The following is a 56,765-nucleotide window of genomic DNA, read 5'->3' as shown; positions in this document are numbered from 1 at the left end:
AGTGATGGTGGCAATCCCCGCCCCCAGTTCATTCTTCAGCTCACGTTGGCTCATCTCACCGCGCATCAATTCCTGGATAATCCGTACCCTTGTGCCTAAAGCCGTACGTTCGTCCGGCGTCAGCAGCAGTTGCATCAGTGGTTGATGCAGATCCTGGGCAAACGAATTCTGCAGCAGCGCAACAAAGCGCAGCCAATCCTCATTACCTTGTTCTGAAAGAGCCGGGTCGTTAAGCGATAATTGCGTCATGGCAAGCCACCATACTATTTAACTAGTACAGCAGCATACCATAGCGACGTCAAAATCAATAACGCCTCTGCCACTCGGCGTCGGTCAGCACTTTAGCCGGCCGATGCATGAGATAGCGATAAAATGCGTCGTATGCCAACACGTTCTTCACGTAAGAACGGGTTTCCGAGAACGGGATGCTTTCGACAAATGCCACGGCATCAACCCGCCCTTCACTGTTACCCAACCAGGTATTCACCCGAGATGGACCGGCATTGTAAGCCGCCGATGACAGGATCCGGTTGCGACCAAACTGCTGGTAAACATACTCCAGATAACTGGTGCCGATGGTAATATTGACACGCGGATCAAGCAGTTGGCTGGGGCTTGAGTAACCGGGAATATTGTACATCTGCACGGTATGCTGCGCGGTACGTGGCATCACCTGCATCAGGCCGCTGGCCCCTACCGGTGACTGTGCTTTCGGGTTCCAGGCGCTCTCCTGACGGGCAATCGCCATGGCATAACTCGGCGTTATCCCCTTGTCATCGGTCGCGGCGCGGAACTCTTGCGGCCAGGCCACCGGGAAACGTTCCTCAAGGTGGTCCCACATTTTGCCGACAATAGTTGCCTGCACGCTGAGATCGGCCCATTTCTGCTCGAAGGCATAACGCGCCAGCGCTTCCTGTTCCGGGCGGCTGCGACTGGCCACGAAGGAAGTCCACTCGCTGCGCGCCAGGTTATCCATATTCCAGTACATTAACTCGCGCACCCGGGCAATTTCCGGGCCATCCACCAATGAAGCGCGGGGTTTTGCCGCTACCGCCACCATCACCGGGTAAGGCGTATTCAGTTTCTGTGCCGCCACCATCGGGTAGAAGCCACGTTCGGTCATCAGCCGACGCAGGATCTCTTCCCCTTCGCTGCGTTTGCCTTCGTCCAGTAACATGCTCGCACGCCAATAGCGCCATTCATCTTTATTGCGTGACTCGGTCGGCAGACGCGCCAGCCAGGTCGCCACCCCCTGGTGATCGCCGGCCCCCAGCGCCATACGCACGCGGCGCTCCAGCAGTGCCGGTGACTGGCTACGCAGGATCACCTTGTCGCGCCACTGGGTCTGTTCAAAGGTCGCATCGCTGCCCATCAGGCGCCATGCCACCGCTTCCTCCAGCCCCAGCCGCTCGCTGTCGCTCATTTTCTGCAGCCGGACGAGGGTTGGGATCATCGCACGGGCGTTTTCCGCATCCTGACGCGCCAGGCGTTCGAAGGCGATACCGGTCGCTGCGCGGGTAAAGTCGGTCGGCCCCACGCTGCGGGCAAAGGACTCAACCGTCGCAGGATCGTTTTGCAGGCGCACCAGGGCATCACCCATGGTCTGATAATCTGACGGCAATTGGCGATAGAGGCTATTCACCAGGCCACTGTTGCCCTCTTTCAACGCCAGTTTCATACGCTCCAGAATAGCCGTTGGCGTTTGTTTACCGGCCCCTTGCCAGACGCTGAACAACTTATCACAGGCTCCCGGCAGCGATTTACCGCTCATCCAGATGTCGTCGACACCGCTCCAGGCCGCGGTCTGATCGCCAGTGGCCCATTTGGCATAGTAGTAATTGCAACGCGCAGCAATGGGTTTCGGCGCCTGCGGGCTGAAGGCCAGCAGAGTACGCCAGTCTTCACGCCGCGCCAGTTCATTAACAAAACGTGGAGCCAGCGATTTGGCCGGTGGCAGCGTCGGATGCTGCTTGATAAAGTCATTCACCTCAGAGAATCCGACCTGGCTGAGATCTTGCGTCAGCTCACGGTATTCCAGATAAGGGTAAAGCGGGTAATCACGCAGCGTCGGCATCAGTTGCGCCACCACGTCCATCTGTTTGCTGTCCCACGCCTGCTTGATCTGCAGGTAGCGCTGACGCTGAGCGTCCAGGGAATCCGCCAATGCGGCGCTTGAAAATGCCGTCAGGCATAGGCCCACAGCCAAAAACCGCCACTTGTCTACCTTGACCATACTGACTCTTTCCTCGCTAATGCTGATGGTGTTGCCAGAGCCGCTTCAGCCCGTTGCCGCGCTACGTCAGCAGCCAACGGATCGGTGAACCCGGCTCTCCGAGTATTTCGCGCTCTGTCGTGGAATAACGTCTATCCGGCACGCCAGAGCAAAAGGGGGACGCTGAGCAACCCGCTCAGCCGTCTATCATAGACAGCAGGATCGCCTATCCATTCACTACTGTAGAAGAAGTTTATCGTCACGATGGGCTTCAGGTAAAAAAGGTTTACCCTCGCTGACAAATTAATTAAAGCTGGCGGCAATTTTTGCCGTTTTAATCATTTCATCCTGGGCTAACGCTAAAAACCGGTCGGACCCGCGATTATTAATCCCCACCGCCAATATAAAACCAAGCCATTTGAAATTATTAGCCGTCGCAGGATTTCGCACTCAAAACGAGGGGCAGAAAAGTTGCGCAAACCGCCAGAACCCAGGCCTGGCGCGCCAACTTTGCAGAAAACGCCTGGCAAACCCCGGTGGTCGTTTTTATACTATTAAAAAAGGCTAAGATAATTCCGAGAAAATGGCACATAAAGCGCGCAACAGGGATATCTTATAATACAATCCGCGCCAATTATGGGTTAGATAGTGTTCATCAGGCAGTGCGATTGACAGTTTTCAGCAAGACAATTATCCCTTCGACCGGGTCAGGCTTCTCATCGTTATGTTGCCGCAACAGTACTGCGGACGTGGGCAGGAATAGCAGATGAAGATGGCAAAAAATGCCGCGTTGTTAGTGACCTGCGCAAAAAACTCATTCATGAGTTTCCTTTGCGCACGTCTGGACAACGGCCGTCTGTTATCGCTGTTTCTACTCGCTCTGTTGGCATTTCCCGGTTTGGCCCACCCCGAGACTGGCGATTCATATAAAAATCGTACCCATGCCGTCACCACTGTGGTGGTCGGCATCATCAGCTATGCCCGCTGGCCGAGTGGACCCAACCCTATCCGACTGTGCGTGACGGCGCCGACACAGTATGCCGAAGGACTGTTCGATCCCATCCTGCTTAGCGCGCCCAGGCCAATAAAAGCCGAGCGCATCGCTTTCGACAGCCCATTGCTGAGCACCGGCTGTGACGTGATTTATTTAGGCAATATCAATGCCGGGCAGAAACAGAATTTCATCCAGCGCATTAACGGTCATTCGATTCTCAGCATCAGCGAGAACGATGCGGAGTGTTCTGCCGGCAACGCATTTTGTCTGCAGTTCGAAGGGGACGAGGCCAGCTTTAAAGTGAACCTAGATGCACTGGCACGCAGCGGCGTACGCGTTCACCCCAACGTGCTGCAACTGGCACGCAAACCGGTGCCGCCGCTATGAAGTGGTTGCGCAAGAACCGATCGGGTCAGTCACGCCCGACACTGGGCCGGGTGCTGCAACGGGTGCATCTTGGGCTGGCGCTGATTGCCGTCGGCACCGCCGGGATTTTCCTGACGCTGGTCGCGCTGTTTGCGCTGCGCGCTTATGCCAACCATAACCTGCACCTGATTGCACGCTCCATCAGCTATACCGTCGAAGCTGCCGTGGTGTTTGAAGACCGCACCGCCGCAAGTGAGGCGCTGGTATTGATCGCCTCCAAAGAGGAGGTATCGGAAGCCAGAATTCTGAACAACAGCGGCAAAGTGCTCGCCACCTGGCGTCACCCCGAAGATGGCCCGCTGCACGGTATGGAACAAATCGTGGCCCGCTGGGCGCTGCCGGAACCGGTGATCCTGCCGATTACTCATGAAGGCAAAGAGGTCGGCAAAGTTTGGCTGCTGGGCCACGGCGGCAGCCTGCTGCGCTTTCTGTTGCGCGGCATGATCGGCATGATCGCCTGCCTGGTGCTCAGTACCCTGTGTGCGCTGGTGCTTTCCCGCCGCATGCTGGTGGGCATTGTCCGTTCTCTGGATGACATCGCCAATGTCGCGCATGCGGTACGTCGCGATCGCGCCTTTGGCCTGCGGGTGCCGTCGGCGCCGATTGCCGAACTGCATGAGCTGAGCAGCGACTTTAATGGCCTGCTCGACGAGCTGGAAGCCTGGCAGGCACACCTGAAACAGGAAAATGACTCACTGACTCACCGGGCCACCCACGACAGCCTGACCGGCTTGCCGAACCGCGCCTTCTTTGAGGGCCGTCTGAGCCGTGCGCTGGGGGACATTAAACCCAGCGAAAAACTGGCGGTGCTGTTTATCGACGGTGACCGTTTCAAGGAAGTTAACGACAGTTACGGCCATGCCGCAGGCGATGTGGTGTTGACTACCATTGCCGGGCGCATTCGCGCGCAGCTGCGTGAAAGCGATCTGGTGGCACGTTTGGGAGGTGATGAATTCGCCGTATTGTTGGCACCGGTCCACACTACGGAAGATGTCCTGCAGATTGCCGATAACATTATCGACTGCATGACCCAACCGGTGATTTTACCGAACGATGAGGCGGTGATTTCCTCTCTGAGTATCGGTATTGCACTTTACCCCGAGCATGCGGTAACGCCTCAGGGGCTCTTGCACGAAGCTGACGATGCGATGTACCAGGCAAAGCATCGTTATAACGGAGGCTGGCGGCTGGCAATACAAAAATAAGGCCCCGGCTAAAAAATAAAACTAGGGATTTTGATTATGATACAGCAAACACTAAAAAACCGTTTTTCACTGCTGGCGATGATGTTTATCGCCCTGCTGGCCCTCACCGGCTGCCAGAGCAAACCTCAGGGCCTGACGCCCGAGCAAATTGCCCTGTTGCAGTCGCAAGGGTTCAAGCTGACCGATAACGGCTGGGAATTTGGCCTGTCCGACAAAGTGCTGTTTGGCAATAACATCGGCAAGCTGAACCCGGAAAGTACTGACACGGTACAGAAAATGGGCCGCGCATTGATGAGCGTCGGTATCACTCAGTTCCGTCTGGATGGTCATACGGATAATTACGGTGAAGACAGCTATAACGATCAGCTCTCTCTGCGTCGCGCCAATGCTGTGGCGGATCTGCTCGCCAGCGTAGGCATTCCACGTGCCAACATCGAAACCCGCGGCATGGGTAAACGCGATCCGGTGGCCGATAACCGCACCTCCAGCGGCCGGGCGGAAAACCGCCGCGTCGCGATAGTCGTCACCCCTTAAGTGACCAATATGCGCCTTCACCGGCGCATAAAAGGTTATACTTAGCGATCGCTGTGTGATGTCTGGGATCCGCTGTCGAAACGGGCTACACTCCGCAGCCAGACATCCTATAAAAACTGATATAGAGAGGCAGAGGCACCGTGGCTCAATACGTCTATACCATGCATCGCGTCGGCAAAGTGGTTCCGCCGAAGCGTCACATCCTGAAAAACATCTCGCTGAGCTTCTTCCCTGGCGCCAAAATTGGTGTGCTGGGTCTGAACGGCTCGGGTAAATCCACTCTGTTGCGCATCATGGCCGGCATCGATACCGATATCGAAGGTGAAGCTCGCCCACAACAAGGGATTAAGATCGGTTACCTGCCGCAGGAACCGCAGCTGAACCTCGAACATACCGTCCGTGAGTCGGTCGAAGAAGCGCTGGCAGAAGTGGTCGGTGCGCTGAAACGCCTTGATGAAGTGTACGCACTGTACGCCGAAGAAGGTGCTGATTTCGACAAGCTGGCCGCTGAGCAGGGCCGCCTGGAAGAGATCATTCAGGCCCATGATGGCCACAACCTGAACACCCAGCTGGAGCGTGCCGCCGATGCGCTGCGCCTGCCGCAGTGGGACGCGAAAATCGCCAACCTTTCCGGTGGTGAACGTCGCCGTGTCGCCCTGTGCCGCCTGCTGCTGGAAAAACCGGACATGCTGCTGCTGGACGAACCGACCAACCACCTGGATGCCGAATCCGTGGCCTGGCTGGAACGCTTCCTGCATGACTTCGAAGGCACCGTAGTGGCCATTACCCACGACCGTTACTTCCTCGACAACGTGGCCGGCTGGATCCTCGAGCTGGACCGTGGCGAAGGTATCCCATGGGAAGGCAACTACTCTTCCTGGCTGGAGCAAAAAGACGCTCGTCTGGCGCAGGAAGCCTCTTCCGAAGCCGCACGTCGCAAATCCATCGAGAAAGAGCTGGAGTGGGTTCGTCAGGGCGCCAAAGGCCGTCAGTCCAAAGGCAAGGCCCGTTTGGCTCGCTTTGAAGAGCTCAACAGCACCGAATACCAAAAGCGTAACGAAACCAACGAACTGTTTATCCCACCTGGCGCACGCCTGGGCGATAAAGTGGTTGAAGTCAGTAACCTGCGCAAGTCTTACGGCGACCGCGTGCTGATTGATGACCTGACCTTTGCAGTACCGAAAGGCGCGATTGTTGGCATTATCGGCCCGAACGGCGCCGGTAAGTCTACGCTGTTCCGCATGATGTCCGGCCAGGAAAAACCTGATTCCGGCAGCATCGTGTTGGGTGACACCGTCAAACTGGCCTCGGTCGATCAGTTCCGCGACAGCATGGATAATTCCAAAACCGTTTGGGAAGAAGTTTCCGGCGGCCAGGACATCATGCGTATCGGCAACACCGAAATGCCAAGCCGTGCCTATGTCGGCCGCTTCAACTTCAAGGGTGTCGATCAGGGCAAACGCGTCGGCGAATTGTCCGGTGGTGAGCGTGGCCGTCTGCATCTGGCCAAGCTGCTGCAGGTTGGCGGCAACGTATTGCTGCTCGATGAACCGACCAACGACCTGGATATCGAAACCCTGCGAGCGCTGGAAAACGCCCTGTTGGAATTCCCAGGCTGTGCGATGGTCATCTCGCACGACCGTTGGTTCCTTGACCGCATCGCCACCCACATTCTGGATTATCAGGATGAAGGCAATGTGGAATTCTTCGAAGGTAACTTTACCGAATACGAAGAGTACAAGAAACGGACGCTGGGCGCCGAAGCGCTTGAGCCACACCGTATCAAGTACAAGCGAATCGCCAAGTAATCCCGGAAAGCGCCGCATGCGGCGCTTGAGTTTGATGACTGAGTTGTCTTTGAAACCGAGATACTCGGGCCTAGCGCACCGAGGGGCGCTCCGGCGGGCAAGCCGCTACGACCCCTTCGGCACGCTCTCCCTAATAACGGGCTTTGTCAGTAGTCTGAAGCGCCGCCTGCGGCGCTTTTTTTATTCCCACGCCAGCTCGCGGGCATAATCGTCAAACACCGGGTGTTGCAATACCACGTCGATAAAACAGGCCAGCGCCGGTGAATTCAGCTTGCGGCTTGGATAAACCAGATACAGCTCATTGCCTTCCGCCTGCCATTCCGGCAATACCTCCACCAATTGCTTCTGCGCCACCACCTCACGGCTGAGAAAGGCCGGTAGCATGGTGATACCCGCACCGGCAATCGCACATTCACGCGCGTACAGCAGATTATCGGTAACATGCCGCATCGGCAGCTGCCAACGAAAATACTCGTCGCCCCGACGCAGACTCCAGACCGGCCAGGAGCTGTGTGCAATACAGCGGTGCTGCTGCAACTGTTGCGGATCGACAATCTGCGGGGACTGCGCCAGATAGGCCGGCGACGCCAGCAAATAACGCGGCGCATGCCCCAAACGTCGGCCAATCAGCGAAGAGTCCTGCGGTTTGCCGGTCCGCAGTGCGGCATCGAACCCCTCCTGCACCATATCTACCATGGCATCAGATACCGACACCTCCAGCGAGACATCCGGATATTGCCGCTGGAAATCCGCCGCCAGCCGCGCCAGCAAGGTCGCCCCCAACCCGGCGGGGGTCGAGATGCGCAACCGCCCACTGGGGTTATCACGCAGCCGTTGCAGCGCCAGGTCGGCCCGTTCGGCGGCGGACAGCATTTCCTGACAGTGTTCCAGATAGCGTTCACCGGCAAAGGTCAGATTGAGCTGACGGGTGGTGCGGTTCAACAGCCGCAGGCCCAGCGTCTGTTCCAACTGACTAATGCGCTGGCTGACGCTGGACTTTGGCAAGGCAGCCCGTTTGGCAGCGGCGGTATAGCTGCCACATTCAGCCACCAGCGCAAACAACTCCATATCCTGAAGCTGTTTAAACCTCATTGTTCACCTCAAACGAACACTCAGTTAGTTATTGTCCATCTTATCATCAACTGCCAACAGGTCTACACTGAGGGTATTCATTCGAAAGGAGCACAGTCATGTCGATTAAAGCCATTGCCGTAGACCCGAAAAACCCCGCCAACTTCATTGCAATCAGCCCGGAAAAACCCACCCCAGGCCAGTACGATTTATTGGTTGAAGTCAAAGCGGTGTCGGTCAACCCGGTGGATACCAAGGTCCATGCCGGCCTGCAAAAAAGTGGCCTGCAACAGCCCCGTATTCTCGGTTGGGATGCCAGCGGTATCGTGGTCGAAGTGGGCAGCAGCGTCAGCGGTTTCAAACCCGGTGATGAAGTCTGGTACGCCGGTGATATCACCCGCCCAGGCAGCAACACTACCCATCAGTTGATTGACTCACGTATTACCGCCCATAAGCCGCAAAGTCTGAACTGGGCTGAAGCCGCCGCCATGCCGCTGACCGCTCTGACCGCCTGGGAAGCGCTGTTCGAGCACCTGAAGATTCAGGACGCCGCCCCCGGTAAAACCCTGTTGATTATCGGCGGTGCCGGTGGCGTAGGTTCGCTGGCGATCCCGTTTGCCGCGCAGCGCAGTCAGGTGAAGGTGATTGCGACTGCATCACGCCCCGAGTCGGCGGCCTGGTGCCGGGAACGCGGTGCCGATCTGGTGGTGGACTACCGCGATCTGAAAGCGAATCTGGCGCAGCAGGGCATTGAGAATGTGGATTATATTCTCTGCCTGAACGACACCGACGGGCACTGGAAAGCGATTTCCGATCTGATTGCGCCAATGGGCCATATCTGTACCATCGTCGAAAATGCACAGCCGTTGGACCAAAATGCGCTGAAGTTGAAAAGTGCCGCTTTGCATTGGGAGTTGATGTTTACTCGCAGCATGTTCACCACGCCGGACATCGCCCAACAGGGTGAGATCCTCAAGCAAGTGGCGCAAATGCTGGATGAAGGAAAACTGAGTACCACCCTGAGCGAAACCTTGCAGGGGTTGACGGTCGACACCCTGACCGCCGCGCATAAAAAACTGCTCGACGGGCATATGCAGGGCAAACTGGTGATTGTTTACTGATGGCAGACGGGGCGCAGCACGCTGCGCCCCGATGGCTTATACCGCCGCAACACCGAGCAGCCGACTGGCATCGGCCGCCAGCAGTTGTTTTACCAGCTCGACGCAGCGCAGGAAGCGTTCGTCATAGTCGCTGGACTCCACGTGTACATACTCGATGTTATTGGCCCGCAGCATCTCTTCCAACAAATGCTGGAACACTTTGCGATCCTTGGGGTTACCCAGGCTGCGCAGGCCATCCGCCACCCAGGGGGTGTTGTTTTCCAGCAGGATCACCAGATCAAACCGGTACTCGTCGATCAGCGCCTGCACAAAGGGGTGCTCGCGCCCTTCGTACTTTTTACAAAAGGCCTGAGTGGTGACGAAGTCGGTGTCGATAAAGGCCACTTTGTTGGCGTACTTCACCGCAAAGTCGACGTACTGCGCCTGCCCAAGAGCAATCTTGTCGTAGTCGGAATACTGCAGCGCCATCTCATCCCCACCGAGGTGCGAGAACACATAGTCGCGGCCATATTCCCAGGCACTGGTGGTGTTAAAGATGTTTGCCAGCTTGTTCACCAGCGTCGATTTGCCGCTCGATTCACCGCCGAGGATCGCCACGGTACGAACAAAGAACGGCTTCACTTCGGTCGGAATATAATCCCAATAAAGGAACGGATCCTGACGGATCTGGCGGCCGCTGATATTCATAAATGAACGCTCGGGATCAATCAGAACGGTTTCAATCCCCAGATGTTCACGGTAGCGCGGGGCATCCTGCGCTTCGCTGGAATAGATAAAGCTCGGCACAATGGCTTTCTGTTCCAGAAAAGCCTTCACCCCATCGCTCCAGACGTTCCAGCCATGCGGATAGGGTTCAATGCCCTGTTCGTCGAAGGAATGAATATGGATGTTTTTCTGGTATTTGAAGGTTTGCAGCAGCCAGCGCAGACGATCGCTGACCGTCGGCTGTTGCGACATTGAACTGTTTTCGAACAGCTCCCGGTCGCGGGGTTCGTCGTGACACAGGATCACGTGCAGCTCATCTACCTGGCTGCAGGCGCGCTGGATCAGGTAAATGTGGCCGGTGTGCAAAGGGTAAAATTTACCAAACACCACGCCGACCTTTTTCTCACGCCGTGGAAACTCCAGGCCAAGGTAACGGTGCAGCGCCTCCAGTTTCTGGGCGCTCGGACTTTTGATTTTGTCGTTCAGTAACTGGCTGAGATAGCCTTTGGTCATGCCACTGGCATCCGCCACCTGCTGCAGAGTGCAGCTCTTCTGCTTAATCGACGCCTTCAGGTAATCGAATTGCCGCATAGCCCCTCCGTTTAATATGCTAAACAAAATAGCATAATCTGCACACCGCGTGGCAATTAATAAAACTGTTCCAGCACGTCCAATGCGTCCGCCAGTTTCTTCACGCCGAACACCTGCATATTGGCCGGTGGCTTCTTGGGTACGTTGGCATGTGGCACGATGGCCCGCTTGAAACCGTGTTTCGCCGCTTCGGAAATACGTTCCTGGCCGCTCGGCACCGGACGGATCTCCCCCGCCAGCCCCACTTCGCCAAACACCACCAAATCGTTTGGCAGCGGACGATCGCGCAGGCTGGACACCAGCGACATCAGCAACGCCAGATCGGCGCTGGTTTCACTGACTTTCACCCCGCCAACCACGTTAACAAACACGTCCTGATCCGACATCTGCAACCCGCCGTGGCGATGCAGCACCGCCAGCAGGATCGCCAACCGGTTTTGTTCCAGACCCACGGCCACCCGACGCGGATTGGACATCATCGAATGATCCACCAGCGCCTGAATTTCCACCAGCAACGGCCGCGTGCCTTCCCACACCACCATCACCGAACTGCCGGAGGTGACCTCATCGCCACGGCTGAGGAAAATGGCCGATGGGTTGCTGACTTCACGCAGGCCCTGCTCTGTCATGGCGAAAACGCCCAATTCATTCACCGCACCAAAGCGGTTTTTGTGGCTGCGCAGGGTACGAAAACGCGAATCGGCGTCGCCGTCCAGCAGCACCGAGCAGTCAATACAGTGTTCCAAAACCTTCGGCCCGGCCAGAGAGCCGTCTTTGGTGACATGTCCCACCATCACAATCGCCACACCGCGCGTCTTGGCGAAGCGCGTCAGGTAGGCGGCGGTTTCACGCACCTGCGCTACGCTGCCCGGCGAAGACTGAATGTCCGCCATGTGCATCACCTGGATGGAGTCAATCACCATCAGTTTCGGCTGTTCCTGCTCGGCAATCAGGCAGATCTGCTCGATACTGGTTTCCGACAGCATATTCAGGCCGCCAGTCGGTAAGCCAAGACGGTGGGCGCGCATCGCGACCTGCTGCAATGATTCTTCACCGGTGACGTACAGGGTTTTCATCTGTTCGGAAAGTTTGCACAGCACCTGCAACAGCAGCGTACTCTTGCCGGCGCCAGGGTTGCCGCCGATCAGGATCGCACTGCCCGGCACCACCCCGCCCCCCAGCACCCGGTCAAACTCAAGGAAACCGGTGGAGAAACGCGGCAGCTCATCCAGACTGATGTCCGACAGTTTTTGCACCTTGCTGATGCCGGCATCGCCGGCGTAGCCGCTCAGGCGCTCATTGCGAGAAGAGGAAGACACCGCAGCCAGACGCACTTCTGTAATGCTGTTCCAGGCGTGGCAAGCGCTGCACTGCCCCTGCCAGCGCGGATAATCGGCCCCGCACTCATTACATACAAACGCCCGTTTTGCTGCTTTTGCCACGTATTACCTCTGTTTTTACCACATTGCCGCTGTCTAGCATTATCGCCGGATCAGGGTCAACTTTAGCGAACTTCGTGTTTCAGGCTGCCGGTCAGTACACACAGCACGCCAATCAGGTCAGCATGGCGAATCGACACCTGCGCCTTCTCATAGACTTTCGGTTTGGCGTGATAGGCAATGCCCAACCCGGCAACCTGCATCATTTTTAAATCGTTGGCACCGTCGCCGATGGCCACGGTTTGCTGCGGCGGAATACCCAGTTTTTCCGCCAGTGCGACCAACGTATCGGCTTTAAACTGCGCATCGACTATCGGTCCCAGCACTTCACCGGTCAGTTTGCCGTCGCGAATTTCCAGCTCATTAGCCGCCACCGCCACCAATTTTAGTTTATCGCGCAGGTACTCGGCATAATAGGTGAAACCGCCGGAAGCGATCGCCACGTGCCAGTCCATCGCCTGCAGCTTGCGCACCAGGTTGACCAGCCCAGGCATCAGTGGCAACTCATCGCGCACCTGCTTGAGGATATTGGCATCGGCGCCTTTCAGCGTGCCGACGCGTTGGCGCAGGCTGGCGGTAAAATCCAGTTCACCCCGCATCGCACGTTCGGTGACTTCAGACACTTGCTCACCGACGCCTGCCAGTTTGGCGATCTCGTCGATGCATTCAATTTCTATCGCCGTAGAGTCCATATCCATCACCAGCAGCCCGGGGGTACGCAAATGAGGAATTTTGCCTAGAGGAGCCACATCCAGCCCGCTCTCCGCCGCCAACAGCTTGGCGCGTGCCGTCAGGGTGCCAGCCAGACGCACCACCTGATAGTCCTCGACGCACCAGGCGGTAACAATCACCATCGCCGCACCCAGCTTGCGCTGGAAATCGGTAATGCGCGTTTTGTTCAGTTCTCTGCCATATAATAGCCAACCGGTATGACCCGCCCGATAATCCAGCGGCATCACTTCGTCACCGCTCAGCGAAAGGGGAAGACCCGGCCATTGAGAGATCTCTGCCGGGAGATCGCAATAGGTCAGACTATTCGACATCCTTAACTCCTGAAAAAACACTGCATGATAAAACGACGCATCAAGCTATCCTATCGCCATTGCTTCTGGCAACATAAAGTGTCCAAGATGCCCAAGGAACCTGCATGGCTCGCGCTAAACTGAAATTTCGCCTGCACCGCACCGCTATTATCCTGATTTGCCTGGCTTTGCTGGTACTGTTGATGCAGGGCGCGTCCTATTTTAGCCTGAGTCACCAACTGGCGCGATCCGAACAGGTGGAAGAACTGGCGCAAACGCTGACCAAACAGGTGGCCTCCAGCCTGGCACCGCTGATGGACGACGACAGCGACGTCGATAACCAGCGCATCGACGCCATCCTTAAACAGCTCACCGGGGGCAGCCGCATTCTGGACGCCAGCGTCTATCAGCTCGACGGCACGTTGGTTTCCCACGCCGGTGAACAGATAAGTATACGCGATCGTTTGTCGCTCGACGGTAAACGCGCCGGCAGCTACTTCAATCATCAACTGGTCGAGTCCATTCAGGGCAAAGACGGCCCAATCGGCTTTATCCGCATCACGCTGGACACCCACGTACTGGCGACCGAATCCAAACAGGTGGATAACACCACCAACCTACTGCGCCTGATGATCCTGCTGGCTCTGGCCATCGGCATTATTCTGGCGCGTACGCTACTGCAACACCGCCGCAGCCGCTGGCAGCAATCGCCGTACCTGCTGACCGCCAATACGCCATTGGAAGAAGGTAACACGGTAGAAAATGACGATGACGACGCGCGGCCGGATGCGAATAAAGAAGAAGAGAAGAAAATCTGATGACCGCATGCTGGTGAATGGATAATGACGCGATTGAATATCAATCAATTAACTGAATCAAAAAGAAAAACCAGCTTTTCCTTTGCTTAAATGAATAGATTTATGAATAGATTGCTACAGGGGCGCAGCAAGGTGCTGCGCCCGCTGGATATTACTCTTTGTCGCCCAGCAGTACAGATTCCAGCGCGATAACGATCATTTCGTTAAAGGTGGTCTGACGTTCTGCCGCGGTGGTCGCTTCGTGACGCAGGATGTGGTCAGAAACGGTACAAATGGTCAGTGCCTTACAGCCAAACTCTTCGTACAGCTCCGCCGCCACACCGTAGATACCGGCCGCTTCCATTTCCACACCCAGGATGCCGTACTTCTTCATCACCTGGAACATGTCCGGATCCGGCGTGTAGAACAGGTCAGCGGAGAAGATGTTGCCTACGCGCGCCGGGATACCCTGCACTGCCGCTGCGTCTACTGCGTTACGCACCATGTCAAAGTCGGCGATTGCCGCGTAGTCATGATCCTTGAAACGCATGCGGTTCACTTTGGAATCGGTGCAGGCACCCATGCCGATCACCACATCACGCAGTTTAACGTCGTCACGCACCGCGCCGCAGGAACCCACACGGATGATTTTCTTCACGCCGAATTCGGCAATCAGTTCACGCGCATAAATGGAGCAGGACGGGATACCCATACCGTGACCCATTACGGAGATTTTGCGGCCTTTGTAGGTCCCGGTGAAGCCCAGCATGCCACGCACGTTGTTCACTTCCACCGCGCCTTCCAGGAAAGTTTCCGCGATGTATTTTGCACGCAGCGGATCGCCCGGCATCAGTACTACGTCAGCGAAATCACCCATTTCAGCATTAATATGCGGCGTAGCCATAATTGTCTTCCTTTAAATCGTCGTCATGAATAAAAAAATACGCCGGGCAACCGCCCGGCACTAACAAAGTCTTAGAACATCGATTTGCCGTAATCCATCGGCGACACGCCAAAGTAGCTGGCAACGGTCTGGCCGATGTCGGCGAAAGTTTCACGGTGGCCCAGCGAGCCAGGCTTCACTTTCGGGCCGTAAACCAGGACCGGGATGTGTTCACGGGTGTGGTCGGTGCCCGGCCAGGTCGGGTCACAGCCGTGGTCAGCGGTGAAGATAATGATGTCTTCATCTTTAACCAGTTTCAGCAGCTCCGGCAGGCGACGGTCGAACAGCTCCAGCGCGGCGGCATAGCCAGCAACGTCACGGCGGTGGCCGTAAGAGGAGTCAAAATCAACGAAGTTGGTGAACACAATGGTGTTGTCGCCGGCTTTTTCCATTTCGATCAGGGTGGCGTCGAACAGCGCATCGATACCGGTCGCCTTGACCTTTTTGGTGATACCCACGTTAGCGTAGATATCGGCGATTTTACCGATAGACACCACTTCGCCGCCCTTCTCGTCCACCAGTTTTTTCAGCACGGTTGGCGCCGGTGGCTCTACTGCCAGGTCATGGCGGTTACCGGTACGCTGGAAGTTGCCCGGCTTGTCGCCCAGGAACGGACGCGCGATCACGCGGCCAATGTTATAACCGCCTTCGGTCAGTTCTTCACGGGCGATTTCACACAGCTCATACAGACGGTCCAGGCCGAAGGTCTCTTCGTGACAGGCGATCTGGAAGACCGAGTCGGCAGAGGTGTAGAAAATCGGTTTGCCGGTTTTCATGTGCTCTTCGCCCAACTGGTCGAGGATCACGGTGCCGGAAGAGTGGCAGTTGCCGAGGTAACCCGGCAGATTGGCGCGCTCAACCAGCTTGTCCAGCAGCTCCTGCGGGAAGCTGTTGTGCTCATCGCTGAAATAGCCCCAGTCGAACAATACCGGCACGCCGGCAATTTCCCAGTGGCCTGAAGGCGTATCCTTACCGGAAGAGAGTTCGCTGGCGTGAGCATAGGCGCCAATGATATCCGCATTGCGGTCCAGCCCCTGCGGGAAGGTACCGGTGGATTCTTCCGCCGCTTTGCCCAGGCCCAGACGGCTCAGGTTAGGCAGGGTCAACGGGCCCTGACGGCCCACGTTGGCTTCACCGCGAGCACAAACCTCGGCAATGTGGCCCAGAGTATCGGAACCCTGATCGCCAAATTTCGCCGCATCTTCGCTTGCGCCAATACCGAATGAGTCTAATACCATAATAAATGTGCGTTTCATCATGCTCTCCTGCGTGTTCTCACGCTGTGGGCGACAGCGAAAACGCCGCTGCCACTCCTGATTCGTTAATTATTCAGTGATACGCTTATAAACGACTGGCGTCACTTCCGGCGCTTTGTCACTCAGCACCATCGCACTGCGCACCTCTTCGGCCGCCTGCTGCCAGCTTTCTTCGTCGTTAGCGTGGATCACCGCCAGCGGCTGCTGGGTATCGACTTTATCGCCCAGACGGGCCATGCCTGTCAGGCCGACGCTGTAGTCGATATTGTCGGTCGCGCGACGACGGCCGCCGCCCAGCGATACCACCGCCATGCCCAGCGCACGGGTATCCATCGCACTGATGATACCCTGTTTTTCGGCGTAAACCGGTTTACTCAGGGTGGCCGCCGGCAGGTAGCTGTCGTAGCGCTCGACGAAATCGGTCGGGCCCTGTTGCGCCGCCACCATGCGGCCAAACACTTCCGCCGCTTTACCATTGTCCAGCACCGCCTGCAGTTTGGCACGCGCATCGGCGTCATCTTTCGCCAGGCCGCCGGAAAGCAGCATTTCCACGCACAGTGCCATGGTCACTTCCAGCAGGCGCGGGTTACGGTATTCACCGGTCAGGAAGCGTACCGCTTCGCGAACTTCGACCGCATTACCGGCGCTGGAAGCCAGCACTTGGTTCATGTCAGTCAGCAACGCGGTGGTTTTGCAGCCTGCGCCGTTAGCCACGCCCACAATCGCCTGTGCCAGATCGGCCGACAATGCGTAGGTTGGCATAAAGGCACCGGAACCGACTTTAACATCCATCACCAACGCATCCAGCCCTTCCGCCAGCTTCTTCGCCAGAATTGAGGCGGTGATCAGCGGGATAGAATCCACCGTGGCGGTAATATCACGGGTCGCGTAGAAGCGCTTGTCCGCCGGTGCCAGCGAGCTGGTCTGGCCGATAATCGCCACGCCCACGTCCTGAATAATCTTACGGAAGGCATTGTCGTCCGGGAAAATATTAAAACCCGGGATCGCTTCCAGCTTGTCCAGCGTACCGCCGGTATGCCCCAGGCCACGGCCGGAGATCATCGGCACGTAGCCGCCACAGGCCGCCACCATTGGGCCGAGCATCAGCGAAGTCACGTCGCCCACGCCACCGGTAGAATGCTTGTCGACCAGCGGACCGTTCAGCGACAGGCTTTTCCAGTCCAGCACGGTGCCGGAATCACGCATCGCCATGGTGAGCGCCACGCGCTCCGGCATGGTCATATCGTGGAAGTAAATGGTCATCGCCAGCGCCGCGATCTGCCCTTCAGAAACCACATTGTCACGGATCCCATTGATGAAAAAGCGGATTTCCGCTTCGCTCAACGGCTGACCGTCACGTTTTTTACGAATAATTTCTTGTGCCAGGAACAAGGCATCCCCCTGTTTTAGCTAATGTAGAGTGCAGGCAGACGCCATATCGCGCCTTGCCGACGGAATCGATCAGTAACCGCTGCCAGACGGCTCGGCACCGTGGCCCAGCGTCGCCAACAGGCTGGCTAACAGGCTGGAAGCCCCGAAGCGGAAATGACGCGCATCGGCCCAGCCTTCACCCAGAATACGATCGGCAAGTTGCAGGTAATGCAGTGCATCTTCCGCCGTACGCACGCCGCCGGCCGGCTTGAAGCCCACCGTCTTGGCGACGCCCATATCGCGGATCACCGACATCATCAGCTCGGCGCTTTCCAGCGTCGCGTTGACCGGCACTTTACCGGTTGAGGTCTTGATAAAGTCCGCGCCGGCATTGATGGCAATTTCCGAAGCCTTGCGGATCAGATTGGCCTGCTTGAGCTCACCGGTTTCGATGATCACTTTCAGCAGCACGTTGGCGGCCAAACAGGCCTGCTTGCACTGTTTCACCAGCTCAAAACCGACCTGCTCATTACCGGCGATCAGTGCGCGGTATGGGAACACCACATCCACTTCATCGGCACCGTAAGCGATAGCCGCACGGGTTTCCGCCAGCGCGATCTCGATATCATCGTTGCCATGCGGGAAGTTGGTGACGGTCGCAATACGGATGTCTGGCGTCCCCTGCTCACGCAGGGCCTTGCGCGCCGCCGGAATAAAGCGCGGGTAAATGCAGATGGCCGCGGTATGCCCGGCCGGGCTGTTCGCCTGACGACACAGCGCGATCACTTTCTCATCGGTGTCATCATCGTTCAGCGTGGTCAAATCCATTAAGGTCAGCGCACGTTGCGCTGCTGCGGTTAATTCGGTCATAAAACTCTCCAACTGAGAACCTGGGTGTTGGCGAGCGGACTTGGTTCCTTGAAGATAGCGCTGGGGAACGGGTCCCTCATCGGCAACTGAGATCCTTCTCACCGCACATAACCCTTCGCATCGCGCAGGGTCAGTAATAGCTATTTGAACACGATCGCCAGGGGCAATTCGCGTTCACAGTCACACTATATGAAATAACACTGTAACAGACCGGAATTATATGTGAAGAACATCACAAAATAACGCGATATTGTTCACAAATTCGCTAAAGAAACGGGCAAAGATAGCGGACACAGCATTCTGTGCCCGTGTTAGAAGTATAGGCGCTGTCCTGCAATAGAGCCTGTTGCCCTATGCAGGACAGCCCAGGGATTACAGCGCCAGGAAGAACCCGGCGATGGTCGCGCTCATCAGGTTGGAGAGCGTCCCCGCCGCCACGGCTTTCAGACCGAAACGCGCGATGTCGTGACGACGATTCGGTGCCATGCTGCCCAGACCACCGAGCAGGATCGCCACCGATGACAGGTTGGCAAAGCCGCACAGGGCAAAGGAGATAATCGCCTTGGTATGCGTCGACAGCACCTGCAGCCCCTCTGCCGCCACCACGTCGTCCGGACGCAAATAAGCACCAAAGTTCATGTAGGCAACAAATTCATTCACGATGATCTTCTGGCCGATAAACGAACCGGCGGTCATCGCTTCATGCCATGGCACGCCGATCAGGAAGGCAATAGGTGAGAACACCCAACCGAGGATCAGCTCCAGCGACAGCTGCGGATAGTCGAACCAGCCGCCAATACCGCCGAGAATGCCGTTCAACAGGGCGATCAGCGCGATAAACGCCAGCAGCATTGCGCCCACGTTCAGCGCCAACTGCATGCCGGAAGCTGCACCGGAAGCCGCTGCGTCAATCACGTTGGCCGGGCGGTCTTCTTCCGCGATCAACTTCGTTGCATCGTCCCTGTCGTGGGTTTTTTCGGTTTCCGGCACCATCAGCTTGGCAAACAGCAGGCCACCCGGTGCGGCCATGAACGAAGCCGCAATCAGGTATTCCAGCGGTACGCCCATCTGGGCATAACCTGCCAGCACCGAACCGGCCACCGAGGCCAGGCCGCCACACATCACGGTGAACAACTCAGATTGGGTCATGGTGGCGATATACGGACGCACCACCAGCGGAGCTTCAGTTTGGCCAACAAAGATATTGGCGGTCGCCGACAGCGATTCTGTCCGTGAGGTACCCAGCAATTTTTGCACGCCGCCGCCCAGCACGCGGATCACCAGTTGCATGATGCCGAGGTAGTAAAGCACCGCAATCAACGAGGAGAAGAAGACGATCACCGGCAGGACGCGCAGCGCAAAAACAAAGCCGCCGCCGCCAAAGACTTCAAACATCTTGTCGGAAACCAGACCGCCGAAGATAAATGAAATGCCCTGATTACCGTAGGCGATTACGTTAGCGACACCGGCCGACATGCCGCCAAGAATGGCGCGACCTACCGGGACATACAGCACCAGCGCGCCGATGGCGACCTGAAGAACGAATGCCCAGCCAACGGTGCGAAACTTAATCGCGCGGCGGTTGCTGGAGAGCAGCACGGCGATGGCGATCAGCGCCGCCATGCCGACCAGGCTCATGATGAGTTGCATGCAAAGTATCCCTGTTGCGAAAAAAAGAAATGCATCCCTGTCCGGTTGTCCCGCGAGGGTTGCTTATGAGTGTTTTCGGGGTGCGATTATACGGAGCGGGACAACGCCCGCACCGATTTATGTCACAAATATATACAACCAGACGCAATAGAAAACACCAGTACGTGACATGCGTCACGGTTTAATCCTTCTGCATGACCTTGGCTCACCGGCCTAATTGGCTACAGTGCCACGTCCTTAATCCGTTTTTGCTCGTTGGGGGAGATCTCCGCTTGGGACTTGATATAGTCCACCACCGCTTCTGCCGCACCGCTGCCGGCCACCGTCTTGATGTTACGCCCTTCGGTAAAGGCGCTGAACCCATCCCCACCCGTGGCCAGGAATGAATTCACCACAATCGGGTACCAGGCGTCATCCTTTAGCGGCTGCCCCTGCACCGTTAACGAGACGATGCGCTGATTGAGCGGCTTGCGGCTATCGTATTTCATCTCGATGCCCTTCGAGACTTGCAGGATGCCGTTGGTCAGATTTGCCGCATGATTCATTAACGAACGTAGCTGCTTGCCGTTGATTTCCATGTAGCTCAAGTCGTCCGGGAAAGGAAACAGGGTGATAATATCGCCCAGTTTAATTTCCCCCTGAGCCAGCTCACTTCTCAAACCGCCACTGTTGACGAAGGCGAATTGCGCCCGTGGATCCATGGCCAAAAAGGCATCACCGACCATATTGCCTACGGGAGAAGACTCACCATAAGAACGCGTCAATTCTGCGCTGGCCTTACCGATTTTCTGCTGAGTGATCTCTTTCAGCTTATCCGTCCATAGCGCGATCTTATCCGCCGTTGCCCGATCGGGTTCAACATCACCAGCGTAAATATTGATTAGCTGCCCTTTATAGCCGGTGATCTTTTTACTTTTATCGTCAATATTCAGCACCAGTTTTCCCAGATCGATGCCATAGGCATCGGTGGAAACGATTAATGTATTGTTCACCTTGATGGGTTCCGGCGTACCCACATGAGCATGACCGGTAATAATGATATCCAACCCCTGCACCTGCTTTGCCAGCTCTATGTCTTTATTTAACCGCCGACTCACGTCCGTCGCACCAAAACTGGATTGCCGTGCCGGCACGCCTTCATGAATTAACAATACGGTAATGTCCACCTTGTCGCGGATCTGCCCAAGATATTTATTCAGGTATTCCACTTCGTCGCGCATCTCAACACCCTTGCGCATATTTTTATTTACCGTATCGTAGAAAGCGAATTTCCCGTGCAAACCAATCACGCCAACCTTAACGCCGGCCTTCTCCAAAATAACCCAGGGTTTATCCCACACCGGTTTATCACTGTTCTCATAGAATAGGTTGCCTAATAACGCAGGAAAGGTGGCCTTATTCATCTGCTGAATCATATTAGGTACACCATGATCAAATTCATGATTACCGATAGAAACAGCATCAAACGACATTTGATTCATCACATCAATGATAGCCTCACCCTTCGTTAGCGTGCTGATATAAGGACCGGTAAAAAAATCCCCGGCATCGAAGAAGAAGACGCCATCATCTTTGGCTTTGGCCTGTTTGACGATAGTGGCAATATTGGCGAATCCCCCCACTGGTTTTTCTTTGCTGACATAAGGGGCTTTAAAAGGGAGCACATTGGCATGCAAGTCGTTGGTATGATATATCGTAAGGTCAACAGCCTGAACAGAGGCGCTGGTAAAAAATGCCACTGTGACTAATGGAAAGATAAACTTTGATATTTTCACGTAATATTCCCTCAATCCATGTATAGGGCACAGCCTGATCCAATACGCGGTTTTTGAATCACCCTTTATTTAAACGCGTTAAGTGTATTGTAATACCTGATGATTGGAGATTAACTGCCCTGCTGTCTGAATATAACAGGGTAAATATGAATGGAAAACGACAGACGCGCTTAGTTAAACATAGCATCCACTTTTGTTTTGTGAATTATGTCATGTTTGAAAAATAAGACTCAGTCCGTTATCGAGTCATTTATTGATTGTCATTAACTTGTTATTCGAAAAGCAATTACAATACGTTAATAACAAAATAAACGAATGGCAAAGCATCCATAACGAAAATATAATTCCCGAAAAACACCCCATCACACTGAAAATAACTCTCGTGTATTTCGCTGTAATTGGGCGCCGATCATCTCCTCCGACTCTGGGCGCAATTGGCACAGAGCAGCGAACACTTCAGCAGCGCGCTCGGGGCGGTTCGGTTGCCCCTGGTAACCGGCCAGCGGCATGTCGGGCGCATCGGTTTCCAACAGCAGCGACGTCAACGGCAGTTGGGCCATGACATTACGGGTTTTCTGCGCCCGCTCATAGCTGATGGTGCCACCGACGCCAATGTAATATCCCAGGCGGATAAACGCCTGCGCCTGCGACAGACTGCCGGCAAAGCCGTGCACCACGCCGCGACGAGGTACTTCGGTGCGGCGCAGCATCGCCGCCAACTGATCGTGGCTGCGGCGCGAATGCAGGATCACTGGCAAATCATGTTGCTTTGCCAGCTTCAATTGCGTGGTTAACACCTGCTGTTGGCGCTCGAACTGCGGGTTTTCCATATACAGATCGAGGCCAATCTCCCCCACCGCCACCAGCTTAGGCGGTCGGCTGGCCAGGAACCCCGCCAATTGTTCCAGCTCCGGCTCATGGTGCTCGGCAATATACAGCGGGTGTAGCCCCAGGGCGGCAAACAGCGGTGGATAATCGCGTGCCAGCTTCAATACCCGCACAAAACGATCGGCGGTCACCGTAGGCACGATAATCCGTCGCACGCCCGCTTGCTCCGCCAACGCCAGGCTTTCACGTTCTTGACCGCTGAACGGCGGGAAATCGAAGTGGCAGTGGGTGTCGGTGAAGTCGTGCATCACAGCAGGCCACCCTCGCCCGGTGGTACTTCGCCCGGCAAAATAATGTCCATCGCCGCCAGTTTGGCTTCCGACGGGTTGGCAAGATCGCGCGGGTGACTGATGTCGGTAATAATCGGTGAAGGCATGATGACGTTTTCCGGTTGGATCAAACGACGCGACAGCGCCTTTTTCACCTTCATGCCGTCCAGTTTGTCCTGTTCTACCAGCCAGTGACCGACGGTTGCCAGGAAGTAGCGCCCGCACTTACGGCCCAGGTGATAGTCCTGATTGAGCGACGTGACGCGACTCCCCAGGGCATTACTGGCCAACGGCTTCGGCGGGAAAATTTCGAAGATGCGCAGCTCGCCGGGCGGCTTCTCAATAAACTGCTGAATACGGTGGTAACTTTGCTCGTGGTGTTGCAGGATGCGCACCATCTGCTGCAGGCTGCTTTCGCTCAGCCAGTGCTCCATGCGTTTCATCCACTGCGGCGTGTAGTACATCTGCGACGGCACAGTGCGGATCACCACGATGGTATCCGCGCCACGGCGATAGGCTTCTTCAACCGGGATCGCATCGCTGATGCCACCATCCTGATAGCTGACGCCGTCCAGCTCCACACCCATACGGTAAAAACCGGGGATGGCGCTGGATGCTTTAATGGCCGGAAGCCAGCTTTCGCGTTGCGCGGGCAGGTAGGTCGGTTCGAAGTCATCACTGCGGCAGGCGCACATCAGGAATTCACGGCCATCAACCAGGCTTTTTTCCGCAACGTCCATCGCCAGCGGCAGCTGTTGGGTCGTGGTATCGAGCAGCCAGTCGAGATCGATAAGATGCCCACCGCGCACAAAGCGCAATGGGTTAAAAAATTCAGCGGAAGTGGTGTAGCGGGTGATCACCCGCCGCGCGTAACCCATCTGGCCACAAATAAAAGCCGAGAGGTTTTGCGCGCCGGCAGAAGTGCCGATCATCAGATCAAAAGGATTAAAGCGGGCACGCTGGAACTCGTCCAGCACGCCGGCAGTGAAAATGCCGCGCTGCCCGCCCCCTTCACATACCAGCGCCATTTTACCGGGCCGGTAAGGTTTATACGCCAGCGGTTCGATATTGCCGAGCGTGATGGGTATTCTGTATCCCAACCCTGCATCCTCAGTGAGACGTTTTACCCGAGGATACCTTGTCTTGCTCTCTTCCGTAATCCTCTTGCAGTACACCAGAGAGGCAATCATTGCTGCCCATCAGCCAGATGCAGTCGCTGTCAGACCACTGCGCCAACCTCTGACACACCCGGCCCTTCAGCTGTTTCCAGCGTCCGAGGATGATGTCGCTGTTCATGACTGACCTCCCTACTGCGAGAAAACAGATTAAGCTTTGTTACACTTTGAGGATAAAGCTAAGGGCGTCGGCGACCGGTAAACAGGCTGACCAGGAACAGAATGATCCCTACGACGAAGACGATTTTTGCAGCCCAGGCGGCGGTACCCGCCAGTGAACCAAAACCTAATGCTGCTGCAATCAATGCGATGACTAAAAAGATAATGCCCCAACGAAACATAAGCTTCTCCTTACCATAGTGAAAAAACGCATCGCAATCCGTGCCCTTCTCGGGTGCCACCGGACTGCCGGTCAGTTTCTTTTTTTGATGGTGCATCCTGGGCTAGCCTCACGGCTAACCCAGGATTTGGTGCTTGTTGTTACGCTTGCTAAAAAATTTATGGCTTAACGACCAGGTCGTTTTTAACGCTTTTCACACCGTCGATAGCCTTGGCAATGCTTTCTGCACGCTCTGACTGCGCCTGAGTTTTCACTTCACCGGAAAGCTGTACCACACCGTCGGTGGTTTCTACTTTCACATTGCGCGAAGGGACGATGTCATCGGCCAGCAGTTTGGCCTTCAATTCGCTGGTGGTCGCAGTATCACCGGCATAGGCCTTCATCGACTGTTTGCCTTCGTCTTTCACGTGCAGCTTGTCGCTGACGGATTTGACGCCTTCCACTTTACCGGCCACTTCAACCGCGTGCTCGGCCTGCGCCTGGCTGCCGACAAAACCACTCAGGGTGACGGTGCCTTTTTCGGTTTTCACCGAGATATCAGAGCTGGCGATGGATTTGTCATCGACCAGCGCACTTTTAACTTTAGCCGTTGTTGCGCTGTCATCCATGTAGCCGTCAACTTTTTTCATGGAGCTATCGATTTTGGCACCCGCGCTATCAGCGGCACTTGACGCTTTATTGAGCAGAGTATCTTCAGCCAGCGCGCTGCCACTAACCAGAACGGAACCCAAAACAACAGCCATCAGTGATTGTGCAAATTTAGTATTTTTCATCGATCTCTTCCTTTGGTTGCGGATCCAAAATGGTTAGGATCCTTCAGCCGCCATAACGCGGCCCACTCAGTAATACTTCACGATTTCTATACGTTCAAACATTCACGCTAAACGATTGTTGCCACATCAGGAGTATTGCAACGGCCGTGCCAATTTTAAAAAACCATTTAAAATCAATAACAAAATAAATAACGCTTACATTTTAGGCTAAAAACTGTCGCCTATTGACGACAACACCTATCAGTAAAATCAATGTTATTGCTATGTTATTGATTTCTAAAACATCACACTGTCTCTTATTGGCAACAGTGCAGAATAACTCGCTACCGTTAAGACAAAGCGCAGTGAATTACGCTTAACGGTTCGGTTATGCCCTGTTAAATATAGACCATATGACAGAAAAAGCAGGTATTGCCGGGCAAATCCTGGCGGCTGCGGGGGGACTGAAAAGATGAAGGAGACTTATTAATTAGCAGAATGGGGTGAAGCAATATAACACAGGGCGCCCTAAGGCGCCCTGCTGTTCTGTTACCGTTAGTGCTCGCGTGTTTTGCGGAACACCACTTCAGGGTAGCGTTCCTGGGTGATATTCAAGTTAACCATGGTAGGCGCGATGTAAGACAGGTTGTCGCCGCCGTCCAATGCCAGGTTAAGCTCACACTTGCGCTTGAACTCTTCAAACTTCTTCACGTCGCTGCATTCAACCCAACGGGCGGTCGAAACGTTGACCGACTCGTACAAGGCTTCGACGTTGTATTCGCTTTTCAGGCGTGCAACCACCACTTCGAACTGCAGCACACCGACCGCGCCGACGATCAAATCGTTGCTGGCGATCGGACGGAATACCTGCACCGCCCCTTCTTCGGACAGTTGCACCAGGCCTTTCAGCAGCTGTTTTTGCTTCAACGGATCGCGCAGACGAATGCGACGGAACAGCTCCGGCGCGAAGTTCGGAATACCGGTGAACTTCATATCTTCACCCTGGGTGAAGGTATCGCCGATCTGAATGGTGCCGTGGTTATGCAGACCAATAATATCGCCCGGATAAGCCTCTTCAACATGCGAACGGTCACCCGCCATAAAGGTCAGGGCGTCGGAGATCACCACGTCTTTACCGGTACGCACCTGGCGCAGCTTCATGCCTTTCTCGTAGCGTCCGGAGACCACACGCATAAAGGCCACGCGGTCACGGTGTTTAGGATCCATATTGGCCTGGATCTTGAACACGAAACCGCTGAATTTCTCTTCTGCGGCTACCACTTCACGGGTGCTGCTTTGACGCGGCATCGGCGCTGGAGCCCAGGCCACCAGACCGTCAAGCATATGGTCCACACCGAAGTTACCCAAAGCGGTACCGAAGAATACCGGCGTCAAATCACCGCTCAGGAAAGCTTCATGATCGAACTCGTGAGATGCGCCCTGCACCAGCTCCAGCTCTTCACGCAGCTGCGCGGCCAGGTCTTCACCCACGGCGGCGTCCAGCTCCGGGTTATCCAACCCTTTGACTATGCGCACTTCCTGAATGGTGTGGCCTTTACCGGTCTGGTAAAGATAGGTTTCATCCTTGTACAGATGATAAACCCCTTTAAACAGCTTGCCGCAGCCGATAGGCCAAGTGATAGGTGAGCAGGCGATTTTCAGCTCACGCTCCACTTCATCCATCACTTCCATCGGATCGCGGATATCGCGGTCCAATTTGTTCATAAAGGTCAGGATCGGCGTATCGCGCAGACGGGTAACTTCCATCAGCTTGCGGGTACGATCCTCAACCCCTTTGGCGGCGTCGATCACCATCAGACAGCAGTCGACGGCGGTCAGGGTGCGATAGGTATCTTCGGAGAAGTCTTCGTGCCCCGGGGTGTCCAGCAGGTTAACCAGACATTCGCGGTACGGAAACTGCATCACCGAGGTGGTGATTGAGATCCCACGCTGCTTTTCCATTTCCATCCAGTCGGATTTGGCATGCTGATTTGAGCCGCGGCCCTTTACCGTACCGGCGGTCTGGATAGCCTGTCCGAATAACAACACCTTTTCGGTAATGGTGGTTTTACCGGCATCGGGGTGCGAGATGATGGCGAAAGTTCTTCTTTTCGAGACTTCGCGGGCAAATTCACTAGGAGACATGTTTTTCAGATTCTACAGTTAGTCCGCCCTGCGAAAGCATCAGAACGCGCCGCGCACGGCGCCAGGCAAAGCGGTAAATAAAAGATAATAGCCGGGCATTTTCGCTGATTTACCAACCGGTGACAATCAATGCTTTTACCAGCGGACAAGTTAGGACCGAGATGTTCGCTATGCCAGCGGCAGCGCCATGACTATCGCGTCTTCACGTCCATGGGCTGCAGGGTAGTAGTTACGGCGGATGGTTACTTCATTAAAGCCGAGATCTTCGTACAGCGCGATGGCCGCACGGTTAGAGGCACGCACTTCCAGCCACAGCGTAAACACGCCGCGGGGCTCCAACTGTGCAATCAGCGCTTCCAGCAATTGACGGCCAAAGCCCTGGCGTTGCCAGTCCGGATGAATGGCGATATTGAACAGCGTGGCTTCATCCAGCACGATTTGGGTGATGGCAAAACCCGCCATCTGCCCGTCGGCTTCCAGTTTCAGGTTAAGGTAGCGATCGCCCTGATTAGTGGCAAAGGTAGCTTGTGTCCAGGGAAAGGCGTGGCTGGCCTGCTCAATCTTGAAGGCTGTGGCCAGGTCGGCCGCGGTCAGGGTAGAAATCTTGTTCATGATGACAAATCTGCTGCCAGAGTGCGCGTTTGGCACTCGCATCGAGAGAAAGCTCGGCCAGTGCCGGGCTGTATAGCTGCGCGCCGGCCACCGCAAGCGGCTCCGCAACACCCAACCGCCAACTGTTGCATTCGGTATCCTCAGGCAACATAGCCACCTGATCCGGCGTCAGGCCATAGGTTTGCGCCGGGGTCAGGCCCAGGCTGCGCAGCACGTCGCAAAACAGCGGATCGTTATGCTCAGGCAAGGCCTGTGCCACAACCAGTAAACGCACCTCGGGTGGCAGGCTGACGGCTACTTCGCCCTGCAACACGCCCGGGCGGCGCAATGTCCACTGCGTAATACCCAGTTGTTGTAACAGCCAGTCGCGTTTTGATGCCATGCCGATTCCTGTCAGGATCTACCCGTTGTGGTGCGCCATGCCTGCCATGCGCCGCGCTATGCTAACAAACCCGCGCGGCCTGCGCCAACAAACCCGTCGAACATATCGCCACAAAGCTCTATAATCCCCGGTCTAATTTCTAGGAGCCAAAACCTGATGTCTGCATTAACCCCCGCCAGTGAAGTCATGCTGCGCCACAGTGATGAGTTTATCGAACGCCGCGTTCTGTTCGCCGGTGACCTGCAGGACGCCCTGCCGGCCCAATTTGAGGCCGTGGATGTGCGTGTCCATACCCAGCAATACCATCACTGGCAGTTACTGAACCGGGCGATGGGTGACAACGTGCAGTATGGCCTGACCGTAGACGCTGCGTTCGTCGCCGAGTGCGATACGCTGATCTACTACTGGCCGAAGAGCAAACAGGAAGCGCAATTCCAGCTGTGCAACATTCTGGCACTGCTGCCGGTAGGCACTGACGTGTTCGTGGTCGGTGAGAACCGCAGCGGCGTGCGCAGCGCCGATCAGATGGTGGAAGATTACGCCACACTGGTGAAAATCGACAGCGCCCGCCGCTGTGGCCTGTATCACGGTCGCCTGGACACCCAGACCGAATTCAACCTGGAAGACTGGTGGGAAAGCTATCAGTTGCACGATCTGGAAGTGAAAACCCTGCCGGGCGTGTTCAGCCGCGACGGACTGGATGTCGGTAGCTCACTGCTGCTGTCGACGCTGGATAAACACATGAAAGGCAAAGTGCTGGACGTGGGTTGTGGTGCCGGTGTGATGGCCTCGGTGCTGTCCAAACTGTCGCCAAAAATGAAGCTGACCCTCAGCGATGTCAACGCCGCAGCCATTGAGTCCAGCCGCGCAACGCTGGCCGCCAACGGCATTGAAGGTGAAGTGATCGTCAGTAACGTCTATTCCGACATTACCGGCCGTTTCGATCTGATCATCTCCAACCCACCGTTCCATGATGGGCTGCAAACCAGCCTGACGGCGGCGGAAACCCTGATCCGCGGTGCGTTGAAGCACTTAGGCGTCGGCGGTAAACTGCGCATCGTGGCCAACGCCTTCCTGCCGTACCCGGACATTCTGGACGCCACCTTCGGCAGCCATGAAGTGCTGGCGCAAAACGGCCGCTTCAAGGTGTACCAGGCAACCGTTGCCCGTGCACCACGCGACGCCAAGAAGAAGAAATAAGTAACGCCGCCCGCAAATAGCGGGGATCAGGGCGCAGCGTTCACACGCCGCGCCCTTTTTTTATCCGTTGATATAGGTCATCGACTCTGCGCCATAGCGTGCGCCTGCCGCCGCCTGCAACGGAAACACCGCCTCAATCGCCGCCAGTTCCGCCTGGCTCAGCGTCAGTTCGACCGCCGCAATGTTCTCTTCCAGATAACGACGGCGCTTGGTCCCCGGGATCGGCACAATATGCTCGCCCTGCGCCAATACCCACGCCAATGCCAGCTGTGAAGGTGCCACGCCTTTCTGTTTGGCCAGTTCGCTCACTTTCGCCACCAGCGCCAGATTGCGGGCAAAGTTTTCCCCCTGGAAACGCGGGTTGCTGCGGCGGAAGTCGTCGGCATCCAGATCTTCCGGCCGTTGAATAGCTCCGGTCAGAAAACCTCTCCCTAACGGGCTGTAAGGAACAAAGCCGATGCCCAGACGCTCACAGGCTGCCAATACTCCTTGCTCGGCATCACGCGTCCACAGTGAATACTCGGTCTGCAACGCGGTTATCGGATGCACCTTGTGCGCACGCTCCAGCGTAGCGACCGAAGCCTCGCTCAACCCGATGTAGCGGATTTTACCTTCGCCAATCAGGTCCGCCATGGTGCCAACCACCTCTTCGATCGGCACTTCTGGATCCACGCGATGCTGGTAATAAAGATCTATCACCTCAACCCCAAGCCGCTGCAGGCTGCCTTCTACCGAACGACGGATATACTCCGGCCGACTGCTGACGCCCCGGGCGTCGGGATCGGCCGGATCGCGCAGGATGCCAAATTTGGTGGCCAGGAAGACCTGCTGCCGTTTGCCCTTGATCGCTTTACCAATCAACCGTTCGTTGGTGTGCGGGCCGTACATGTCGGCGGTGTCGAGCAGGGTGACCCCCAGTTCCAATGCCCGGTGCAGTGTGGCGATGGCCTCTTTTTCGTCCTGCGCCGTCGAATAGAAATCACTCATCCCCATGCAGCCCAGCCCCAGGGCAGAAACGGTCGGGCCATTGGGACCTAATTGACGTTGTTGCATTGTGTTGCCCTCATGCGGTTTTCATCAGCGGAGTGCTGGTACAACAGAGTCTGGTTGTTTACCCTGAAAAGATAAATAATGCGGATTACACATCACTGTTTAAAAATCGCTAACAATACGGAGCGGCAAAATGGATCAGATCCAGGCCATGCGCATTTTCACCCGCATCGTCGAACTGGGCAGTTTCAGCCGGGCAGCCGAGCGTTTGCAGTTACCTCGTGCCACGGTCAGCAATGCCCTCAAACGGCTCGAGCAGCGCCTCGGCGTCCGTTTGCTGATCCGCACCACCCGCCAGGTGCAGGTGACCAGCGAAGGCACGCTGTATTATCAGCGCTGCGTGCAGTTGCTGGGTGCGCTGGAGGAGGCGGACACGCTGTTCAGTCACCATAAGCTGCAGCCCTCCGGCAAGGTACGCATTGATATGCCCCATTCGCTGGCGCGCGAAATCGTGATCCCCGCTCTGGATGACTTTTACCAACGCTATCCGGATCTGACTCTGGCGTTGGGCGCCAACGATACTCATGTTGATCTGCTGCGCGAGGGGGTGGATTGCGTGCTGCGCGCCTGGGAAACCGAAGATGACAGCCTGGTGGCACGACGCATCGCCATGCTGCCACAGTTGACCTGTGCTTCTCCCGGCTATCTGGCTGCGTTCGGTGTCCCCCAGTCGATTGACCAGTTGCAGCAGCATCAGGCGGTGGGCTATTTTTCCCTCGCCAGTAACCGTAATTACCCGCTGGAGTTTTGCCGCAACGGTAAAGTGGAGTTGCGCGAATTGCCCGCCAAGCTGAGCGTCAGCGGTGCCGATGCTTACACCAGCGGCTGTCGCGCCGGCATGGGGCTGATACAGGCGGCGCACTACTCGTTGGCACCCTGGCTGCAGAAAGGGGAATTAGTCGAAGTGTTGGCGGAAACCCCGCCGCCGCCGATGCCCATTTACATCATGTATCCCCCCGGCCGTTTCCTTGCGCCGCGGGTCAGGGTATTGATTGACTGGCTGATTTGGCTGTTTGAACAGTATCAACAGCCCAAAACGGACGTTTTTCCAGCAAACACCCGCAAACAGGGGAAATAACTATTGACGTCCCCGCCAAAATCTCTAGAATTCGCCTCCGTGGTACGTTACTCCGGTAATGTTTCTTGGAATGCGAAGGTGGCGGAATTGGTAGACGCGCTAGCTTCAGGTGTTAGTGTCCTTACGGACGTGAGGGTTCAAGTCCCTCTCTTCGCACCAAATAACCACATGATTTATATTGCACAGCATCAATGCGAAGGTGGCGGAATTGGTAGACGCGCTAGCTTCAGGTGTTAGTGTTCTTACGGACGTGAGGGTTCAAGTCCCTCTCTTCGCACCAAGCTGGTGATATAAATCGAAAGCAAAATAAAGATATCGGCTGTGCGAAGGTGGCGGAATTGGTAGACGCGCTAGCTTCAGGTGTTAGTGTTCTTACGGACGTGAGGGTTCAAGTCCCTCTCTTCGCACCAATCGATAACTCTCTCCGGTAATACCCCCAAAACAATCCCCAATCGAAACAATGATGAACACGCGAAAGCGTGGTTTTTGCGTTTTCAGCCCAGATTGAAGTTCAGACCGATCGCCGCCAGTCCACCGGCCAGCGCCATGCAGGAAGGCAGCAGCAGGTAGTGTCGCCAACGGCTATTGAACAGCATCACCAGGGTGGCCAGCATGGCAATCACAATCAGCGTGCGCAATTGCATCATATCCAGGTTGATCAATGCCAGTAACGGCAACAAGGCGCAGGGCAGCAAAACGCCCCAGGCGCTGGCCAGACGGCTACCCAGGCACCAACTGACGCCCCACAGCCCACACGCGGTAATCATGGCGGCAATCATGATAACCCTACCCTTCAAGTGATAATGAGAACCAATATCATATACCACTTTTTTTCACTGCGCATCATTTTCGCCGCGACGGTCAAACGCGGATGACATAACGGTTGAAAAATGATAATTTGCCATAAGAAAATTCCTAGTCTAATTCGCATGTTAATAATCACAATCTACAACCATACAATGCGAGTGTTTAATTCCCACCGACAGAATTTTTCGCAACCTTACCTTTTCGACAGATCGATATTGTAAAGAGTGAATTCCGCATGAACGCGCGTTCTTATCAGGAACTGCTGAACAGCAAACACCGCTTATCATTATTTTTATTTTTATTGATGAACGCGGCCTCTTCCGTATTTACATTATTAGTCCCGTTTCAAAATAAACCCGCTTTTACCCTGCCTTTATTAGGTATACCGCTATTTTGTCTGGCGGCATTTTTATTTACCCTGCAGTCTCCGCGGTTATACGTCAAAAAACTGAATCTATTTTCCTGCGTCCTGGGTCTGCTGTGGGCGGCACATATTTACCTTAAAAGTCAGCATTGTGCGCCGAACAACCAAAGTTTTCTATTAATTAGCCTGTTCAGTATGTTTTTTATCAGCGCCATTGCCTTAACCGATAATTTTATCGCCTTCTGCCTGCACGCCGTTCCATCCGCATTAGTCATTCTATTACTGGACGGTATGCACAATACCATGCGGATAGTATTCACCACGGTATTGCCGATTATCGCGTTCTCTATCCATCACCTGATGCTTAAACGCAGCGAACACTTTACCCAAACCCTGGTGGCGAATCTGTATAACGAACGGGACAGGTTCAGCAATTTAAGCATGATCGATCCCTTAACCGGGCTCTATAACCGTCGTGGCCTGGAGAATAAAATCAATATGTTGCCGGCGGCCGCGTCAGACTGCCATTTCGTGCTGCTGCTCGATATCGATCACTTCAAGGCTTATAACGATAATTATGGCCATACCATGGGTGACCAGGCGCTGGTGCAGGTCGCCATCGCCATCCGCGATTCGGTTCGTTCACGCGATATCGTGGTGCGTTACGGTGGAGAGGAGTTTTTGGTGCTGTTGACCAATGTGAATGAGGACTATGCCACCCAAGTGGCTGAACGGGTGCGCCAGCGGGTGCAGGAACTCAAAATCCCCCATCGCTTTAACCAGTTTGAAACCACCACGGTCACGCTCAGTGCCGGGATCTCCGCGTTGGACAAGCTGGATGTGGCCTCGGCGATCCGGGCGGCCGACGCCGCGTTATATCAGGCGAAAAACAACGGCCGCAATAATATTCAGCTGGCGCAAAACGTTCAACCCGCCGCCGTGTGAGCCGGCGGGCTGTGAGCTTAGCGGCGGCGCTGCTGCAGGCCGTAAGCAAACACCACGGCAAAACACAGCAGCGGCAGGCAATACGACAACGCCGTGCTATACCTGTCCGCCAGCGCCCCCATAAAGTAAGGCATGATGGCACCGCCAACGATCGCCATGATCATAAAGGAGCTGGCGCGCTTGGTGTGTTTGCCCATGTTTTTCACCCCGAGGGCGAAAATGGTCGGGAACATAATCGACATAAAGAAGAATACGGCGATCAGCGCCACCACCGAGATGCCATCCATACTGAGCATGACGACACCGCACAGCACAATGTTGACCAACGAGTAAACCATCAACAGCGTGGCCGGTTTGACCCTGCCCATCAGCCAGGTGCTGAAGAAGCGCCCGACCATAAAGCAAATCATGGCGATAGAAAGCAAATAGGACGCGCTTTGGTTGGAAACGTCGCTCCAGTGTTCGGTGGCATAGTTAATAAAGAACGCACCAACACCGACCTGTGCCGCCACGTAGAAGAACTGGGTGATCACCCCGCCAACAAAGTGCTTGTGCTGCCACAACCCCTGGGCGATTTCACCATGCTCCGGCTGCTCTTCCTCGCGGATGTCCGGCAACCGGGTGCGGCTGAACAAAAAGGCAATCAGCAGTACCAACACGGCGATCGCCACATAGGTCATCTTCACCGCACTCTGGTCACCGCTGCCTGCCCCCTGGGTGGCGGAGAAAAACAGCGTGCCGCCGATCATCGGGCCGATAAACTGCCCTAACCCATTAAACGACTGGGACAGGTTCAGCCGCCGTTCGGCCCCCTTTGCGTCCCCCAATACCGTGGCGTAAGGGTTGGCGGCGGTTTCCAGGCAACCCAGCCCGCAGGCAATCACAAACAGCGCAAACAGGAACATGCCAAAACTGTTGGCGGAGGCCGCCGGTACAAACAGCAATGCCCCGAGCGCATACAGGCACAGTCCGATCAGAATGCCGGCTTTGTAGCCTTTTTTATCCATAAAATAGCCGGCGGGCAGCGCCACCAGGAAGTAGGCGCCAAAATATGCCGCCTGTAATAATCCCGACTGCGCCTTGGTCACGTGCAGCGTTTCCTGAAAGTGCTTATTTAATACGTCCAGCAGGCCATATGACAGCCCCCACATAAAGAACAGGCTGGTCACCAAGATAAAAGCCCAGCGCAGATTGGCCGTCGCCTTGGCGCCCACCTGAGGTGGGGCAGCAGTTTTTTCAGCAAGCATTGATATATCCTCGGTAGGGTAAGTTATTGTTGTTGCAAAGAGAATATCCGCTCCATCACCACCCATTTTTCGCCTTGCGGCGTCCAGGGGGTGGCCACCTGGTAGTGCCACATCAGGGCTTCCCAGCGCTGCACGTGGGGATTGCTCAAACCGGCGGCGTCAAACCGCTCGGCATCGAATCCGCTACTGACTTCAACAATCATGAACAGCCGGGTACCCAGCCGGTAAATCTCCATATCCAGGATGCCGTGCTCACGCAGATGAGTGGCAATTTCTGGCCAGATGCACTGGTGATAGGCCAGGTATTCCTCGATCAACGCCGGTGAGTCGACCAGATCGAGCGCCTGACAGAAGCGCTGCCCCGTCCCCGTCACGCCACTCATGTGATAGCCCGGTCAAGATGCAGATACCCGCCGTCCACCGACAGCCATTGCCCGGTGGTGTGCGACGAACGTGATGAAATCAAAAACACCACGGTGTTGGCGATCTCCTGCGGCGTGGTCATTCGCTGTTCGAAAGGAATGCGCGCGGTAATTTTCTCGAGCTGCTGCTCCGGCTGCTCGAAGGTATTGATCCAGCGCTGATACTGCGGCGTGATCACCTCCGCCGGTACCACCGCATTCACCCGCACCCCTTCATGGCGCAGCGACACCGCCCACTCGCGTGTCAACGCCAGCACCGCGCCCTTGGCGGCGGTATAGCCACTGGTGCCTCCCTGCCCGCTGAGTGCGGTCTTGGAGGCGATATTGACGATCGCCCCTTTGCTGCTTTGCAACGCCGACTGGCACAGGTGCGCCATCAGGTAGTAATGAATCAGGTTTTTCTCCAGCGATCCGACAAAGGCTTCACGCCCGGCCTCCAGCCCTACCCCATCGTTAACGCCGGCGTTATTCACCAATGCATCGATACGGCCGAAGGTTTCCTGCGTTTGCGCCACCGCCCGCCGACACTGCTGTTCTTCACACAAATCGGTGATGATCACCGTGCTCCGTGGCTGCAAGCGACGCAGCTGCGCCAGAAACTCGGCCTCAGGCATGGCGTTAGTGACAATCACCGGGATTGCCCCTTCTTCAGCCAGCAGTTGGGAAACCGCCGCACCGATGCCGGAGCCGCCACCGGTAACCATCACCACCTTATCTTTCAGATACAGATCCATAACCAGACTCCGTTAACCCATAAATTCGGCATGCCGTGCCACCCCAAATCTCCGCCTGCTGCGAAGGACTCAGCGTGGCGATCGCCTGCTCATTCAGTTGATAAACCTGGCCGTAATCACCCGCCAGCAGGCACACCGGCCAGTCAGAACCAAACATCAGCCGCTGCGGGCCGAACGCCTCCAGCGCCGCCTCAAAAAACGGCAGTAGCTGTGAGGCCTGCCAATGCCCACCGGGGGCTTCGGTGATTAACCCGGAAAGCTTGCAGACCACGTGCGGCAACGCCGCCAAAGGCTTGATTTGCTGTGCCCAATGTTCTGCACCCTGAGCGATATCCGGTTTGCCAAGATGGTCCAGTACCAGCCAGTAATCGTCATGTTCGGCAGCAAACTGCGCCGCCGCCGACAAATGCCGGTGAGTAACCAGAATGTCGTAGACGTAGCCATGCCGCTGTAACGCCTGCATACCGCGCCGCACTTCCGGCAGCGCCAGCCAGGCATCCGGCTGCGGCTCGTCTTGCACCAAATGACGCCACCCGCGCAGCAGAGGTTGCTGCCGCCATACCTCCAGCCGCTGCGGCAGCTGCGGCGCGGTGATATCCAGCCAGCCCACTACCCCGCACACACCGCGGCTCTGCTGCGCCTGCGCCAGCAGCGTTTGGGTTTCCTGCTCGCACTGCCGTGCCTGTACCACCAGCGCACCGTCAAAACCGTGGTGTTCCAGCAGGGGTTCGAGCTGCTTTGGGCCAAAATCCTGTTGCAACACCGCCATCTGCTCGCTGATCCACGGATAGCGTTGCGGCTGGTAATGCCAGTAATGTTGGTGAGCATCGATGCGCAGCATGGTTAGTTTCCCGTTCAACCGCGGAACCGGTACTGTTCGAGCGACGCCGCATGCATCTCGATCGAATATCCGGGATTGAGCGGTGGCATATAGGCCGCCCCCTTGACCTCACAGGGATGGACAAAATGTTCATGCAGATGATCGACGTATTCGATCACCCGGCCGTCGTGGGTGCCGGCAATGCACAGGTAGTCGATCATCGACAGATGTTGAACGTATTCGCACAGTCCCACGCCACCGGCATGCGGGCACACCGGCAGGTTGTATTTGGCCGCCATTAGCATCACCGCCAGCACTTCATTAACGCCCCCCAGGCGACAGGCGTCGATCTGCACCACGTCAATCGCTTCGCGCATAATGAACTGCTTGAACAGAATACGGTTTTGGCACATCTCGCCGGTGGCCACCTTGACCGGATGCACCCCTTCGCGGATACGGCGGTGCCCTTCCACGTCGTCCGGGCTGGTCGGTTCTTCGATAAACCAGGGTTTGGCGAACGCCAGATGCTTCACCCAGGGAATGGCGTCGTTGACTTCCCAAACCTGGTTGGCGTCGATCATCAGTTGACGATCGGGGCCGATCACCTCGCGGGCAATGCGCACCCGGCGAATATCATCTTCCAGATCGCGCCCGACCTTCAGCTTCAGGTAGGAGAAACCGGCATCGACCGCTTCCTGGCACAACCGGCGCAGCTTATCGTCCGGGTAACCTAACCAACCGGCGGAAGTGGTGTAGCAGGGATACCCGTCCTGCAGCAGCCGTTCCAGGCGCTGCTCCTTGCCGTGTGCCCGCTGTTTGAGCAAGGTAAGCGCTTCCTGCGGCGTAATGCAGTCAGTGATGTAGCGAAAATCGATGCAGCGTACCAGCTCCTCTGGCGTCATCTCTGCCACCAGTCGCCACACCGGTTTACCCTCGGCCTTGGCCCACAGATCCCAAACCGCGTTGATCACCGCCCCGGTCGCCAGGTGGATCGCGCCCTTGTCCGGGCCGATCCAGCGTAACTGGCTGTCACCGGTAAAACGTCGCCAGAAGGCCCCCATATCGGCGGCGATCTCTTCCAACGAAACCCCGACGATCTGATGCTCCAGCGCGCGGATCGCCGCGCAGCAGATCTCATTGCCACGGCCGATGGTAAAGGTCAGCCCGTGGCCTGTCAGATCGTCACGATCGGTCTCCAGGATCACGTAGGCGGCGGAATAGTCCGGATCCGGATTCATCGCGTCGGATCCGTCCAGCGCCAGCGAGGTGGGGAAGCGAATATCTTCAACCCGCAGTGCGGTAATTGTGGTCATGGCATGCTCCCCATCAGGCTTGTACGGTTGTTTGACACTGTTCACCCAATCCCTCAATCCCCAGGCGCATCGTCTGCCCAGCCTTCAGGTAGACAGGCGTTGGCTTTTGCCCCATGCCGACGCCCGGCGGCGTACCGGTGGAGATCACATCGCCCGGTTGCAGACTCATAAAGCGGCTCAGGTAACTGATAATTTGTGGAATGCGGAAGATCATGGTGCTGGTATTGCCGTCCTGATAGCGTTTGCCGTCCACTTCCAGCCACAGATTCAGGCTATGGGGATCGGCAATTTCATCGGCAGTCACCAGCCAGGGGCCGGTGGGGCCAAAGGTGTCGCACCCCTTGCCCTTGTCCCAGGTACCGCCGCGTTCGATTTGGAACTCACGCTCCGAGACGTCGTTGATCACGCAGTAGCCGGCAACGTGCTGCATCGCGTCCTGCTCGCTGATATAGCGCCCACCCTGACCAATGATCACCCCCAGCTCCACCTCCCAGTCGGTCTTGAGCGAGTCACGCGGGATCTGCACCTCGTCGTTAGGCCCGACCACCGCGCTGGTCCACTTGTTGAACACCACTGGTTCAGAGGGGATCGCCGCGCCGGTTTCCGCCGCATGGTCGGCGTAATTGAGACCAATACAGATAAACTTGCCGATGTGGCCCACGCACGGCCCCAAACGCGGCTGTCCAGCCACCTTCGGCAGTTGGTTGATGTCCAGCGCGCGCAGTTGGTCCAACGCGGCGGGCAGCAGTGCCTCACCACTCAGATCGGCGATATGCTGCGAGAGGTCACGGATCTGACCCTGATTGTCCAATATCCCCGGACGTTCCTGCCCCGGTGCGCCATAACGTAAAAGTTTCATGCAATCCTCACTAAGAAAGTAGATGGCCAGGGCCTCAGTTACTCCAGCCGCCGTCGATAATCTGCACCGTACCTGTGGTATAGGAACTGGCGTCGGACGCCAGATACAGCGCCAACTGGGCAATCTCGCCGGTGGTGCCGATGCGGCCAATCGGCTGGCGGGCAACAAACGCCTGATACACCTCTTCTTCGCTGCGTCCCTGCTCACGGGCCTGCTCGGCGATGCGCTGGCGCAGCGACGGCGATTCCACCGTACCGGGGCAAATGGCGTTGCAACGAATGCCCTGAGTGACGTAATCCGCCGCTACCGACCGCGTCAGGCCAATCACCGCCGCCTTGGTGGCGCTGTAAGCGAAGCGGTTCGGCACCCCTTTCACGCTGGAGGCGACCGACGACATATTGATAATCGAGCCGTTTTTGCGTGCCAGCATGCCGGGCAGGAAGGCACGGATCATGCGGAACATCGCCGTCACGTTAAGATCGAGGGCGAATGCCCACTGCTCCTCGCTGCACTCGAGGATCGAACCGCTGTGCACCACACCGGCACAGTTGAACAGCACGTCGATCGGCCCGAGGGTTTCCGCAGCCGCGGCGATCGCCGCAGGATCAGTGACGTTTAGCGTCATTGGCTGAATACCGGGCAGCCCCTGCAGTTGTTCGATGTTGATATCGGTGGCGATCACCTCGGCACCCGCATCGGCAAACAATCTGGCAGTACTGAAACCGATACCCTGTCCAGCGGCGGTGATCAGCACGCGTTTTCCACTTAAATTCATTTTCGCTCCCTTGGCCTAAAGGCCTAATGGTCAGGCCATTAAAGGCGGTTAAAGGTCAGGCCTTTAACATGACAAAAGACGCTTTACGCGTTATGGTTTGGTGAGAATGTTATGAGACACAGGCAAAACAGTTTTCCGTTTAACCAATTTTTTACACTTGATTAACCATTACTCAAGCGGCTTGAGCCATATTTGTGCGCAATATCACTTAACATCGAACAGCCTAAGGTCAAAAATGCCGATCACCAGACTGGAAAACCCACGTATTTACAGACAGATAGCCGACCAATTGAAGCGGCTCATCGATAATAATGAATTTCCTCCGGGCAGCCGCCTGCCGTCCGAGCGGGATCTGGCCCAACAGCTACAGGTCAGCCGCGCCTCTGTGCGTGAGGCGCTGATCGCGCTCGAAGTGATTGGTCTGGTGGATGTTAAAGTCGGCAATGGGGTGATTGTCCGGGCACAGACGCCGACCATGGTTTCGCAGGAGCCGGTGATGGCGCAGGCCGGGCGCGGTCAGTGGGCAGAAATCGACGATGAGCTGAATATCGAGCTGGATTTTAACGCCGAGCTGCCGCCGTTCTCACTGCTGCAAACCCGCCTGTTGATCGAACCGGAAACCGCCGCGCTGGCCGCGCGCCACGCTACCGATCAGGAGCTGGCAGGCATCCGCGATGCCTACGAGCAAAACTGTCGCGATAACCGCGCGGGTTCGGCTACCCATCCCGGCGATCGGCTATTCCATATCCGTATCGCTCAGGCCAGCGGCAACCCGGCCTACGCGTTTGTCATCGGTCACCTGCTCGGCCATCGTTACGGCAGCATGTTCCGCGTATTGCAACGCAACTATACGCCGGACGATATGCCGCATCGTTCCGAACAGGAACACCGGGCTATTCTGGCGGCGATTGAAGCCCGTGACGTGCGCGGCGCACGCAAGGCGATGAAAGCCCATCTGGACCAAGTGATCGCCATTTTCACTCGCGCACAGTAGGCCGAATGGGCAGCATTGGAGCAGCGGAAATTTTTTTTTCAAACCGCTCTTTTTTCCACATGCAGCCAGGGCCGAGGCACATTACACTGACAGCCTATTACGCCGTGTCATGCCACGGCCCAGGCCTTTTCCCTGCTGCCTTTTAAAATGGATAACGACCGTTGAAGAACTCTTTCTCCGCTTCATTGCTGGCGCTGAGCCTGTGTGCCGCCCCGCTGGCCGCGCAGGCCGCCGCCCCGCAGCTGGCCTCGCAAATCGTCGACCAGTATGCCGAACATATTTTCTACAACAGCGGTGCCACCGGTATGGCGCTGGTGGTGATCGACGGTAACCAGGTGGTTAACCGCAGTTTTGGTGATACCAAACCCGGCAATAACCTGCGCCCGCGCCCGGACTCGCTGATCCGCATTGCCTCAATCACCAAACTGATGACCAGTGAAGTGATGGTCAAGATGGCGGCGGAAGGCCGGGTCAAGCTCAACGATCCGTTGCGCAAATATGCCCCCCAAGGTGCTTACGTGCCGGCCTATAACACACGCCAGCCGATCACTTTGCTGAACCTGGCAACCCACACCAGCGCCCTGCCGCGTGAACAACCGGGCAAGAAGCCGCCAAAAACGCCGGTCTTTACCTGGCCGACCAAGGCACAGCGCTGGCAGTGGCTGGAACATGCCAACGTCACGGTGCCACCGGGCGTGCGCGCCTCTTATTCCAACCTGGCGTACGACCTGCTGGCGGATGCACTGTCGCGGGCGGCGGGTAAACCTTACACCGCGCTGCTGAAGGAAAAAATCACCGCACCGCTCGGCATGGTCGACACCACTCTCACCCCAAGTGCCGAACAGTGCTCACGCCTGATGGTGGCTTCCGCCGGCCCGAGTGCCTGCCGTGACACCACAGCCGCGGCCGGTAGCGGCGGCGTTTACTCCACCCCGCGCGACATGCAGCGCTGGATGCAGCAATTCCTTACCTCCAACGTCTCTGGCTCACGTAAATCGACCGCCGCCAGCGAACAGACCATGTACTTCCAACGCAACGATCTGGTCTCGCTAAAAGGCATGGACGTGCCGGGTGAAGCCAGCGCATTAGGATTGGGCTGGGTGTATATGGCACCGAACGGCGAACTGCCGGGAATTATTCAAAAAACCGGCGGTGGCGGCGGCTTTATTACCTATATGGCGATGATCCCGCAGAAAAACGTCGGGGTATTTGTGGTGGTGACCCGCTCGGAACTGAGCAAGTTCACCAACATGAGCGATCCGGTGAACCGACTGGTGAGTGATTTGGCGGCGAATAAAAGTTGATGTTATCGGGCGCAGCGGTGAGCTGCGCCCATTAGGGTCAGGCCAGAGCCAGCCTTTCGTGCATTACCGGATGGAAGTTGCGCTTGAAGTAGATCAGGCCGTTACCGGCCGCACTGACCACGATCTGGCGGATCTGTACCAGATACACCTGATGGGTGCCGATGCTTTGGATCTGCTCGATCTCCCCTTCCAGGCTGGCCAGCGTGTTACGCAACACCGGTTGCCCCAGCGCGCCACTCTGCCAGTCATCCAGACGGAAACGCTCTTCCATACTGACCTCGGTCATTCCGGCAAAGTGGCGCGCCATCAGCTCCTGCTCATGATTCAACACGTTGACGCACAGCCGTTGATTGGCCTGGAAAACCGGGTTCATCGCGCTGTTGCGGTTAATGCACACCAGCAGCGTCGGCGGCGTATCGGTCACCGAGCACACCGCGGTGGCGGTAATACCGCAACGTCCTGCCGGGCCATCGGTGGTGACGATATTCACCGCGGCAGACAGGCTGGCCATGGCGTCGCGAAACAGCAGACGGTGTTCATTTTCCTGAGACATACAAACCTCCTCGCGGCTCACTTAAGCAGTTTATCCAACTGATTAATATCGTCATTATTATGCAGATGCGGCACTTTCCAACCGTGCTGGTCATAGTCGGACAGGCATTTGTCGACCATCTCCATCATCTTGCCCATGGTGCCGGATCCCTGCGCCTGACGCAGGCATTGCAGGCGGATCTCGTCCTGACTGCCGGCATAGTTGATTTCATACAGTTCGTGACGGCCACCGAACTCACTGCCGATCGCATCCCACATCAGTTTGAGGATCTTGATGCGCTCGACGTGATCCATCCCGTTGGATCCACGCACATAGCGGGACAGATATTTATCGATTTCCGGGTTATTCATGTCGCGCACGCTGGACGGCAGGTAAATCAGGCCGCTGGTGACGTTCTTTTCGATGATGTTCTTCACCTTGGCGTAGGCCATCGGCGCCATCACGCGATAAGTCTGCAGCGCGGCGGAATCCGGTAAATAGGCGCCGTTTTCCCACTTGGTGGCCTCGGCGCACATCGCGTCGGTCAGCGACCAGAACAGATTGCGCCAGGCCACCACTTCACCGAGATCGGCCTGAACGCCACGGAACTCCAGCACGCCGGTACAGGCCAGGCTCTTTTGCAGCAGCGCGGTAATAAAGTCCATCTTCACCGCCAGACGAACGCAGGCCTGCAGCGGGAACAGCCGGGCGAAGCCGCCCTCGGTGCTCCAGCGGCGGCAGCGATCGAAATCGCGGTAGATCAGCACGTTTTCCCATGGGATCAACACATGATCCATAATCAGGATCGCATCGTTCTCATCAAAACGGCTCGAAAGCGGATAATCGAATGGCGATCCGGTGGCACCGGCAACCAGTTCATAAGAGGCGCGAGAGATCAACTTCACCCCTTCGGCGTCCATCGGTGCGACAAACATCAGCGCAAAGTCCGGGTTGTCGCCCATCACCTGGGCCGAGCCGAAGCCGATAAAGTTGTAGTGGGTCAGCGCCGAGTTGGTTGCGACCACCTTGGCACCGCTGACGATAATGCCGGCGTCGGTTTCCTTTTCCACCTGAATAAATACGTCTTTCACTTCGTTGACCGGCTTGTGACGGTCGATCGGCGGGTTGACGATGGCGTGGTTAAAGTACAGACCGGTTTCCTGAATGCGTTTGTACCAGTGGCGCGCGTTATCAGCGAACTGGCCGTAAAACTCCGGGTTAGCACCCAACGCAGATCCGAAGGCCGCCTTGTAGTCCGGGGTGCGTCCCATCCAGCCGTAGCTCTGACGCGACCAGTCGGCGATGGCGTCACGCTGCTGGCGCAACTCATCCGGGCTGCGGGCGTAACGGAAGAATTTGTGGGTGTAGCCGCCGCTGCCGGTATCGGTGCCCCAGCACAGACGGTCCTGGCTAACCGGATCGTGCAACGCGTCGTACAACTGGCCGACCGAGGCCGCTGCGTTGCGGAATGCCGGATGAGTGGTAACGTCCTTCACCCGCTCGCCATAGATATAAATTTCGCGGCCGTCCTGCAAGCTCTTCAGGTATTCGTCACCGGTGAACGGGCGTTTGTTGTCAGCACGAAAGTCTTCAGGTTTCATTTAAGTCTTCCTCGTAATCGGCATTTTATGGGCCGTGGAGCCGGCCACTTGTTAAAATAATGTTTTCTTTTGGTTGCTTAATTGAAGCCTCCAACGCCAATTTCGAGAAGAGACTTTTGCGGCAATCGCCGGTACTTTTCAGGCAGCTTTGCCACTATCGCTGCAAACTGTGATCCAGCTTACGAAAGGGAGTGTTGTGCGGCGCGGTAGCTCGAAGGGGAACAGCCTTCCAGCCGATTGAAAAAACGGGCGAAATAAGCCGGATCCTTAAAACCCAGGCTATAAGCGGTTTCATGCACCGTGCAGGCACTGAACAGCAGCATACGTTTGGCTTCACGCAGCAGGCGATCGAATATCAGTCGTTTGGGGGGCTGATTGGCGAAACGCCGACACAGGTCATTGAGCCGTGACTCGGTGACCCCCAGCGCCTGGGCATAGTCCGGCACCGGCAGGTGATCGCGGAAGCGTTCATCCACCATCTTGTTGAAACGTTGGAATAATTTCAGCTCGCCGCGCACCCCACTGGCGGCAGAGTCCTCCAGCGACGCATTGCGTAACAGCAGGGTGAACACCGCCTGCGCCAGCAGCGCCAGCGTCTGTTCGCGACCGGCCAGGCGCTGGCTGAATTCGCGGCGGATCAGTGCCCAGTAATGGCTGAGCGCCGTCAGCTCTTGCGGCACATCTGCCATCGACAGGCAAATACCCGGCATGTCCAGCGCCAGGTTGCTGCCGGGGTACAGCCGTTCCAGCAGCGGCCAGATCAGCTCCTGACGTACCGTCAGTACGTGCCCGTCGCTGTCCGGCTCGGTGAAGAACGCATGCGGCACCGAGGGTGGCGTGAGGATAAACAGCGGTGCCTGCACCGAATAGTGCTGTGAGTCCAACTGCAGCTCAATCTTGCCGGTCTCCAGAAAGTGCACCTGGAAGTAACGGTCGTGCCAGTGCACCTGCATATCGCGACCAAAAAAGGCCGCCAGCCCGGCAAAGGTTTCGTAATGCACTTCATCGGTGGCATAACGCGCATCGTACTCTTTGCAGATATCGATATTGGCGATAAAACCGGTACTTTTCTGCATCTATTGACCTCATTCCTCCGGTAAGGGGCGCCACATGCCGCGCCCGTAACCTATCCCCATTATGGCGTGGCCCGCGGCCGCGAACCCTGCATCGGAATACGCCAGACGATCAGCGCACCCAGGATCAACAGCCCCGCAACGAAATACAGCCCGGAGTTAAAGCTGCCGGTCAGATCCTTAAACCAGCCAATCAATAGCGGGCTGACCGCCGAACCTATATTGCCGGTGGCGTTGATCACCGCGATCCCGATCGCCCGCGCCTCCAGGCTGATCGACTGATCCGGCGTGGTCCAGAAGATCGCCATAGCGGTGAACGATCCTACCGACGCCATAACTATCCCCAGCAGCTGGATCATGCTGTGATCGGTAGCCGAGGCCAGCAGCCAACCGGCGGCGGCAAACAGGTACGGCAGTGCGGTGTGATGTTTTCGCTCCTGTAACCTATCCGAGCGTTTGCTCCACCAGATCATCCCGGCGATAGTGCAGATCTGCGGGATCGCCGCCAGAATGCCGATCACAATGTTGCTGCTGCCCTGGTTGAAGCTCTGCAGGATCTGCGGCGTCCAGATGTTAATGGCGCTCAGGGTATTGGTCAGGCAGAAATAGGCCAGCGTGTACATCAGCACAATCGGCGTGAAGATTTCCCGCCACAGGTTACGCTGCTGCATCGCCCGGTGGCTGCCTGGCCCATTGGGCTGCACCAGTTGCAGTTTGTCGGCGTCCATCATGGCTTTCAGACTGGTTTTTTCTTCGTCGGTCAGCCATTTGGCCTTGGCTGGGGTATCGTCCAGATAGAACCACACCACCACGCCCAACAGCACCGAAGGAATGCCCTCTATCAGGAACAGCCATTGCCAGCCCTTGAGGTTCATCAATCCGTCCAGCGCCAGAATATAGCCGGACACCAGCGAGCCAATCGCCATGGTCACCGGCATGGCGATCATAAACAGCGCGTTGGCCCTGGCGCGGTAAAACGCCGGGAACCAGTAGGTGAGATACACCAGAATACCCGGCAGGAAACCGGCCTCGGTGATACCGACGATCATCCGCAGCACATACAGACTGGTTGGCCCGGTGGCGAACAGGGTGCAGGTGGAGGCGATGCCCCACAGCACCATGATGGTGGCGATCCAGCGCCGCGCCCCGACAATCCCCAGCATGATATTGCTCGGGATACCGAAAATCACGTAGGTGACGTAGAACAGGGTCGCTGCCAGACCGAACATGGTCGAACTGAGACCGAGATCCTTGCCCATCGTTAGCCCGGCGAAACCGATGTTGATGCGGTCGAGGAAAGAGAAAACAAACAGTACAAACAGGAAAATAATCAGTCGCCGAAATAACTTTTTAATCACCGATTGTTCGGTGGCGGTTAACGCTTTATGTTGCTGCGCCGGGTTGACCGGCGGCAGCGAATCGACGTTGCTCATGGTGTCTCCAGTAAGATTGCGTCCTGCAACCTAATAAACGCCCGGGGATTGCTCGGGAGGCTGTTGCTGCTTAAAGCGACCGGCCAGGGACTCCGCCGCCCGCGCCAACAGGGTGGTATCCACCCCTACCGCGACAAACAGCGCGCCGGACGCCAGGTAATGCTGCGCCAGCTCAGGATTGGCGGTCAGAATGCCCGGCGCCTTGCCGGCAGCGCTGATGCGCGCAATGGCATCGTCGATGGTGCGTTGCACCTCCGGTTGTTGCGGATTACCGGCATACCCCATGTCGGCACTGAGATCCGCCGGGCCGATAAACACCCCGTCGACGCCTTCTACCTGCAGGATCTCATCCAGGTTTTTCACCGCCTCGCGGGTTTCGATCTGCACCAATACGCACATCTGCGCATCGGCCTGTTGCAGATAATCCGGTACCCTATTCCAGCGCGACGCACGCGCCAATGCACTGCCGACTCCGCGTATCCCATGCGGCGGATAACGGGTGGCACGCACCGCTTCACGCGCCTGCCCGGCGTTTTGAATCATTGGGATCAGCAGCGTCTGGGCACCGACGTCCAACAGTTGCTTAATCATCACCGCGTCGTTCCACGCCGGGCGTACCACCGGTTGGCTCGGATAAGGCGCAATCGCCTGCAACTGGCCCAGCACCGTTTGGACATTGTTGGGCGCATGCTCGCCGTCGATCAGCAGCCAGTCAAAGCCGGAGCCTGCCAACAGTTCTGCACTGTAGCTACTGCATAGCCCCAGCCACAGGCCGATCTGCGGGCGTTTTTCCTGCAGCGCCTGCTTGAAAGCGTTGGTTAACATGATGTTCTCCTTGGTGTTTTCCCCTCACCCCGGCCCTCTCCCAAAGGAGAGGGAGTAAACCGGCTCGATCGATCCCCTCTCTCAATGGAAAGGGAGTAAACTGCCTCGATCCCACTCGATCTATCCCCTCTCCCTCTGGGAGAGGGAGTAAACCGGCTCGATTGATCCCCTCTCCCAATGGAAAGGGAGTAAACCGCCTCGATCCCACTCGATCTATCCCCTCTCCCTCTGGGAGAGGGCTAGGGTGAGGGGGGAAATCAAACAAAACGGCAGCTAATGCAGCCCATCGGGCCGTAATCGGCATGGAAGGTATCGCCACGTCGCGCGGCTACCGGCCGGGTAAAGGAGCCGCCGAGGATCACCTGCCCAGCTTCCAGCTCCACGTCATACGGGAACAGCTTATTGGCCAACCAGGCCACACCGTTGGCCGGATGGTTCAACACCGCCGCCGCCACGCCGGATTCTTCGATCACGCCGTTGCGGTACAGCAGCGCACTGATCCAGCGCAGATCCAGCGCATCCGGTTTGATCGGCCGCCCGCCCATCACCACGCCGGCATTAGCAGCGTTATCGGAGATAGTGTCGAACACCTTGCGCGGGCGCTGCGTTTCCGGATCGACGTTATGGCTGCGCGCATCGATGATTTCCAGAGCCGGGATGATGTAATCGGTAGCGTTGTAAACGTCGAACAGCGTGCAGTTCGGTCCGCGCAGCGGTTTGGCCAGCACAAATGCCAGTTCAACCTCGACGCGCGGCACGATAAAGCGATCGATCGGAATATCACTGCCGTCGTTGAAAAACATGTCGTCCAGCAGCGCGCCAAAGTCCGGCTCAGTGATTTGCGAACTGACCTGCATGGCGCGTGACGTCAGGCCGATTTTATGGCCCTTCAGCGTGCGGCCCTCGGCGATTTTCAGCGCTACCCACTGCCGCTGAATGGCGTAAGCGTCTTCGATAGTGATCTCGGGATGATCCAGCGACAGCGCGCGGATCTGCTCGCGGTTCTGCTCCGCCTGATGCAAACGCTGCACGGCACGGCTCACCAGCTCTTTATTCAACATGGACGGCCCCTTACTCTTTACGAAATAGCGCGTGGACATTGTTTTGCTTGTAGTTCAGCACCGGATCCAACTCTTCCATGGTGAACGACAGCGCCAGATAGCGGCTGGCCATCAGCGCGGCGAAGTGCTCGGTGATCAGGCTGAACAGCATCGCCCCGACCTGTTCACGGCTTTCCAGACTGCGCCCGTGGCCGATCTTCAACGTCATATGCACAAAAGCGTAGTCCCGCTGGCCGTCGGCCATCTGCCAGGTATCGAGCCAGATGGCACGGCTGCGCACCCCGGCCAGTGGGAAAATACCGGTGTCCGCCAGTGCCTGATTGACCCTGGCGAACAGCGCGGGCAAATCCGCCTCGTGGCGGATGTTGTCGGTACATTCAGCGTAAAAATGGGGCATGGAGACTCCTCAGGCTTCGGCCGGCAGCGGGAAGATGGCGTTGACTTGCCCGGTGCCGGAACTGGCAAACAGCGGGGTAACAAACTCCACCTTGCCGTCATATTTGTCCCAGCCCAGCAGGCCGAGCAGCATCACGGTGTCATGCATGTTGCCCTCGCCGTAGCAGTAGTCGGCGTACTCCGGCAGCATTTCGCAAAACTCGCGAAAGCGCCCTTCTTCCCACAGCTTGACCACCCGTTCGTCCATCTGCTGGTCAAACTGGCGGGTGTAGCTGTTCATACCTTCTTCGGCACGCTGGTCGTCGATGAAACGGTGTGAAAGCGAACCGCTGGCCAATACCGCCACCGTCCCGTCGTATTTCTCAATCGCGGTTTTGATCGCCTCACCTAACCGACGACTGTCGGCAAAGTCATGCACGGTGCAAAACGCCGAAATCGAGATCACTTTGAAATGTTTGTCGCTATTCATGTAGCGCATCGGCACCAGCGTGCCGTACTCCAGCTTCAGGCTTGGGATCTCATGCGCTTTGGCGCGTACCCCGAGTTTGCAGGCTTCAGCGGCAATCAACTGACCCAGTGCCGGGTTGCCTTCGTATTCGTAGGTCATGTCGCGGATGAAGTGCGGCAGTTCGTTGCTGGTATACAGCCCTTCGAAATGCGGGCTGCAGTTGATGTGATAGGCGCTGTTCACCAGCCAGTGGGTGTCGAACACAATAATGGTGTCGACGCCCATTTCACGGCAGCGCGCGCTGATCTCTTTATGACCGTCGATCGCCGCCTGGCGGCAACCATGGTTTTTTCCAGGCATTTCCGACAGATACATTGACGGCACATGAGTGATCTTTGCTGCTAAAGCCAATTTGCCCATATAACCCTCCTAGACGCCCCAACGTGGGATCGGGTGATCCCCCATGGAAATACACACGTTCTTCATCTCGGCGAACACTTCGAAACTGTATTCCCCGCCTTCACGGCCGGTGCCGGACGATTTCACGCCGCCAAATGGCTGACGCAGATCGCGTACGTTTTGGGTGTTGACGAAAACCATGCCCGCTTCAATATTGCGAGCCAGACGCAGCACCTTGCTCACATCCTGCGTCCAGATATACGACGCCAGGCCGTACTCCACGTCGTTGGCCATACGCAGGCCATCTTCTTCTGATTTGAACGGCAGCAGGCAGGCCACTGGCCCAAAAATCTCCTCCTGCGCAATGCGCATCCGGTTGTCGACATCCGCCAGCACCGTCGGGCGCAGGAAGTTGCCGTGGCTCAGACCGGCCGGTTTATCCGGGCCGCCGGCCAACAGAGTGGCCCCTTCTTCCAGCCCCAGGCGGATATAGCCGGAGACTTTTTCCCAGTGCTGTGGGCTGATCAACGCCCCGACCTGGGTGTTGGGGTCTTGTGGATCCCCCACCCGCAGGCGGTTGGCGCGCTCGGCGAAGCGTTTGACGAATTCCGGGTAGATGCTCTCCTGAATAAAGATGCGCGACCCGGCGGTGCAGCGTTCACCGTTGATCGAGAAAATGGTGAACAACGCGGCATCCAGCGCACGTTCAATGTCGGCATCCTCAAAAATCAGCACCGGCGATTTGCCGCCCAACTCCATGGAAAACTTCTTCAACCCGGCGCTTTCAATAATCCGGCGACCGGTAGCGGTGCCGCCAGTGAAGGACACGGCGCGCACGTCTTTATGGCGCACCAGAGCATCGCCGGCGGTAGCGCCGTAACCTTGCACCACGTTGAGCACCCCGGCCGGAATGCCGGCTTCCAGCGCCAGTTCACCCAGACGATCGGCCGTCAACGGCGACAGCTCGGACATTTTCAGCACCGCGGTGTTGCCCAGCGCCAGGCAGGGCGCGGTTTTCCAGGTCGCGGTCATGAAAGGCACGTTCCACGGCGACACCAGCGCACACACCCCGACCGGCTGGATCAGCGTGTAGTTGAGCATCTTGTCGTCCACCGGGTAGGTGCGGCCATTCATCTGCTGACAGATCTCGGCGAAGAACTCAAAGTTGTGCGAGGCACGCGGGATCAGCACGTTTTTGGTTTGGTGGATTGGCAGGCCGGTATCGGCGGTTTCCATCTCGGCGATCTGCGGCACGTTCTCGTCGATCAGTTCGCCCAGGCGACGCATCAGGCGCGCACGCTCTTTCATTGGCGTATTGGCCCATTTCGGGAAGGCGGCCTTGGCGGCGGCCACCGCCTGATCGATCTCCAGCTGTCCGCCGGACGCCACTTCCGCCAGCACCTCGCCGTTGGCCGGGTTGGTGGTGGTGAAGTACTCTTTGCTGGCTACGTTTTTACCGTTAATCCAATGGTTGATGGTTTTCATCGCAGGCTTTCCTCGTAATCTTTTTCACTGATGATGTGGTTAACCAGACGGCCAATGCCCTCGATCTCCACCACCACTTCGTCCCCCGGCTGCACGTCGGCCAACCCTTTCGGCGTGCCGGTGGCGATCATGTCGCCCGGCTGCAGCGTCATAAATTCGCTCAGGTAACTGATCAAATAGGGGATATCAAAAATCATGTCGCCGGTGCTGCCGCGCTGGCGCAGCTCACCGTTGACGTAAGTGCTGAGCGCCAGACGGTGCGGATCGGCGATATCATCGCGATCGACGATGTACGGCCCAATCGGCGTCAGGGTGTCGCGGCTTTTCACCCGCAGGTTCGGACGGTAATAATTTTCCAGATAGTCGCGGATGGCGTAGTCGTTACACAGGGTGTAACCCGCTACATAGTCCATGGCGTTCTCACGGCTGACGTTGCGTGCCGTTTTGCCGATCACCGCCACCAGCTCGGCTTCGTAGTGCATATACTCGACGTCGGCCGGGCGCACCGACACCTGACGGTGGCCGGTCAGGGTGTTGGGGGCCTTCAGGAACACCAGCGGTTCTTCCGGCGCCTTGAATTCCAGTTCGCTGGCATGGTCGGCATAGTTCAGGCCCAGGGCAAATACCGTGCCCTGCGCCGGTGGCAGCCATTCGACGTCCAGTTCATTGAGCACGCTGCCGTCCGGCAGGGTGACACGCAGTTGCTGATCAACGCTGACGTTAAAGATTTGGCCGTGATGGCGAATACGGGCGTGTTTCATGATGCTCCTCCTGCCTGCGTCACGCGGTTGGTCAGGGTCGGCAGACCGGCGGCGCGTACCGTCACTTCATCCCCCGGTTTAATCTCCACCCGCTGGTGCGGCGTTCCGATCAGCACCGCGTCGCCCGGCTGCAGGGTAATAAAATCGCTGATGGCGGCGATCAGTTCCGGCACTGAACGCACCAGATCGGCCGTCGACCAACGGTCCTGCTCCACACCGTTGATTTCGGTGATAATTTCCAGCTTGTCGCTGGTTGCCAATTGACCGATGTCCCCCAAAGGACAGAAGCCATCGCGGCATTTCGCTTTGATCGCCGGGCGGTAAAAACTGCTTTCCGGCAGGCTGACATCATTGGCCAACGCATAGCCGGCCAGATAATCGGCCACCCGTTCGGCAGGAACCTTGCGCGCGGTGTTGCCAATCACCACCGCCAGCGTGGCGCCGCTTTGTACTTGCTCACCGGCAGGAAACGGGATCGCCCCGCCGTTGGCGAGGTGGGTATTACGGGGTTTGATAAACCACACCGGGGTCTTCGGCGGGGTTTTATAAGGTGGCTGATGAAACGCCTGATCCCAGGCGTCCATCTGGCTGCGGTGGTTCAACGCGACGGAAAAAACGGTGCCTTTCATGCAAACTCCTTTCAATGACAGAACATGACAACCGGCATTCATTAATATGTTAATGATTACTTTTATACGCTGTTCAGCTTTTACGCAACGCGGGAGGATTGATTTGTGATCGTGATAACAAAATATTCACAAGCAGTGAACATTAGCGTGATTATTCAACGTATTAATCATTTTCAGGCGATTTTTCCACCCACAGGTGCATTTTCGCTTTATCCGGCAAGGTAAACCTGGCTACTATTAAGTTATTAATAAATCCAGACTGCACCGGGCATTACCTGTGTGCGGTACCGGAATAACGAACACCTTGATAGCTAAGGCCAAATCTATGCATGAATCCTTAACCATTGCCCTGCTACAGGCGCGTGAAACCGCCATGGGGTTTTTCCGCCCGATCCTGAAAAGCCATAATCTGACCGAGCAGCAGTGGCGCATCATTCGCGTGTTGGCCAACAGCCGTTCAATTGAGTTCCACGAGTTGGCGGCAGAAACCTGCATTCTGCGCCCCAGCCTGACCGGCATTTTGTCGCGCATGGAGCGCGACAAGCTGATCTTCCGTCTGAAACCGGTTAACGATCAGCGCAAGCTGTATGTATCGCTGACCCAGCAGGGCCAGGAGCTGTATGAAGTGGCGCGCCATCAGGTGGAACAGGGCTACGCGGAGATTGAAGCCGCCTTTTCGCAGCAGAAGATGGGCCAACTGATGACGCTGCTGGACGAACTGATCCGGCTTGGCGACCAACTGCCCGCCAACGTGACCGCCCATCCGACAAAAAAGCCGTAGGGGCGCGACCTGCTGCGCCCGTATAAATCGGGACGAACCTGTTCGTCCCTTACGGATGAGCCTCGGGGAGTAATGCGCCGCCGTCCACCACCAGCGTTTGGCCGGTGATATAGGCCGCCGCCGGAGAGGCGAGAAACACCATCGCCGCCGCGATGTCTTCCGGCTCCCCCAGCCGCCCTAGCGGTACCGCTGCGGCAATCGCCTGATTGACCGCCGCGCCCCCCAGATTGGCCATTGCCGGCGTGCGGATCATCCCCGGCTCCACGCCATTGACCCGAATGTCCGCCGCCGCCAGCTCCAGCGCCGCCGCCCGAATAAAACCGTTCACCCCGGCTTTGGAGGCGGCATAGTGCGCCAGCCCCGGATAAGCCACCCGTGGCCCGGTCACCGACGAGGTCACCAGAATGCTGCCGCCGCCCTGGCGCTGCATCCACGGCAACGCCGCCTGTGCCAGAAAAAACGGGGCCATCAGATTGACGCTCAACGTGCGTTGCAACAGCACCACGTCAATCTCGGCAAAAGGGGTCAACGGGAAGTAGGCCGCGTTGTGAATCACCACATCCAGCCGCTGATGCTGCTGCCCCACCGCCGCCACCCGTTCGGCTATTTGCCCAGGGTCGGCCAGATCACAGGCCATCGCCTGCACCCGCCAGCCCTGCTGCTGCAGCGTCTCGGCGGCATCCTGAGCCTTTTGCAGTTGCAGATCCGCCATCACCACCGTCGCCCCCAGCCGGGCAAAGGCGCTGACAATCGCCAGCCCAATGCCCTGCGCGCCGCCGGTCACCAGCACCACCTGACCGCTAAAGGCATCGGCCGCATAAGTTGTCTTCATCGGTCTAGCCCTGTGGATGACGCGTGGTGTTCAGCACCTGTGCATGAGCACCCACGGCAAAATTGCTCAGCGCGCTGAAATCGCTGCCCTGATACCCGAGGATCTTGCCGTCGGTGCGCATGCCCTGCAGATCAATCATCACCACGCCCAGCGTCGGCACGATCTTCTCGCGCCATACGAACAGGTAAAGTTTTTCCGCCACCTTCACGTAATGACAACGATCGACATCCGCCAACCCTTTCTCCACCCCGTCCAGACACTGCCAGGCGTAGAAATTGTCGTTCAGGTAGATATGTTCGTAACGTTCGGTCGGGCTGTAGCTGTACATATTGCGCATGCCGATTAACTCATCGGTGAAATGCGGCGGCGCAACGGTAGCGTCATCCAGCGTGCCGAAATGGAACTCCGCATTGACCGCCGTCAGCGGCAACCCTTGTTCTACGCGGCTGAAGGCGTCCAGACGGGTTTGCTGTTCGTCCGGCAACTGGCCGTAGACCGCCGTGAAATTGCCCTGATTGCGATCGCACACCAGCGTAATACTGGCGTTGTCCTGCGCGGGATCGAGAAAATCAATAAACAGAATGCCGGGGCGAATGCTGGTGGCGCGATAAGCGATGCCCCGGTACTCGCCCCAGCTCAGCGTCTGCTGATCGACGAAATGACAGCTCAGCGTTTCCCCGTCGGCAAAGCGCAGTGCCAGCGTGGTGCCGCTCAGGCCGTGCTGCTGTTCCAGCGTATTGCTGTGCGGCGCAAAGCCTTCCGCCAGTGCGCCAACCTGAATGAATATCGCTTCTGTACTCATTTGCTGCTCCTTAAAGGGAAGTGAATGCCAAAGTCGGCACGTCGACAATGGTTGAGCCGCCATCGGCCACCAGCGCCGCACCGGTAATAATTGATGCCTCTGGCGAACAGAGAAAACGGCAGATGCCGGCGATTTCTTCGGCACTGGCCGGGCGGCGTAACGGCACGTCGCGGCACACCCGCTGGTAGGCTTGTTCCAGCGTCAGTTGGTGCGCGGCCATCAACGGCTGCATCTCTTCATCCGCCATCGGCGTCGTCACCCAACCAGGGCACACCGCGTTGGCGCGCACCCCGAGCGGGCCGTAGTCACGGGCGATAGATCGCATCAGCCCGATCAGCGCATGTTTGGCAGTCACATAGCCGCAGACTTCCGGCCCGGCTGCCAGTGAAGCAATAGAGGCGACAAACAGCAGGTTGCCGCCGCTTTTCACCAGCTCCGGCAGGCAGGCACGGGCGCTGGCAAAAGCGCTGTTGAGGTTGCTGTCCAGCGCCTGACGCCAGTCATCGTCACCGATCTCGGTAATACGCCCCAATCCCATGCCGCCGGCGCAGCCGATCAGGCAGTCGATGCGCCCGGCCTGTTGCAAAATGGCCGGCAGCAGCAGGCTTTGCCAACACTCCCCGCTGGCGGCATCGCCGACCAACGCCTGAGCGCCAATCTCATCGGCCAGCGCGGCCAGCGGTTCACGGCGGCGCCCGATGATAAACACCCGATCGCCGTGGGCTGCCAATAACCGGGCGCAGGCGGCCCCCACGCCGGTGCCGCCACCGGTAATCACCACCACTCTACTCATCGATTTTCTCCATCAATTGGCCGATCATCAGCAGGCTGCTGAGCAGCAACCGCCGTTGCTCCGGCTCCAGCCGCAGATAGCGACGACCGGCGGGCAAACGGCTGACCACTTCCGAAGCGGCAAAATGTTCGATCTCCAACCGCCAACGACCGGCAACCACCGTCAGTTGAATACGACGAAAATCAAGTTGCTCCAGCGTTTGGCCGATCTGCGGATAACGTTGCAGGGCGGCGATCACCCGTTGCGCCGTTGCGTCATTCCGGCTGGCGCGATAAACCACACCGCTTCGCCGTAACCATCCCCCGGCGGTAATACGCAGCGTCAGCGGCGCTGTCAGCCGACAGTCCCCCTGCCGTTGAAAACGCTGGCTGACGATATGTGCCATAAACAGCGCGCTAACCTGTTCGCTGATGTCGACAACCGGCCCCTGTGGCAACGTCAGCCGCAGCAGGCACGGCGTAACGCGCTCGCAGGCGTAGGGCTGCAGGTTGTTCGCCAGACGGCTGAGGGTCACCCCCGGCTGATAGCCCGCCGGGGAACGCTGCCAGAGGCGGTTAAGTGAGGGAAGTAAGCCGATCAAACTGCGCCTCCTCGTTTTCTGCCTTGGCAAAAGCGGTTTCCAGCACCTGCTCAACCGGCACCGGTTTGA

At 57.0% G+C, this 56,765-nt stretch carries 57 protein-coding genes and 3 tRNA genes (2 of these 60 running past the window's edge); 15 read left to right on the top strand and 45 right to left on the bottom strand.

Annotated elements, in window-relative coordinates:
- Together trpR and sltY are read right to left on the bottom strand one after the other, a co-directional pair.
- On the bottom strand, positions 1–249 hold the 5' portion of the coding sequence (gene trpR, locus M2406_RS12020; protein ID WP_012005129.1) for a trp operon repressor. It extends 81 nt beyond the left edge of the window; the window shows 249 of its 330 coding nt (coding positions 1–249); its start codon is at positions 247–249; its stop codon lies beyond the left edge, outside the window.
- A 55-nt stretch (positions 250–304) separates the two neighbouring features.
- Positions 305–2,233, bottom strand: a complete 1,929-nt coding sequence (sltY, locus tag M2406_RS12015; RefSeq protein WP_259190174.1) for a murein transglycosylase — start codon at positions 2,231–2,233, stop codon at positions 305–307.
- A gap of 745 nt (positions 2,234–2,978) precedes the next feature.
- Here sltY and M2406_RS12010 point away from each other — a divergent pair.
- From M2406_RS12010 to ettA, 4 genes are all read left to right on the top strand, one after another.
- Positions 2,979–3,593 carry a YfiR family protein gene (locus tag M2406_RS12010; protein WP_218217276.1) on the top strand — a complete coding sequence of 205 codons (615 nt, stop codon included), beginning with the start codon at positions 2,979–2,981 and terminating at the stop codon, positions 3,591–3,593.
- The gene (locus tag M2406_RS12005; protein WP_012005126.1) at positions 3,590–4,837 is read left to right on the top strand and encodes a diguanylate cyclase domain-containing protein; all 1,248 of its coding nucleotides are present in this window, start codon (positions 3,590–3,592) and stop codon (positions 4,835–4,837) included. The genes M2406_RS12010 and M2406_RS12005 overlap by 4 nt, the downstream gene beginning before the upstream one ends.
- A 36-nt stretch (positions 4,838–4,873) precedes the next feature.
- Positions 4,874–5,371 carry an OmpA family protein gene (locus M2406_RS12000; RefSeq protein WP_012005125.1) on the top strand — a complete coding sequence of 166 codons (498 nt, stop codon included), beginning with the start codon at positions 4,874–4,876 and terminating at the stop codon, positions 5,369–5,371.
- A gap of 140 nt (positions 5,372–5,511) precedes the next feature.
- A complete protein-coding gene (ettA, locus tag M2406_RS11995) occupies positions 5,512–7,179 on the top strand; it encodes an energy-dependent translational throttle protein EttA (RefSeq protein ID WP_259190173.1) in 1,668 nt (555 codons plus the stop codon).
- Positions 7,180–7,359: 180 nt separating this feature from the next.
- Here ettA and M2406_RS11990 read toward each other — a convergent pair whose 3' ends face one another.
- A complete protein-coding gene (locus M2406_RS11990) occupies positions 7,360–8,271 on the bottom strand; it encodes a LysR family transcriptional regulator (RefSeq protein ID WP_259190171.1) in 912 nt (303 codons plus the stop codon).
- A 98-nt stretch (positions 8,272–8,369) separates the two neighbouring features.
- On the opposite strand from M2406_RS11990, the gene M2406_RS11985 reads away from it, so the two are divergent.
- Complete coding sequence (locus tag M2406_RS11985; protein ID WP_012005122.1) at positions 8,370–9,371, top strand: zinc-binding alcohol dehydrogenase family protein; 1,002 nt, start codon at positions 8,370–8,372, stop codon at positions 9,369–9,371.
- Positions 9,372–9,407: 36 nt separating this feature from the next.
- On the opposite strand, the gene nadR is transcribed toward M2406_RS11985, so the two are convergent.
- The 3 genes from nadR to serB form a co-directional block, all read right to left on the bottom strand.
- Positions 9,408–10,667, bottom strand: coding sequence for a multifunctional transcriptional regulator/nicotinamide-nucleotide adenylyltransferase/ribosylnicotinamide kinase NadR (gene nadR / locus M2406_RS11980; RefSeq protein ID WP_012005121.1), 1,260 nt, complete (start codon positions 10,665–10,667; stop codon positions 9,408–9,410).
- A 56-nt stretch (positions 10,668–10,723) separates the two neighbouring features.
- Complete coding sequence (gene radA, locus M2406_RS11975; protein WP_012005120.1) at positions 10,724–12,109, bottom strand: DNA repair protein RadA; 1,386 nt, start codon at positions 12,107–12,109, stop codon at positions 10,724–10,726.
- A gap of 62 nt (positions 12,110–12,171) precedes the next feature.
- Positions 12,172–13,149, bottom strand: coding sequence for a phosphoserine phosphatase (serB, locus tag M2406_RS11970; protein ID WP_012005119.1), 978 nt, complete (start codon positions 13,147–13,149; stop codon positions 12,172–12,174).
- A 104-nt stretch (positions 13,150–13,253) separates the two neighbouring features.
- Between serB and M2406_RS11965 the strand changes: the two genes are divergently transcribed.
- A complete protein-coding gene (locus M2406_RS11965; protein ID WP_218217275.1) occupies positions 13,254–13,946 on the top strand; it encodes a YtjB family periplasmic protein in 693 nt (230 codons plus the stop codon).
- Between the two features lie 151 nt (positions 13,947–14,097).
- Here M2406_RS11965 and deoD read toward each other — a convergent pair whose 3' ends face one another.
- The 14 genes from deoD to M2406_RS11895 all read right to left on the bottom strand — a co-directional run bounded on the left by deoD (position 14,098) and on the right by M2406_RS11895 (position 28,353).
- The gene (deoD, locus tag M2406_RS11960) at positions 14,098–14,829 is read right to left on the bottom strand and encodes a purine-nucleoside phosphorylase (protein ID WP_259190169.1); all 732 of its coding nucleotides are present in this window, start codon (positions 14,827–14,829) and stop codon (positions 14,098–14,100) included.
- Positions 14,830–14,900: 71 nt separating this feature from the next.
- Positions 14,901–16,124 (bottom strand): phosphopentomutase, encoded by a 1,224-nt coding sequence (gene deoB / locus M2406_RS11955; RefSeq protein ID WP_012005115.1) that lies wholly within the window; start codon positions 16,122–16,124, stop codon positions 14,901–14,903.
- Positions 16,125–16,193: 69 nt separating this feature from the next.
- Positions 16,194–17,516, bottom strand: coding sequence for a thymidine phosphorylase (deoA, locus tag M2406_RS11950; RefSeq protein WP_012005114.1), 1,323 nt, complete (start codon positions 17,514–17,516; stop codon positions 16,194–16,196).
- A 69-nt stretch (positions 17,517–17,585) separates the two neighbouring features.
- A complete protein-coding gene (gene deoC / locus M2406_RS11945) occupies positions 17,586–18,365 on the bottom strand; it encodes a deoxyribose-phosphate aldolase (RefSeq protein WP_012005113.1) in 780 nt (259 codons plus the stop codon).
- 372 nt (positions 18,366–18,737) lie between these two features.
- A complete protein-coding gene (locus M2406_RS11940) occupies positions 18,738–20,015 on the bottom strand; it encodes a NupC/NupG family nucleoside CNT transporter (protein ID WP_012005112.1) in 1,278 nt (425 codons plus the stop codon).
- Positions 20,016–20,236: 221 nt separating this feature from the next.
- On the bottom strand, positions 20,237–21,784 hold the full coding sequence (locus tag M2406_RS11935) for a bifunctional UDP-sugar hydrolase/5'-nucleotidase (RefSeq protein WP_041418873.1): 1,548 nt from the start codon (positions 21,782–21,784) through the stop codon (positions 20,237–20,239).
- Between the two features lie 368 nt (positions 21,785–22,152).
- Positions 22,153–22,926: a TatD family hydrolase gene (locus tag M2406_RS11930; RefSeq protein WP_259190289.1), complete on the bottom strand. Its 774-nt coding sequence runs from the start codon at positions 22,924–22,926 to the stop codon at positions 22,153–22,155.
- Positions 22,926–24,047 carry a patatin family protein gene (locus M2406_RS11925; protein WP_012005109.1) on the bottom strand — a complete coding sequence of 374 codons (1,122 nt, stop codon included), beginning with the start codon at positions 24,045–24,047 and terminating at the stop codon, positions 22,926–22,928. Before M2406_RS11925 ends, M2406_RS11930 begins: the two co-directional genes overlap by 1 nt.
- A gap of 10 nt (positions 24,048–24,057) precedes the next feature.
- Positions 24,058–24,243: a hypothetical protein gene (locus tag M2406_RS11920; RefSeq protein WP_012005108.1), complete on the bottom strand. Its 186-nt coding sequence runs from the start codon at positions 24,241–24,243 to the stop codon at positions 24,058–24,060.
- A gap of 58 nt (positions 24,244–24,301) precedes the next feature.
- Entirely contained in the window at positions 24,302–24,463 is a 162-nt protein-coding gene (locus tag M2406_RS11915) for a DUF1328 domain-containing protein (RefSeq protein WP_004857650.1), read from the bottom strand.
- Between the two features lie 157 nt (positions 24,464–24,620).
- Positions 24,621–25,235, bottom strand: a complete 615-nt coding sequence (osmY, locus tag M2406_RS11910; RefSeq protein ID WP_012005106.1) for a molecular chaperone OsmY — start codon at positions 25,233–25,235, stop codon at positions 24,621–24,623.
- A 534-nt stretch (positions 25,236–25,769) separates the two neighbouring features.
- Positions 25,770–27,359 (bottom strand): peptide chain release factor 3, encoded by a 1,590-nt coding sequence (gene prfC / locus M2406_RS11905; RefSeq protein WP_012005105.1) that lies wholly within the window; start codon positions 27,357–27,359, stop codon positions 25,770–25,772.
- 168 nt (positions 27,360–27,527) lie between these two features.
- Positions 27,528–27,971, bottom strand: a complete 444-nt coding sequence (gene rimI, locus M2406_RS11900; RefSeq protein WP_012005104.1) for a ribosomal protein S18-alanine N-acetyltransferase — start codon at positions 27,969–27,971, stop codon at positions 27,528–27,530.
- The gene (locus tag M2406_RS11895; RefSeq protein WP_017891542.1) at positions 27,916–28,353 is read right to left on the bottom strand and encodes a DNA polymerase III subunit psi; all 438 of its coding nucleotides are present in this window, start codon (positions 28,351–28,353) and stop codon (positions 27,916–27,918) included. Before M2406_RS11895 ends, rimI begins: the two co-directional genes overlap by 56 nt.
- Positions 28,354–28,509: 156 nt before the next feature.
- Here M2406_RS11895 and rsmC point away from each other — a divergent pair, with 156 nt between their 5' ends.
- Positions 28,510–29,553, top strand: a complete 1,044-nt coding sequence (gene rsmC / locus M2406_RS11890; RefSeq protein ID WP_259190167.1) for a 16S rRNA (guanine(1207)-N(2))-methyltransferase RsmC — start codon at positions 28,510–28,512, stop codon at positions 29,551–29,553.
- A gap of 60 nt (positions 29,554–29,613) precedes the next feature.
- Here the strand turns inward: rsmC and M2406_RS11885 are convergent, their stop codons facing one another.
- Entirely contained in the window at positions 29,614–30,606 is a 993-nt protein-coding gene (locus tag M2406_RS11885) for an aldo/keto reductase (protein WP_259190166.1), read from the bottom strand.
- Positions 30,607–30,736: 130 nt separating this feature from the next.
- Between M2406_RS11885 and M2406_RS11880 the strand changes: the two genes are divergently transcribed.
- The 4 genes from M2406_RS11880 to M2406_RS11865 all read left to right on the top strand — a co-directional run bounded on the left by M2406_RS11880 (position 30,737) and on the right by M2406_RS11865 (position 32,091).
- Entirely contained in the window at positions 30,737–31,681 is a 945-nt protein-coding gene (locus tag M2406_RS11880; protein ID WP_259190165.1) for a LysR family transcriptional regulator, read from the top strand.
- 72 nt (positions 31,682–31,753) lie between these two features.
- Positions 31,754–31,840 (top strand) — tRNA-Leu (locus M2406_RS11875).
- A 34-nt stretch (positions 31,841–31,874) separates the two neighbouring features.
- Positions 31,875–31,961: transfer RNA gene (locus M2406_RS11870), tRNA-Leu, on the top strand.
- Between the two features lie 43 nt (positions 31,962–32,004).
- Positions 32,005–32,091: transfer RNA gene (locus M2406_RS11865), tRNA-Leu, on the top strand.
- An 84-nt stretch (positions 32,092–32,175) separates the two neighbouring features.
- Here M2406_RS11865 and M2406_RS11860 read toward each other — a convergent pair.
- Positions 32,176–32,460 carry a DUF1435 family protein gene (locus M2406_RS11860; RefSeq protein WP_012005099.1) on the bottom strand — a complete coding sequence of 95 codons (285 nt, stop codon included), beginning with the start codon at positions 32,458–32,460 and terminating at the stop codon, positions 32,176–32,178.
- Positions 32,461–32,723: 263 nt separating this feature from the next.
- Here M2406_RS11860 and M2406_RS11855 point away from each other — a divergent pair, with 263 nt between their 5' ends.
- Entirely contained in the window at positions 32,724–33,797 is a 1,074-nt protein-coding gene (locus M2406_RS11855; protein ID WP_012005098.1) for a diguanylate cyclase, read from the top strand.
- A 17-nt stretch (positions 33,798–33,814) separates the two neighbouring features.
- On the opposite strand, the gene fucP is transcribed toward M2406_RS11855, so the two are convergent.
- Genes fucP through M2406_RS11820 form a run of 7 tightly spaced genes read right to left on the bottom strand, consistent with a single transcriptional unit; the run spans position 33,815 to position 39,967 of the window.
- Positions 33,815–35,044 carry an L-fucose:H+ symporter permease gene (gene fucP / locus M2406_RS11850; RefSeq protein WP_112363126.1) on the bottom strand — a complete coding sequence of 410 codons (1,230 nt, stop codon included), beginning with the start codon at positions 35,042–35,044 and terminating at the stop codon, positions 33,815–33,817.
- 23 nt (positions 35,045–35,067) lie between these two features.
- Positions 35,068–35,427: an L-rhamnose mutarotase gene (locus tag M2406_RS11845; RefSeq protein ID WP_259190162.1), complete on the bottom strand. Its 360-nt coding sequence runs from the start codon at positions 35,425–35,427 to the stop codon at positions 35,068–35,070.
- Positions 35,424–36,200, bottom strand: a complete 777-nt coding sequence (locus M2406_RS11840; RefSeq protein WP_259190161.1) for an SDR family oxidoreductase — start codon at positions 36,198–36,200, stop codon at positions 35,424–35,426. Before M2406_RS11840 ends, M2406_RS11845 begins: the two co-directional genes overlap by 4 nt.
- The gene (locus M2406_RS11835) at positions 36,178–37,041 is read right to left on the bottom strand and encodes an amidohydrolase (RefSeq protein WP_259190160.1); all 864 of its coding nucleotides are present in this window, start codon (positions 37,039–37,041) and stop codon (positions 36,178–36,180) included. Before M2406_RS11835 ends, M2406_RS11840 begins: the two co-directional genes overlap by 23 nt.
- A 14-nt stretch (positions 37,042–37,055) precedes the next feature.
- Complete coding sequence (locus M2406_RS11830) at positions 37,056–38,333, bottom strand: L-fuconate dehydratase (RefSeq protein WP_259190159.1); 1,278 nt, start codon at positions 38,331–38,333, stop codon at positions 37,056–37,058.
- Positions 38,334–38,346: 13 nt separating this feature from the next.
- Positions 38,347–39,192: a fumarylacetoacetate hydrolase family protein gene (locus tag M2406_RS11825; protein ID WP_017891536.1), complete on the bottom strand. Its 846-nt coding sequence runs from the start codon at positions 39,190–39,192 to the stop codon at positions 38,347–38,349.
- 34 nt (positions 39,193–39,226) lie between these two features.
- Positions 39,227–39,967 (bottom strand): SDR family oxidoreductase, encoded by a 741-nt coding sequence (locus M2406_RS11820; protein ID WP_259190156.1) that lies wholly within the window; start codon positions 39,965–39,967, stop codon positions 39,227–39,229.
- 235 nt (positions 39,968–40,202) lie between these two features.
- On the opposite strand from M2406_RS11820, the gene M2406_RS11815 reads away from it, so the two are divergent.
- Both M2406_RS11815 and ampH read left to right on the top strand, forming a co-directional pair.
- On the top strand, positions 40,203–40,961 hold the full coding sequence (locus M2406_RS11815; RefSeq protein ID WP_012005090.1) for a FadR/GntR family transcriptional regulator: 759 nt from the start codon (positions 40,203–40,205) through the stop codon (positions 40,959–40,961).
- A 161-nt stretch (positions 40,962–41,122) separates the two neighbouring features.
- Positions 41,123–42,265: a D-alanyl-D-alanine-carboxypeptidase/endopeptidase AmpH gene (gene ampH / locus M2406_RS11810; protein WP_012005089.1), complete on the top strand. Its 1,143-nt coding sequence runs from the start codon at positions 41,123–41,125 to the stop codon at positions 42,263–42,265.
- A 37-nt stretch (positions 42,266–42,302) separates the two neighbouring features.
- Here the strand turns inward: ampH and hpaC are convergent, their stop codons facing one another.
- From hpaC to M2406_RS11755, 11 genes are all read right to left on the bottom strand, one after another.
- The gene (gene hpaC, locus M2406_RS11805) at positions 42,303–42,818 is read right to left on the bottom strand and encodes a 4-hydroxyphenylacetate 3-monooxygenase, reductase component (protein WP_017891532.1); all 516 of its coding nucleotides are present in this window, start codon (positions 42,816–42,818) and stop codon (positions 42,303–42,305) included.
- Between the two features lie 17 nt (positions 42,819–42,835).
- Positions 42,836–44,398, bottom strand: a complete 1,563-nt coding sequence (gene hpaB / locus M2406_RS11800) for a 4-hydroxyphenylacetate 3-monooxygenase, oxygenase component (RefSeq protein ID WP_012005087.1) — start codon at positions 44,396–44,398, stop codon at positions 42,836–42,838.
- 179 nt (positions 44,399–44,577) lie between these two features.
- Positions 44,578–45,474 (bottom strand): 4-hydroxyphenylacetate catabolism regulatory protein HpaA, encoded by an 897-nt coding sequence (gene hpaA, locus M2406_RS11795; RefSeq protein ID WP_017891531.1) that lies wholly within the window; start codon positions 45,472–45,474, stop codon positions 44,578–44,580.
- Between the two features lie 59 nt (positions 45,475–45,533).
- A complete protein-coding gene (gene hpaX, locus M2406_RS11790; RefSeq protein WP_017891530.1) occupies positions 45,534–46,904 on the bottom strand; it encodes a 4-hydroxyphenylacetate permease in 1,371 nt (456 codons plus the stop codon).
- A 30-nt stretch (positions 46,905–46,934) separates the two neighbouring features.
- Complete coding sequence (hpaI, locus tag M2406_RS11785) at positions 46,935–47,729, bottom strand: 4-hydroxy-2-oxoheptanedioate aldolase (protein ID WP_135344694.1); 795 nt, start codon at positions 47,727–47,729, stop codon at positions 46,935–46,937.
- Between the two features lie 257 nt (positions 47,730–47,986).
- Positions 47,987–48,790: a 2-oxo-hept-4-ene-1,7-dioate hydratase gene (gene hpaH / locus M2406_RS11780; RefSeq protein ID WP_012005083.1), complete on the bottom strand. Its 804-nt coding sequence runs from the start codon at positions 48,788–48,790 to the stop codon at positions 47,987–47,989.
- 10 nt (positions 48,791–48,800) lie between these two features.
- Positions 48,801–49,187, bottom strand: coding sequence for a 5-carboxymethyl-2-hydroxymuconate Delta-isomerase (locus M2406_RS11775; protein WP_012005082.1), 387 nt, complete (start codon positions 49,185–49,187; stop codon positions 48,801–48,803).
- Between the two features lie 9 nt (positions 49,188–49,196).
- Complete coding sequence (gene hpaD, locus M2406_RS11770; protein WP_112363117.1) at positions 49,197–50,054, bottom strand: 3,4-dihydroxyphenylacetate 2,3-dioxygenase; 858 nt, start codon at positions 50,052–50,054, stop codon at positions 49,197–49,199.
- Positions 50,055–50,063: 9 nt separating this feature from the next.
- Positions 50,064–51,518, bottom strand: a complete 1,455-nt coding sequence (gene hpaE, locus M2406_RS11765) for a 5-carboxymethyl-2-hydroxymuconate semialdehyde dehydrogenase (RefSeq protein WP_012005080.1) — start codon at positions 51,516–51,518, stop codon at positions 50,064–50,066.
- Positions 51,515–52,279 (bottom strand): fumarylacetoacetate hydrolase family protein, encoded by a 765-nt coding sequence (locus tag M2406_RS11760; RefSeq protein ID WP_012005079.1) that lies wholly within the window; start codon positions 52,277–52,279, stop codon positions 51,515–51,517. Before M2406_RS11760 ends, hpaE begins: the two co-directional genes overlap by 4 nt.
- On the bottom strand, positions 52,276–52,908 hold the full coding sequence (locus M2406_RS11755; RefSeq protein ID WP_259190149.1) for a fumarylacetoacetate hydrolase family protein: 633 nt from the start codon (positions 52,906–52,908) through the stop codon (positions 52,276–52,278). Before M2406_RS11755 ends, M2406_RS11760 begins: the two co-directional genes overlap by 4 nt.
- Before the next feature lie 325 nt (positions 52,909–53,233).
- Between M2406_RS11755 and hpaR the strand changes: the two genes are divergently transcribed.
- Complete coding sequence (gene hpaR, locus M2406_RS11750; RefSeq protein WP_012005077.1) at positions 53,234–53,689, top strand: homoprotocatechuate degradation operon regulator HpaR; 456 nt, start codon at positions 53,234–53,236, stop codon at positions 53,687–53,689.
- 49 nt (positions 53,690–53,738) lie between these two features.
- On the opposite strand, the gene M2406_RS11745 is transcribed toward hpaR, so the two are convergent.
- The 5 genes in view from M2406_RS11745 to M2406_RS11725 are tightly spaced (at most 10 nt apart) and all read right to left on the bottom strand, a layout consistent with a single transcriptional unit that may run on beyond the window.
- On the bottom strand, positions 53,739–54,521 hold the full coding sequence (locus tag M2406_RS11745) for an SDR family oxidoreductase (RefSeq protein WP_259190146.1): 783 nt from the start codon (positions 54,519–54,521) through the stop codon (positions 53,739–53,741).
- A 4-nt stretch (positions 54,522–54,525) separates the two neighbouring features.
- Positions 54,526–55,323, bottom strand: a complete 798-nt coding sequence (locus M2406_RS11740; RefSeq protein WP_259190144.1) for a molybdenum cofactor biosynthesis F family protein — start codon at positions 55,321–55,323, stop codon at positions 54,526–54,528.
- Between the two features lie 10 nt (positions 55,324–55,333).
- Positions 55,334–56,116, bottom strand: coding sequence for an SDR family NAD(P)-dependent oxidoreductase (locus tag M2406_RS11735; RefSeq protein ID WP_259190142.1), 783 nt, complete (start codon positions 56,114–56,116; stop codon positions 55,334–55,336).
- Positions 56,109–56,696: a DUF3156 family protein gene (locus M2406_RS11730; RefSeq protein ID WP_259190140.1), complete on the bottom strand. Its 588-nt coding sequence runs from the start codon at positions 56,694–56,696 to the stop codon at positions 56,109–56,111. Before M2406_RS11730 ends, M2406_RS11735 begins: the two co-directional genes overlap by 8 nt.
- Positions 56,671–56,765 carry the end of an APC family permease gene (locus M2406_RS11725; protein ID WP_017891520.1) on the bottom strand. It continues 1,399 nt past the right edge of the window, so 95 of the gene's 1,494 nt are visible here — the last part of the coding sequence; the start codon falls outside the window, past its right edge; its stop codon occupies positions 56,671–56,673. The genes M2406_RS11730 and M2406_RS11725 overlap by 26 nt, the downstream gene beginning before the upstream one ends.

The organism is Serratia sp. BIGb0163 (genome assembly GCF_024809935.1).
In the GTDB taxonomy this organism is placed as follows: Bacteria; Pseudomonadota; Gammaproteobacteria; order Enterobacterales; family Enterobacteriaceae; genus Serratia; species Serratia quinivorans.
The sequence above is the reverse complement of the archived record's forward strand: the minus strand, read 5'-3'. Positions and strand labels throughout refer to the sequence as shown.

Bases quoted from the DNA above. Each gene is read 5' to 3' on its own strand.
- sltY (WP_259190174.1), bottom strand. From the start codon at position 2,233: ATGGTCAAGGTAGACAAGTGGCGGTTTTTGGCTGTGGGCCTATGCCTG.
- M2406_RS12010 (WP_218217276.1), top strand. From the start codon at position 2,979: ATGAAGATGGCAAAAAATGCCGCGTTGTTAGTGACCTGCGCAAAAAAC.
- M2406_RS12005 (WP_012005126.1), top strand. From the start codon at position 3,590: ATGAAGTGGTTGCGCAAGAACCGATCGGGTCAGTCACGCCCGACACTG.
- M2406_RS12000 (WP_012005125.1), top strand. From the start codon at position 4,874: ATGATACAGCAAACACTAAAAAACCGTTTTTCACTGCTGGCGATGATG.
- M2406_RS11990 (WP_259190171.1), bottom strand. From the start codon at position 8,271: ATGAGGTTTAAACAGCTTCAGGATATGGAGTTGTTTGCGCTGGTGGCT.
- M2406_RS11985 (WP_012005122.1), top strand. From the start codon at position 8,370: ATGTCGATTAAAGCCATTGCCGTAGACCCGAAAAACCCCGCCAACTTC.
- nadR (WP_012005121.1), bottom strand. From the start codon at position 10,667: ATGCGGCAATTCGATTACCTGAAGGCGTCGATTAAGCAGAAGAGCTGC.
- serB (WP_012005119.1), bottom strand. From the start codon at position 13,149: ATGTCGAATAGTCTGACCTATTGCGATCTCCCGGCAGAGATCTCTCAA.
- M2406_RS11965 (WP_218217275.1), top strand. From the start codon at position 13,254: ATGGCTCGCGCTAAACTGAAATTTCGCCTGCACCGCACCGCTATTATC.
- deoD (WP_259190169.1), bottom strand. From the start codon at position 14,829: ATGGCTACGCCGCATATTAATGCTGAAATGGGTGATTTCGCTGACGTA.
- deoB (WP_012005115.1), bottom strand. From the start codon at position 16,124: ATGAAACGCACATTTATTATGGTATTAGACTCATTCGGTATTGGCGCA.
- deoC (WP_012005113.1), bottom strand. From the start codon at position 18,365: ATGACCGAATTAACCGCAGCAGCGCAACGTGCGCTGACCTTAATGGAT.
- M2406_RS11940 (WP_012005112.1), bottom strand. From the start codon at position 20,015: ATGCAACTCATCATGAGCCTGGTCGGCATGGCGGCGCTGATCGCCATC.
- M2406_RS11930 (WP_259190289.1), bottom strand. From the start codon at position 22,926: ATGCACGACTTCACCGACACCCACTGCCACTTCGATTTCCCGCCGTTC.
- M2406_RS11920 (WP_012005108.1), bottom strand. From the start codon at position 24,243: ATGAACAGCGACATCATCCTCGGACGCTGGAAACAGCTGAAGGGCCGG.
- M2406_RS11915 (WP_004857650.1), bottom strand. From the start codon at position 24,463: ATGTTTCGTTGGGGCATTATCTTTTTAGTCATCGCATTGATTGCAGCA.
- osmY (WP_012005106.1), bottom strand. From the start codon at position 25,235: ATGAAAAATACTAAATTTGCACAATCACTGATGGCTGTTGTTTTGGGT.
- prfC (WP_012005105.1), bottom strand. From the start codon at position 27,359: ATGTCTCCTAGTGAATTTGCCCGCGAAGTCTCGAAAAGAAGAACTTTC.
- rimI (WP_012005104.1), bottom strand. From the start codon at position 27,971: ATGAACAAGATTTCTACCCTGACCGCGGCCGACCTGGCCACAGCCTTC.
- M2406_RS11895 (WP_017891542.1), bottom strand. From the start codon at position 28,353: ATGGCATCAAAACGCGACTGGCTGTTACAACAACTGGGTATTACGCAG.
- rsmC (WP_259190167.1), top strand. From the start codon at position 28,510: ATGTCTGCATTAACCCCCGCCAGTGAAGTCATGCTGCGCCACAGTGAT.
- M2406_RS11885 (WP_259190166.1), bottom strand. From the start codon at position 30,606: ATGCAACAACGTCAATTAGGTCCCAATGGCCCGACCGTTTCTGCCCTG.
- M2406_RS11880 (WP_259190165.1), top strand. From the start codon at position 30,737: ATGGATCAGATCCAGGCCATGCGCATTTTCACCCGCATCGTCGAACTG.
- M2406_RS11860 (WP_012005099.1), bottom strand. From the start codon at position 32,460: ATGATTGCCGCCATGATTACCGCGTGTGGGCTGTGGGGCGTCAGTTGG.
- M2406_RS11855 (WP_012005098.1), top strand. From the start codon at position 32,724: ATGAACGCGCGTTCTTATCAGGAACTGCTGAACAGCAAACACCGCTTA.
- fucP (WP_112363126.1), bottom strand. From the start codon at position 35,044: ATGCTTGCTGAAAAAACTGCTGCCCCACCTCAGGTGGGCGCCAAGGCG.
- M2406_RS11845 (WP_259190162.1), bottom strand. From the start codon at position 35,427: ATGAGTGGCGTGACGGGGACGGGGCAGCGCTTCTGTCAGGCGCTCGAT.
- M2406_RS11840 (WP_259190161.1), bottom strand. From the start codon at position 36,200: ATGGATCTGTATCTGAAAGATAAGGTGGTGATGGTTACCGGTGGCGGC.
- M2406_RS11835 (WP_259190160.1), bottom strand. From the start codon at position 37,041: ATGCTGCGCATCGATGCTCACCAACATTACTGGCATTACCAGCCGCAA.
- M2406_RS11830 (WP_259190159.1), bottom strand. From the start codon at position 38,333: ATGACCACAATTACCGCACTGCGGGTTGAAGATATTCGCTTCCCCACC.
- M2406_RS11825 (WP_017891536.1), bottom strand. From the start codon at position 39,192: ATGAAACTTTTACGTTATGGCGCACCGGGGCAGGAACGTCCGGGGATA.
- M2406_RS11820 (WP_259190156.1), bottom strand. From the start codon at position 39,967: ATGAATTTAAGTGGAAAACGCGTGCTGATCACCGCCGCTGGACAGGGT.
- M2406_RS11815 (WP_012005090.1), top strand. From the start codon at position 40,203: ATGCCGATCACCAGACTGGAAAACCCACGTATTTACAGACAGATAGCC.
- hpaC (WP_017891532.1), bottom strand. From the start codon at position 42,818: ATGTCTCAGGAAAATGAACACCGTCTGCTGTTTCGCGACGCCATGGCC.
- hpaB (WP_012005087.1), bottom strand. From the start codon at position 44,398: ATGAAACCTGAAGACTTTCGTGCTGACAACAAACGCCCGTTCACCGGT.
- hpaA (WP_017891531.1), bottom strand. From the start codon at position 45,474: ATGCAGAAAAGTACCGGTTTTATCGCCAATATCGATATCTGCAAAGAG.
- hpaX (WP_017891530.1), bottom strand. From the start codon at position 46,904: ATGAGCAACGTCGATTCGCTGCCGCCGGTCAACCCGGCGCAGCAACAT.
- hpaI (WP_135344694.1), bottom strand. From the start codon at position 47,729: ATGTTAACCAACGCTTTCAAGCAGGCGCTGCAGGAAAAACGCCCGCAG.
- hpaH (WP_012005083.1), bottom strand. From the start codon at position 48,790: ATGTTGAATAAAGAGCTGGTGAGCCGTGCCGTGCAGCGTTTGCATCAG.
- M2406_RS11775 (WP_012005082.1), bottom strand. From the start codon at position 49,187: ATGCCCCATTTTTACGCTGAATGTACCGACAACATCCGCCACGAGGCG.
- hpaD (WP_112363117.1), bottom strand. From the start codon at position 50,054: ATGGGCAAATTGGCTTTAGCAGCAAAGATCACTCATGTGCCGTCAATG.
- hpaE (WP_012005080.1), bottom strand. From the start codon at position 51,518: ATGAAAACCATCAACCATTGGATTAACGGTAAAAACGTAGCCAGCAAA.
- M2406_RS11760 (WP_012005079.1), bottom strand. From the start codon at position 52,279: ATGAAACACGCCCGTATTCGCCATCACGGCCAAATCTTTAACGTCAGC.
- M2406_RS11755 (WP_259190149.1), bottom strand. From the start codon at position 52,908: ATGAAAGGCACCGTTTTTTCCGTCGCGTTGAACCACCGCAGCCAGATG.
- hpaR (WP_012005077.1), top strand. From the start codon at position 53,234: ATGCATGAATCCTTAACCATTGCCCTGCTACAGGCGCGTGAAACCGCC.
- M2406_RS11745 (WP_259190146.1), bottom strand. From the start codon at position 54,521: ATGAAGACAACTTATGCGGCCGATGCCTTTAGCGGTCAGGTGGTGCTG.
- M2406_RS11740 (WP_259190144.1), bottom strand. From the start codon at position 55,323: ATGAGTACAGAAGCGATATTCATTCAGGTTGGCGCACTGGCGGAAGGC.
- M2406_RS11735 (WP_259190142.1), bottom strand. From the start codon at position 56,116: ATGAGTAGAGTGGTGGTGATTACCGGTGGCGGCACCGGCGTGGGGGCC.